Source organism: Dactylosporangium sucinum (genome assembly GCF_014647515.1).
Taxonomy (GTDB): domain Bacteria; phylum Actinomycetota; class Actinomycetes; order Mycobacteriales; family Micromonosporaceae; genus Dactylosporangium; species Dactylosporangium sucinum.
The window spans coordinates 1-41,647 of record NZ_BMPI01000004.1 but is presented as its reverse complement, the minus strand read 5'-3'; the positions used below and the strand labels follow the sequence as shown (position 1 = coordinate 41,647).

Here is a 41,647-nt window from a genome sequence, read left to right as displayed (position 1 = left end):
GGCCGGCCGGCCTCGGCTCCTGCTGCCTCCTTGGAGACTGACGCGTCGGCACCGCCGCCACCCAGCGTCCCCGGCACCAGCCGCGGGCCGGCCGCCGGCCCGACCGTGGGCGGTGCGCCGCCGGCCGGCACCGGGGCACCCTGCGCCTACCCGTCGGCCGACCGGGGCAACGACGAGGCGCGCCTGGTGGCAACGCCCGCGCCGCGCTCGACGCTGACCGGCAAGCTCACCGCGACGATGGAGACCAACCAGGGCCCGATCGGGCTCGAGCTGTACGCCGACCGGGCGCCCTGCACGGTGAACTCCTTCGTCCACCTGTCCCGCGACGACTTCTACAGCGACACCCCGTGTCACCGGCTGACCACCGAGGGGCTGTGGGTGCTCCAGTGCGGCGACCCGAGCGGGACCGGCACCGGCACGCCCGGCTACCGGTTCGGCGAGGAGAACCTGCCGACGACCCTGCCGCCCTATCCGCGGGGGACGCTGGCCATGGCCAACGCCGGGCCCGGGACGAACGGGTCGCAGTTCTTCATCGTGTACCGCGACAGCGACATCTCGCCGGACTACTCGATCTTCGGCCGGGTGACCAGCGGCCTCGACCTGCTGGACAAGGTCGCGGCCGCCGGCACGGCGACGGGCACGGCGAACGGGCCGCCGAAGCTCGCGGTGCAGATCACCGAGGTCCGGGTGCCGTGATCCCCTCGGCCTCGGCCCAGCGGAGCAGCTCGGCCTCGGCCTCGTCCGGGTCCAGGGGGCCGCGCTCGAGGCGGAGGTCCTTGAGGTACCGCCAAGCCTTCCCCACGACCGGGCCGGGTGGGACCCCCAACAGCTCCATGATCGCGTTGCCGTCGAGGTCGGGCCGGACCCGGGCGAGATCCTCCTCGGCGGCGATCCGCGCGATCCGCTCCTCCAGCGCGTCGTAGTCGGCCGCGAGCTGGGCCGCCTTGCGCCGGTTGCGCGTGGTGACGTCGGAGCGGGTGAGGCCGTGCAGCCGCTGCAGCAGCGGGCCGGCATCGGTCACGTAGCGGCGGACGGCCGAGTCGGTCCACTCGCCCCGCCCGTACCCGTAGAAGCGCAGGTGCAGGGAGACGAGCTCGGCCACGTCGGCGATGACGTCCTTGGGGAACTTCAGCGCCTTCATCCGCTGCCTGGTCAGCCGCGCGCCGACGACCTCGTGGTGGTGGAAGCTCACCCCGCCGTCGGGGCCGACCGCCTTCGTAGCCGGCTTGCCGATGTCGTGCATGAGCGCCGCCATGCGCAGCGTGAAGTCGGCCCCCTCCTTCTCGTGGGCGATCGCGTTGCGCACCACGATCAGGGTGTGCTCGTAGACGTCCTTGTGCTGCGCGTGCTCGTCGATCTCCAGCTTGAGGCCGGACAGCTCGGGCAGGAACTGCTCCGCCAGCCCGGTGTCGACCAGCAGCCGCAGGCCGGTGACCGGGTCGGCGCCGCACATGAGCTTCACGAACTCGTCGCGGATCCGCTCGGCGGTGATCCGGGACAGGTCGGCGGCCATCGCGGTCATCGCCGCGTAGACCTCGGGGGCGACCTCGAAGCGCAGCTGGGCGGCGAAGCGCGCGGCCCGCAGCATGCGCAGCGGGTCGTCGGCGAAGGAGTCCTCCGGCGCGCCCGGCGTGCGCAGGACGCGCTCGGCCAGGTCCTCGAGACCACCATACGGATCGGTGAACTCGTGGCCCGGCACCGACACCGCCATCGCGTTCACGGCGAAGTCACGGCGGCGCAGGTCCTCGCTGAGGCTGTCGCCGTACTGCACGATGGGGTTGCGGCTGACCCGGTCATACGCGTCGGCGCGGAACGTCGTGATCTCGATCCGCAGGCCGCGGCGCGCGATGCCGATCGTGCCGAACTCCGCGCCGGTCGTCCACACCGACTCGGCCCAGCCGTCGACGATCCGCAGGGTGTCGTCGGGCCGCGCGTCGGTCGTGAAGTCGAGGTCGTCGCCGAGGCGTCCGAGGAGCGCGTCACGGACCGAGCCGCCGACGAGGTGGAGCTCGTGGCCGGCGGCTTCGAACCGGCGGCCGAGCTCGTCGGCGACGGGGGAGACGCGCAGCAGCTCGTGCACGGCACGGCGCTGGGCTTCGGTGAGGGCGCGCTGGGTCTGGGACATTGGTTGGTCAGCCTATCGCGGTCGGTACGGCAGCCACCGAGGGTAGCGGGCTCGTGTGGATCGGGTCGCGCGATATTGACGGGTCCTCGGAAGTGTCGGGGGGTGCCACTATGGTCTGTGCTTGCGAGGGGAAGTACTGGCCGAGTTGGGGTGTAGCGGATGGATCCGGCACGAGACGGGCGCTGGAGCAATGAGCCGACGGTCGCCCTGAACCCGGTCGGGCAGCCCGAGCCGCCGACCGTGCGATATGACCCGGTCAACGCGCCGACCGTCCGCCTGCCGGTCGTGCCCGGGCCGCAGGTCGTCTCGGACGCGCCGGTCGTCGAGGAGACCGCGCCGCCGCCGTCGCCCGGCGACGACGAGAGCACCGGCACCGTCGTGCGCAACAGCAGCACGATGGCCATCCTGAGCCTGATCAGCCGGGGCACGGGCTTCATCCGCGCGGCCGCCATCTCGGCCGCGATCGGCGGCGCGGTCGTCGGCGACGACTACACGCTGGCCAACAACCTGCCCAACCAGATCTACGAGCTGCTGCTCGGCGGCGTGCTGGCCAGCGTGCTCATCCCGACCCTGGTGCGCGCCCGCAAGGAGGAGCCCGACCGCGGCGAGGCCTACGCGCAGCGGCTGCTCACCCTGGCGGTGGTGACGCTCGGCGCGGCCACCCTGATCGTGGTCCTGGCGGCGCCGCTCATCACCGCGATCTACACGCTGGGCAACGACCGGGTCACGGCGGACGACCGCGACCTGATCACGTTCCTGGCCTACCTGCTGCTGCCCGAGATCTTCTTCTACGGGCTGGCCGGCATCTTCGCCGCGATCCTCAACGTGCGCGGCCACTTCGCGGCACCGATGTGGACGCCGATCCTCAACAACGTCGTCATCATCGCCACCGCCGGCGCCTTCATGCTCGTGCGCGGCTCCGGCCTGCCGACCCCCGAGACGATCACCGTCCCGCAGATCCTGGTCCTCGGCATCGGCACCACGCTGGGCATCGTGATCCAGGCCCTCGGCCTCTGGCCGGCCATGCGCAAGACCGGCTTCCGCTGGAAGTGGCGCTTCGACTTCCGCAAGCTGCACCTGCGCGAGTTGGGCAGGCTGGGCGCCTGGATGCTGCTCTACGTCGCGGTCAACCAGATCGGCATCACGGTCGTGATGAGCCTGGCCAAGAACAACCAGGTCCGCGGCGGCGACGGCCCGATCATCTTCAACAACGCGTTCCTGATCTTCATGATGGCGCACGGCATCGTGGCCGTCTCCGTGATCACCGCGATGATGCCCCGCATCTCCTCCGCGGCCGCCGACGGCCGCTTCGGCGACGTGACCGACCAGCTGTCCCAGGCCACCCGCCTGGCGTCGGTGATCCTGATCCCGGCCGCGGCCATCTACGTGGTCCTGGGCCAGCCCCTGGCGGTGACGCTGTTCGACTGGGGTGAGTATGGCTACGACGCCGCCCTGGCGACCGGCTGGGTGGTGAGCGCGGCCGGCCTGGGCCTGGTCCCGTTCGCCCTGAGCCAGATGCAGACCAGCGTCTTCTACGCCATGCGCGACACCCGCACCCCCGCGCTGGTGAACATCGGCGGCGTGGCCATCCGCCTCCTGCTGGACGTGGCGTTCTACTTCCTCCTCCCGATCGCCGCCGTGACGGCGTCGCTGATGGTCGGCACGGCGCTGTCGTTCGTGGCCGCCCTCCTGCTGGGCTACTGGCTGCTCCGCACCCGCCTGGGCCGGCTGGGCCTGGCCCGGGTGGCCGACACCCTCCTGCGCCTGACGGCCGCGGCGGCAGTGGGCGGCGCCCTGGCCTTCGCGGCGTCGTGGGCCATCGCCCGCGTGATGGACCCGGGCAAGCTCCTGGGCGTCGTCCAGCTCCTGGTGGGCAGCGCCGTCCTGCTGGCCGCATACGCAGCGCTGGCCCTGGTCCTCCGCGTCCCGGAGGTCCGCCAGTTCGCCACCTTGATCAAGTCCAAACTCGGCCGCTAGCCTGCCCGCCACCCTCCAAGCCCACACCCAGCCCGCCGGACCCGCCGCACCCTGCACTGCCGCGCCCCGGGGCCTGCCGCGCATTGAGCTCGGCCGTGCTCGACCCGCCACGGCCCTCGACCCGTCGCGCGTCCAGCCGCCGCTTCTTGAGCCGGCCACGCCCTGAGCCAGCCGTGCTCTGGAATCGCCATGCCCTCGAACGCAAACACCGCAGGCATCCCCGCAGGTCCGCCGCCGCCCTCAGGTTCGGCGCTCAGGTCCGTCCATGATCAAGGGAACGATCTGGCTGTCGGGGCAGCCGGAAGTCTCCCTTGATCATGGACGGACCTGAGTCCGGGATGGCGACACGCCCGTGCCCTCGAGGGCGGAAAATGTCAAGTTCGTGCAACCTGGCCGAGCGGAGCCGCGTCCCAGTACGGACCGGTCGTGAAGCTGGTCACCCGGCGGTTGTGGTCTTGGGAGGCCAGGGGTTGGGTGGCCGGCGACCGCGGGCGGTTCGGGTGCTGGTCGGGACCGGGCGAGCTGCGGTGAAATGCGGATGAATGGCAAATGACCGCTATGTCGGGACATGGGTGATCAATTGGCATCGAGTGGGGTGGTCTGGAGATGATGACGTGTCGGAGACCCGAGAGCTGACCGGTAAGGTCAACCTCGACGCCCCGCCGGAGCGCTTAGGCTTAGTGACTGCGACTCGCGTTACGACGGACGCCACTGGTCGGCACACGGATCGGAAGGGAGGACGGGTGGCTGAGCTCGACGAAGGGCTGGAGGCCGCGGGAGGCATCCCGCAGGTCCTGACCTTCGGCACCCCATCCGTCGGTGAAATCCTTGCCGAGCGATACCAGCTCGAAGAACACATCGGCAACGACTCGTTGGGCCGCCAGCTCTACCGCGGCATCGACGTCATCCTGCGTCGCCCCGTGGCGGTGGTGCTGCGCTATCCCGGTGGGGACAGCGCGAAGGAGATGCTGGCGGCGGCCGTTGCCGCCAGTCGCATCGTGCACCCGCACCTGGTCGGCGTCTACGACGCGATCGACGAGGGCGACCGGGCCTACGTCGTGCGCGAGTGGGTCGACGGGATCGCCTTACGGGAGATCGTCGCGTCCGGGCCGCTCGACGCGGCGCGGTCGGTGGCGATCGCCTGGGCCGTGACCGACGCGGTCGCGGCGCTGCACGGCACGGGGATGGCGCACGGCAACGTGCACCCCGGCACCGTGCTCGTCGCGCACGACGGGCGGGTCGTGCTGACCGACGCCAGGGCCGACGACTTCGCGACGCCCGAGAAGGACATCCGCTCGATCGGCGCGATCCTCTACTGCGCGCTGACCGGTTACTGGCCGCATGCCGAGGCCGGGTCGACGTCCGTGGCCGACGGCGTGCGCGACTCGTCCGGGGCGCTCACCTCGCCGCGGCAGGTGCGGGCCGGAGTGCCCGCGCACCTCGACTCGCTGGTCGCCGACCTGCTCAACCCCGAGATGCCGCTGCCGTCGGCCGAGTCGCTGGCGGGCGAGCTCGCCTCGTTCGGCAGCTTCGACGACGACGAGCTCGGTGACGGCGACGGGCGGGCGCTCGACCTCGACGCGTTCGACGCCGCGGCCGCTTCCCCGGCGCCGCCGAAGCCGGCCGGCCGCAAGCTCGCCGTGGGCGTGGTCGGCCTGCTGGTGCTGGCGCTGGCCGGCACGCTCGCGGCCGCGCGGGTGCTCGGCGACCCGGCGACGCCCGACGCCTCGCCGACGACTGGCGGCCCGTCGGGGACGACCGCGTCGCAGCCGGCCAAGCCGGCCGGGCAGCCGGTCGAGTTCAAGATCGACCCGACCAAGGTCCGGATCGTCGACCCGCAAGGCAACCGCTCCGAGGTCAAGGACGCGGAGAAGACCGTCGACGGCAACATGTCCACGGTCTGGAAGACCGAGAAGTATCCGCAGGCCAACTTCGGCGCCAAGAAGGACGGCATGGGCGTCTGGATCGACCTGGGCGAGGCCAAGCAGGTCGTGTCCGTCGAGGTCGACCTGACCACGCCCGGGGCCGACGGGGAGCTGCGCTCCGGCGACGCCGACCTGGGCAGCGGCAAGACCCAGGACCAGCAGACGGTCGCGCAATACACGATCGTGGGCGAGCGCAAGTCGCCCATGGCCGGCGTGACGCTGTTCCCCGGCCCGGAGAAGCCCACGCAGTATCTGCTGGTCTGGATCACCAAGCTGCCGAAGGAAAGCAACGGCAGTGGGTATCGGGTCGCTATCGGAGAGATAAAGGTCCGCGTCCAGTAGCCCCCACGACGCGCTCGTGGTCGATAGGGTGCCTGCCGTGGACGCAGTCGACGGCAGGGACGACACGTCGCTGTTGCGCGCCCACGCGGCGGGCGATCCGAACGCGTTCGGCGAGATCGTGCGTCGGCACCGTGACCGGCTGTGGGCGGTCGCCCTGCGCACGACGGGCGACCGCGAGGAGGCCGCCGACGCCCTCCAGGACGCACTGCTGTCCGCGCTGCGGGCGGCGAACAACTTCCGCGGCGACTCCGCCGTCACCACCTGGCTGCACCGGATCGTCGTGAACGCCTGCCTCGACCGCATGCGGCGGCGGCAGGCGCGGCCCACCGTCCCGCTGCCCGAGACCGACGTCACACCGGCGCCGGCGGCCGACCGCGACACCGCCATGGACGTCCGCAAGGCGCTGCAGGAGCTGCCGGCGGAGCAGCGCGCCGCGCTGGTTCTGGTCGACGTGCAGGGGTATGCCGTGGCGGAGGCCGCCGTGATCCTCGGCGTCGCGGAGGGCACCATCAAAAGCAGGTGCGCTCGCGGGCGGGCGCGGATGGCGCTGCTGCTCGGCCACCTGCGGAACCCGGCCGCCGACAAGAGCGTCCCATCTCCGATCAGCCCATCCACGTCGCGGAAGGAGGGTGGCGCATGACGGCCTTCTCGGATGCCGACCTCGACCGGCTCGCCGACTTTGTCGGCGGGGCGCTCGACGGCACGCCCGAGGCCGACGACGTGCGCCGCCTGGTGAGCACCGACGAGTCGTGGGCGGAGGCCTACACGGCGCTGGTCACGGCGGACGCCGCCGTTCGGGACGAGCTGCGTTCCCTGGGGTCGGAGGCGCCTGCGGTACCGCTGGATGTGCAGCAACGGCTGGACGCGGCCCTGACGGCGGCGATCACCGCGCCCCCCGCGGGCGCCCCCGTGGTTGACCTGGCCCGGGCCCGCGAGGCGCGCAAACGGCGCCGGCAGCGCTGGATGGTCGGCCTGGCCGCCGCGGCCGCGGTGCTCGTGTGCGGCGGGGTGGGCGTGCAGGTGATCCGGCAGCAGGGCCTCGCGGGGTCCGACTCGGCGTCGACGAGCGGGCTCGCGCCGCAGAGCCGCCCCGGCGCGGGGGAGGCCACCCCGGCCGGCCCGCAGCTCAACGGCGGGCAGGCGGAGAGCGGCGGGACGCGCGCCGACGCGGGCGGCTCGGCGGTCGTGGTGACCGGTCGCGACTACGGGCCCGGGACGGTCGGCGAGCTGGCCCAGAGCACGTCGGTGCCCCCGGCCGGCTCGCTGACGGCCAAGGGCGACGCCGCCGGCAGGGACCTCTCCGCCGACGTGCCCGACCCGCTGCGCCGGCTCGGCGACCCGGCCGCCCGGGCCGCCTGCCTGACCGCCATCACCAGGGAATACGGTGGTCAGGTGGCGCTCGTCGACTACGCGCGGTTCGAGGGACAGCCCGCCCTGGTGGTGGTCCTCGACGGCACGCGTGTGGGCGCCGGCAAGCGGCTGATCGTGGTCGTCGGGCCCGAGTGCGGCGTCGGCAACGCGATCGCCGACGAGCGGTACCGGGGAACGGCCTGAGTTCACCCCGCCACGCAGCGGTGATGTGGCACACGAGTCATCGCTCGCCGGGAATGGTCGGTTCGTAGGATGAGTTTTGCTGGCACAGGCTGAATTCGAGGAGTCGACCGTGGACGAGGTCCGCAACCTGATCATCGTGGGGTCCGGCCCCGCCGGGTATACGGCTGCCGTCTATGCCGCCCGGGCCAACCTCAAACCGCTCGTGATCGAGGGTGTCACCTCCGGCGGTGCGCTGATGACCACCACCGAGGTCGAGAACTTCCCCGGCTTCCCCGACGGGATCCTCGGTCCGGAGCTCATGGACAACATGCGCAAGCAGGCCGAGCACTTCGGCGCGGAGTTCATCACCGACGACGCGACGCGGGTGGCCCTGGAGGGCCCCGTGAAGAGCGTGTGGGTGGGCGAGACGGAGTATCGGGGCCGTGCGGTCATCCTGGCCACCGGCTCCGCCTGGCGCCCGCTGGGCGTCCCGGGCGAGCAGGAGCTGCTGGGCCGCGGGGTGTCGTCCTGTGCGACGTGTGACGGTTTCTTCTTCCGCAACGAGGAGATCGTGGTCGTCGGCGGCGGTGACTCGGCGATGGAGGAGGCGACGTTCCTGACCCGCTTCGCCAGCAAGGTCACCATCGTGCACCGGCGCGAGGAGTTCCGGGCCAGCAAGATCATGGCCGAGCGGGCGCTGAGCAACGAGAAGATCGAGGTCCGCTGGAACAGCAAGGTGACCTCGGTGCTTGACGGCGGTGGCCGGGTCGGCGGTGTGCGGCTGGCGGACGTGCGCACCGGCGAGGAGACGGAGCTGCCGGTGGCCGGCATCTTCGTGGCGATCGGCCACGACCCGCGCAGCGAGCTGTTCCGCGGGCAGGTCGAGCTGGACGAGTCCGGCTACGTGAAGGTGGCCGCGCCCGGCACCGCCACCAACATCGAGGGCGTCTTCGCCGCCGGTGACCTGGTCGACCACACCTACCGGCAGGCGATCACGGCCGCCGGCACGGGTTGCGCGGCGGCGCTGGACGCCGAGCGCTACATCGCGACGTTGTAAGAGATTTTGAAGCAGAGGGAGAGCGCATGGGAGCCATCCGGCCCGTCAGTGACAAGACCTTCGAGGTCGACGTCCTCAAGTCGGACATTCCGGTTTTGGTGGACTTCTGGGCTGAGTGGTGCCAGCCGTGCCGGAAGATCGAGACGATGCTGAACGAGATCGCCGCCGGTGAGCTGGCCGACAAGGTGAAGATCGTGAAGGTCGACATCGACAGCAACCCGGAGACGGCCCGCGCCTACCAGGTGCTGTCGGTTCCCACGCTGACCGTGTTCAAGGACGGCGAGCCGTTCCGCTCGGTCGTCGGCGCGAGCCCGAAGAGCGCGCTCGTGCGGCTCATCGAGTCGGCCCTCGACCCGGCCTGAGCAGCGACTCCGGTGCACTGACCGCCCGCCCCGCGTCCCAGTCGACGCGGGGCGGATTGCTGCTGCGGCGGCGGGCGGCCCGGGGCGGTACGCTGCGGGAGCATTCGCCCTGTAACGGCGCGCTCGGTCGGGCACGTACGATTCCATCCCGGAGCCACAGGCATTTCAGGAGGACCAACATGCGTGCGATCCGGCGCGGGGCGCGGGGAGCGGCGGTTGCCGAGATCCGCAGCATTCTTGTCGTGCTGGAGCTCCTGGCCGATGATCTCTCGCTGTCCTCCGATCCCGAGTTCGACGACGCCACCGAGCGCGCGGTGCGCGCGTTCCAGCAGAGCCGCGGCCTGACCGTCGACGGCGAGGTCGGCGACGAGACCTGGCGGGCGCTCGACGCGGCCCGCTGGCGGCTGGGGCAGCGCGCGCTGTTCCACACGGTCGCCGACCCGTATATCGGGGACGACGTCCGCCAGCTCCAGGAGCGCCTGCTGGAGATGGGCTACAACCCGGGCCGCGCCGACGGCATCTACGGCGGGCGCACGGCGCACGCGGTCGCGCAGTTCCAGCGCGAGGTCGGCCTGCGCCCCGACGGCGAGTGCGGCCCGCAGACGGTCGGCGCCCTGCGCCGCCTCGGCCGCAAGGTGATCGGCGGGCGCCCGCAGCTGCTCCGCGAGGCCGAGGCCTTCCGCGAGTCGGGCACGTCGCTGCTCGGCAAGCGCATCGTGATCGACCCGGGCCACGGCGGACCCGACACCGGCCACGTGGTGCCCGACGGCCCGCTGCGGTGGGTGGAGGCCGACCTCGCGTATGACCTTGCGGCCCGCCTGGAGGGCCGTCTGGCGGCCGCGGGGATGCGGGTGAACCTGACCCGGGGTCCGGCGCCGGCGAGCGCTCTGAGCGACCGTGACCGGGTGCAGCTGGCCAACGAGCTCGGCGCCGACCTGCTCCTCTCGATCCACCTCGACGGCCACACGAGCCCGGAGGCCTCGGGCGTCGCCACGTACCACTACGGCACCGTCTCCGGCCCCACCTCCATCGTCGGCGAGCGCCTGGCCGGCCTCGTCCAGCGCGAGATCGTGGTCCGCACCGGCCTGCGCGACTGCCGCACCCACCCGAAGACCTGGGAGCTGCTCCGGCTGAGCCGCATGCCCGCCGTGCGGGTCGACGTCGGCTACCTCACGTCGCCCGCCGACCGCCAGCAGCTGATCGACCCGGCCTTCCGCGACCGCGTCGTGGACGCGATGATGGCCGCGGTGCAGCGCATGTATCTCCCGGTCGAGGCCGACGTGCCCACGGGCTCGATCGACGTCAGCCTGCTGCGCACCTTGACGGCGTCGGCATAGGCCCGTCGCGGGCCGGCTTAGTTCGTCATCTCCCGCGTCGCGGGACGCACCGGCAGCACCGGACGCAGCAGCGACTCGGGGCTCATCGAGCCGAGCAGCTTCTCGAGGGCGTACTCCACGTCCGACTTCCACGACAGCGCCGTGCGAAGCTCGAGCCGCAGACGCGGATAGCGTGGATGCGGTCGTACCGTCTTGAACCCGATCGACAGGAAGAAGTCCGCCGGCGCAAGGCAACCCCGCTCGTTGCGCCCGGCCTCGTCGACCTCGCCGAACTTGGCGTCGCCGAACGCCTCGATGGCCTTGACCCCGCGCTTGGTGAGGTCGCGGGCGACCCCCTGGACGAGCATGCGCCCGAGCCCACCGTCGGCGAACGGCTGCACGACGTGCGCCGTCATCAGCAGCACCGCGTCGGGGGAGACGGGCGACGTGGGGAACGCCATGGACCGCGGCACATACGCGGGCGGCGCGAACATGACGAACCCGGCCGGCATGCCGTCGACGTAGACGAGCTTGCCGCAGGACCCCCACTCGAGGAGGGTCTGGGACACCCAGGCTTCCTTCTCCAGCCCCGGGTCGCCCGCGGCGCAGGCCCGGTCGGCAGCGACCGGGTCCAGCTCCCAGAAGACGCATTCGCGGCACGATCGAGGAAGATCCTCAAGGGTGTCCAGCGTCAGACTCACGAGACGTCGCGACATTGGCCCATCTCCACCCCGCACCGCGGCGTGCCGTGACACGCCGGAGCTCCTCCGCCAACCGTGTTAGATGGTACGCACACCACACCGTCCGCGGGAGCCATCCGCCCACACTTCCTCACCCTGCCGGTCTCGCAACCTGCCGGTTACGGATGGTCCTCACCCAACGACCGTACGAGTCAGCGGCCCGATCACCCTCACTCCAGCCGCAAGTTCACCACTGGAACCACCACCGGGGTCTCGCTGTCCACGGCCCGGCGGGGACATCTCACCCTCATCCGCACCCGCGACGGTCCACAGCCGCATCGTTCAGACTGACTGTCCAAAGGCCGGCGTCGGTCGTCCACAGCCAGCTCGTCCACGATTCCAGCAGCCTGTCCACGAGCGCCTCGTTATCCACAGCCTCACCATCCACAGCCTCACCATCCACAGGCTTGTGCCATCCACAAGGCGCCGTCCGGGGCCGTCGAACACGTCCTGCCGCCGGGCGTGGTCGTCGCTGAGCGGCTCGGCATCGCTGAGCGGCTCGGCGTCGTTCAGTGCGGCGTTCGGCGTTCGGCTGACGTGAGTCCATGATCAATGGAGGAATCTGGTCGCTCTGGCAGCCAGAATCCTCCATTGATCATGGAGTCGCACATTTGATCATCGCTGCGGGCGAGGTTCGAGCGCCCGGCGTCGACATCGGGCGACATCAGCCGCTCCGATGCAGTCTGGTCGCGAAGGCGCGCCGAGGCATCGAGGATGAAGCGGCTTCGCGACCTCACGCGAACGAGGGACCAACACCGGGCCCGCGGCTTCGCGACAGGGTCAGCGATCGAGGGGCGAACATCGGCCCGCGGCGACGCGACAGGGCCAGCGATGTCGAACGGGCTTGGCTGCGCGGTGTTGTTGGCGCGGAGCGCTCGGGCGCTGCGGGGAATGGGTCGTGCGGACCTCGGCGCGCGGGCGGTAGCCCGCGGGTGCTTGGGGCGACGGCGATGGCAGCGTCCGTGGGGGCGGGACGGATGTCGCGCCCCCACGAGCGGTGTCTGGCGGGAGCGACGGTCGTCAGTTGCGCGGGCCCGAGCCATCCGCTTCGGCTTTTGGCTCGTCCGGGGCGTCGCCGTTGCCCTCGGCCGGCTCCGGGACGATGACCTCCGGCTGCACGGACGTGTCGCTGGCGGGCTCGGGCAGCTCGGCGTGGCTGCCCGGGTCGCCGAACGTCGTGGCGTCGTCGGCCGCGCGGGCCTCCTCGGCGAGCTTGGCGGGGGCGGTCCAGTTGATGCGGGGCGGCTCGGCGAGCGGGCGGCCGCCGAACTCGGCGAGCCAGGCGGCGACCAGGGCCAGGTTCTCGCGCCAGCGCTGCTCCGGAATCGGCGGGAGGATGTCATCCCACAGGGCCAGGAAGGTGCCCTGGAGTTGGAGGCGCCCATACGGGCGGGCGAGGAACCACAGGTGTAGGTGGGCGGCGCCGTCGCCCCAGCGGTTCACGTGGACGCGTGCCACGCCGTCCAGCGAACGGATCGCGCGCTCCAGGCGGACCGTCATCACGCCCAGCTCGGCGGCGAGCATGTTCGGCAGGTCGCCGAGGTCGAGGTGCGAGCGCGACTCCAGGATGAGCACCGCCGGCAGGCCCGTCGGGCGGTCGAGGCTGCGGACGCGCCAGCGGTCGCTGACCCAGATGTATGCCTCGTCCGGGGCGCCGCAGGCACGGCAATCGGCGGGGTTGTCGCCGTGCCTCGGGGGCTCGATCGGGACCGGTTCCAGGAGGCGCTTCACCCGGAGGTCACCCTCGAACGGGAACGTCGGCCAATAGGTGAAGGCGGGCAACTGCTGCGGCGTATCGGGCACGTGCCGACCCTAGCCGAACGCGGCGTCGGTGTCCGCACCCCTGTGGATAACCCACTCTTGCCGGGGTCAGCCGGTTCCGTCATCCACAGGGGCGCGAGCCTCCTACCACGTTGTTTCACGTGAAACCGCCCGCCTGTGGATAACCCCTGTGGACAAGGTTCCCCCAGAATCGTTCTCTCAAGATTTCTTCCGGGCGCAAAAAGAGGCCGGACCCGTTCCGGATCCGGCCTCTCGGGCTTGCCGACGTCAATCGCGGGCGGTACCGCGCTGTTCCTCGACGCCGATGATGCCGACGATCCGCTCGAGGTCGTCGACGGTCGCAAACTCGATCGTGATGCGGCCCTTGCGACGGCCGATGTCGACCTTCACCCGCGTGTCGAACCGGTCGGAGAGACGGTCGGCCAGGTCGGACAGCGCCGGCGCGTGCGGCTTCGCGCGCCGCTGCGGAGAGGCCGTCTTCTTCGGCGCGCCATCGCTGACCGCGACCTGGACCGCCTCCTCGGTCGCGCGGACCGACAGGCCCTCCTGCACGATTCGCGTGGCGAGCGACTCCTGCGCCTCGGCGCTGTCGAGCCCGAGCAGCGCCCGCGCGTGGCCGGCGGAGAGCACGCCGGCGGCGACGCGACGCTGGACCGGGGCCGGGAGGTTCAACAGGCGAATCGTGTTCGAGATCTGCGGGCGGCTCCGGCCGATGCGCCGGGCGAGCTCCTCGTGCGTCGCGCCGAACTCGTCGAGCAGCTGCTGGTATGCGGCCGCCTCTTCGAGGGGGTTGAGGTTCGCGCGGTGGATGTTCTCCAGCAGCGCGTCCCGGAGCATCGCGTCGTCGCGCGTCTCGCGCACGATCGCCGGGATGGCCTCCTTGCCGAGCGCCTGGGCGGCGCGCCAGCGGCGCTCGCCCATCACCAGTTCGTACTTCTTGTCGTCGGGCTGCTCGTTGTCGCGCAGCTCGCGGACAACGATCGGCTGGAGGAAGCCGACCTCCTGAATCGAGGTCTTCAGCTCCTCGATGGCCTCCTCGTCGAAGACCTGGCGAGGCTGCTTCGGGTTGGGGATGATCGCGCCGACCGGGATCTCGGCGAAGCGGGCGCCGGGCACCGGGGCGAGCGTGCCTTCCGGAACTGGGAGGTCGGCCGGGGCCGGTGGTGTTGCGAGCGCGGTCGCGGTGCCGCCTGCCGCGCCGTCGGCCGGCGCGGCGGCGGTTGGGATGAGGGCACCGAGCCCTCGCCCGAGACCTCCACGTCGGTTGGACTTCATGCGACTCCTCCCACCTGCGCGCCTTGCGCGCCGCGCAGCGCGATCTCCTGCGCCGCTTCGAAATAGCTGACCGCACCCCGGGACCCGGGGTCGTACGTCATGACCGACTGGCTGTAGCTGGGCGCCTCGGAGACGCGGACGTTGCGGGGGATGACGGCGTTGAGGCACTTGTCGCCGAAGTGGTTCCGCACGTCCTGCTCGACGAGGTCGGCGAGCCGGGTCCGCCGGTCGTACATCGTCAGGAGGACCGTCGAGATGTCGAGCTTGGGGTTGAGGTGGGACCGCACCAGCTCGATGTTGTTCGTCAGTGCCTGCACACCCTCCAGCGCGTAGTACTCGCACTGGATCGGGATCAGGACCTCCTCGGCCGCCACGAGCGCATTGACCGTGAGCAGGCCGAGCGATGGCGGGCAGTCGATGAAGATGTAGTCGTAGTCGGAGCCGCCGGCCTCGATGGCCCGCTTGAGCCGCGACTCGCGAGCGACCACCGAGACGAGCTCGATCTCCGCCCCGGCGAGGTCGATCGTCGCCGGTACCGCCCAAAGGTTCGGGATGCCCTCGACCTGCTGCGTCACCGCGTCGAGCGGAGCACCGTCGATGAGGCAGTCATACACGTCCGGTACGCCGGAGTGGTGCGGCACGTTCAGCCCCGTGGACGCGTTGCCCTGGGGGTCGAGGTCGATCACCAGCACCCGGTTGCCGTGGAGCGCCAGGGCGACGGCGATGTTCACCGCGGTGGTGGTCTTGCCCACTCCGCCCTTCTGGTTCGCCACACACATGGTGCGGCGCCGTGGGGGGCGGGGCATTGTGATCTCCCCGCTCGGGTTGAGAATCTCCACGGCGCGCTTTGCCTCCTGTGCCAGCGGGGGGTCTTCGGTTTCACGTGAAACGTACGCGTCTGTCATTGCGCCCTCGGGATCCGCGGTGGCGACGGACGGATGCGGCCGCGGGGAGGGTGGGGTACGGCGATCGTTCCGCTCCTCCGGGTCGGCCTGAGGGGTCTCGACTGGCGATGCTCCTCGGCCGTACACAGTACCGGTCGAGCGGTCGGGGCTCGGCGCACCCACGTGAAACTCCACCGTGCCTCCGCGTGTCGCCTGGGTCGTACTCGGTCGGATCGGTTCCTGGGGCCGTGGCTCGGTCGCTCGCGGCTGGGGTACGCCTCTACTTGACGGTCGGACGCCCCAGCCCTCCATTCCGGTTCCCGTTTCACGTGAAACGTGGCCGTCGCTGTGGTCGTCGCTGCTATCGCGCACCATGTCAGTTCCGTCCCGCTCGTGCCGCTCATCCGTCGCCGCCACGGTCGCCGTCGTACCCGCGGTGCCCGTAGTAAGAATGGCGCGCGGCCAGCCTACGGCGCTTCGCCGAGCGGAGCCATGACTCTCGGGCGCGTCGTTGGTCTTGTCACCCCAAGTCGTGCGCCAAAAGACCAGAAATCCGTCAACTCGGCGGAGGAGCCCGCCGAGGCGTTGCATCGGCGACATCGGCCAACCGATGCCGACGGTTCTTCCGTACTGCACTTGCTTCCCCCGTGATGCTGCTCTTCTATCTGCGCCTGGCCGTCTTGCGGCTTCCGCGCCCTGGCCTTGTTACGACCTCTCGTTCGCGTACGACCTCCACCACGGTGGTGGGCTCGGCGAGGAGGCCGTCCCCGCAGAGGCGCACCGCCGGAGTGCCCGCGCCGAGGCGCTCGAGGGCCTCCGCGTGCTCCTCGATCTCGGCCGCGGCGGAGGACCCCTTGAGCGCGAGCAGTCGTCCGCCGACGGCGGCGAGGGGGAGACACCAGCCGGCGAGCCGGTCCAGCGGGGCGACTGCTCGGGCGGTGACGACGTCGGCCGGGTCGAGCTGACCGACGCACTCCTCGGCGCGGGCCCGGACCACGGTGGTCCGGTCGAGGCCGAGGGTCGCCACCACCTCGTCGAGGAAGGCGGTACGTCGCGCGAGCGGCTCGACCAGGGTGACGGACAGGTCAGGGCGAGCCACTGCGAGCACCATACCGGGGAGCCCGGCGCCGGAGCCGACGTCCACTACGGAGGCCCCTGAAGGAATGAGGTCGGCGACGGCGGCGCAGTTGAGGAGATGGCGCTCCCAGATCCGGGGGGCTTCGCGGGGCCCGATGAGGCCGCGGAGCACGCCGTCGGTGATGAGGAGTTCGGCGTACTGCTGGGCAAGCTCCAGGCGGAGGCCGAAGAGCTTGTCGGCGGCGGGGCGGACGTCTGGGGGTACTGCGCCGGTCATCGGTCAAGCAAATCATGTCTCTGGTGGAGGGGTGGCGGGCGGTGGCTCCGGGCCACTCCATCGGGCTTGTCTTGTCCTCGTCTCTTGTCCTCGTCTCTTGTCCTCGTCCTGGACTCGAACCGGTCCGCGGCGGAGGTTCCCGCATCAGGAAGCCGCAGACGCACGCCGACGCGGCCAGCGCCGCTCGCGTCGGACCGGCCTCCACATCGAGCGCCGGACGCCACTGGCGATGTTTCACGTGAAACCGCCCGCGACCGGAGGGCAGCGACTCCAGCCACCGTCAGCACGCCGGGCCGACGCTCCGCCCACCGACGTGCCAGGAGAACGGCGGGTCGGCGCACTCTCGCCACCGGCGGCGACGCGGAACGAGTGGATGCGCCATCCGGAGTCGGCGCATTCGGTGTCGCCCGCGTTCTCTGCGTGCATTCTTGACTCCCAATGAGCCACCCACGGTGGGACGCCGGACGGCCTTCGGCGGGGTGTCGGCCCGCCCCGGCACTCCGATGCCACACGACGCCGTGCGAGGGACTGCCGGCCGAGCGATCGGAGGGCGCCGTACCCGAGCCGGCTCCGTGGACAGCGGGGTTGGCGCTTGGCGGGACTACCGAGCCGGGCGTGCTCGATCGGAGCGCGTGTGCCGGAGCTCCGCCAGTTGCGTCAGCTGACAGCGCGCAACGCGACCAGGCCGACAGTTCGATCGACCCATCGGCCAAGCGGTGCTCCTCCTCGGCAGGCGTCCCAGGCCGTCCAGCTGGCCAGCACCGTCGCCGTCGCCCCGAGCAACCCGAGGCACCGATCGCGACCATGTGGGCGAAGGCGCGGCTGGGCGACCGGGCAGGGCCAGCGCGGGACGACCGACGCAGGGCGACCATCAACACGGGGCACCACCAACGCGAGGCGTGGCCCGCCGGAGGGAATCGCTCCGGTGGCTTCGCCTGGCCCACGATCGCTGGCCATGTGAAGCGGGTATCAGAAGCGCAGGCCGACCACCGCGGGGTGAGCCATTGTGGGGCGATCGTCTGGGGCCGGTCGACGCGGCCGGCGGGCAGAGTCGGAGGCGCACTCGCAGAAGGTGCTCGGCGCTGGCGCTGCCGGCGTCCACATCACCGTCGGAGTCCCGCAGGGCCGGGCGAAGGACGTTCCCCCTTGGACCGCCCGAACGAAGCGCCCCATCGACGCCAACGTCGGGTAGTCCGACAGTCGATCAGCGAGAGGCGAGAGTCGGCGGCAGCCGCCGCGGCCCGGGTTCCGCTGCCGATGCCGATGGTCGCGCGAACACCAGGCACCCGGCCGCAGCGCTCGTCAGGTCGATCTGTGCAGCCCCGACGAACCGGCCAGGTTCACCAGCCGAGTTCAAGAGGGACATGGCAATGGTCGCCCAGCCGGCTAGCTCGTCGAGTCCGTGCCGATCCGAAGCAGGACTGCGGCTACTCCGCCGCTCGACGGGGGTCGGCCAGCCGCCGCGAGTGCGCTTCCGGCCACGCACCCGCCGCCCGCGACGGCCACCGCACCCACCGCCCGCCACGGCCACCGCGCACCCGCCGCCCACCGCAGGGGCCTGGCCGACACCGCGCTGCCGCGCCACCCGCCATCGCCCACCACCCTGCCGCGCCACCCGCCCACCGCGCCACCCGCCCACCGCGCCACCCGCCCACCGCGCCGCGCCGCCCACCGCGCCGTGGCCCGCCGCGGCCACGCCGCCTGACACGGACCACCGCACGCCGTAGGCCACCGCCTAGCGCGCACCGGCGGCCGACTTGCCGCGACAGCCGGGCGCCGAACAAGGACCAAGGGAGAACCGGTGGGAACGAAGCCGCCGGGCGGCCGGCCACGAAGGTCGGTCGCCCGGCGGGCCATGTTTCACGTGAAACGACGCTCGGCGGCGGTGATGGCGTTGCGGAAGAGCATGGCGACAGTGGTTGGGCCTACGCCGCCCACGCGTGGGGTGATGGCGCCGGCCACCGTGGCGCATTCCTCGGCAACGTCGGGGAGAAGGCGGCGACCCTCGTAGCGGACGCCGCCGCCGATGACCACGGCGCCGGGCTTCACGTGCTCGGGTTGGATGATGCCCGGGACACCGGCGGCGGCGATGAGGATGTCGGCGCGCTGGGTGTACCGGGGCCAGTCCGGGACGCCGGTGTGGACGACCGTCACGGCGGCGTTCGCCGTCGGGCGCTTCTGGGCCAGGAGCATCGCCAGCGGGCGGCCCAGGGTTGCGCCGCGGCCCAGGATCACGACCTCGCGGCCGCTCACCGGGATCTCGTAGTGGGCCAGCAACGCCTCGATGCCCGCCGGGGTGCAGGGGAGCGGGCCGGGCATGCCGGCGGCCAGGCGGCCGAGGTTGAGCGGGTGCATGCCGTCGACGTCCTTGTCGGGGTCGACTCGCTGCAGGGCCGCGTCGTAGTCGAGGTGCTGCGGGGTCGGGTACTGGATCAGCAGCGCGTGGACGTCGGCGTCCGCGTTGAAGGCGTCGATCACCGCGTGGAGATCGGCCTGGCTCGCGGTTGCCGGCAGGTGCTCGTGCGGGGAGGCGAAGCCGAGCTCGGCGGCCTGGCGCTGCTTGATCCGGATGTACCCAGCGCTGGCGTCGTCGTCGCCCACCAGGATCGTGGCGAGCGACGGGGTAACGCCGCGGACGCGGAGGGCGGCCACCCGGGTGGCGACGTCGGCCAGGATGCTGTCGGCGACCGGGGCGCCGGGCAGCAGGCGGGCGGTGGGAAGGTCGACGGAAGCGGTCGGCGACATAGGCACACGGCTCCTCACGGATCGCGGGAGCCCAGGCGGTCGACTCCCGCGAACGGAGCTCCCCGATGGTTGCCCATCCTTGGTGCCGCCAGTCGCGTCTGCCACCAGTATGCCCGAGATGTACCGCCGAACCCGAACCACCGCGGAGGGACGCCTCCAGTATCGACGTCGCGAGGAAGGACACCGGCTGGTCGGTAACAAAAGGACACAAGAGCGGAGCCGGCAACCAGGCGGAGCTGAACCTGCCGGAGCGCCAACACGACGGGAGCCGGAAACAGAGCGTCCCCGGCTCCCGAGTACGAAACTCGGGCGTCCGGGGACGCTGCAGTACCGAAGAAATCAGGCGGTCGGGCGGACCACGATCCGGCGGGAGGGTTCGACGCCCTCCGACTCGCTCTCCACGCCCGGCAGGGCGTTGATGACGTCGTGGACGCACTTGCGCTCGAAAGCGCTCATCGGCTCAAGGCGGACGGCCTCGCCGTACTCCTTCACCTTCTCCGCCGCGTTCTTGGCGATCGCGCCGAGCTCCTTGCGGCGCAGGGCGCGGTAGCCGCCGACGTCGAGGAGGAGGCGGCTCGGGGTGCCCGTCTGGCGGAACACGGCGAGCCGGCTCAGCTCCTGCAACGCCTCCAGCGTGGCGCCGCGCTGGCCGACCAGCGCCTGGAGCCGGCGGCCGTCGCCGCCCTCGACGACCTCGACCACCGGGCGGCCACCGACCACCAGCTCGTCGATGTCGCCGTCGTAGTCGAGGATGTCCAGCAGGCCCTCGACGTAGTCTGCCGCGATCTCGCTCTCCCGGAACAGGTCGGCCGCCGCTCGGCCGCCGCCCCCGGAAGCCGGCGCCTCGTCCGTCGCGTCCTCAGCGTCGTCCTCGGCGTCGTCCTCGGCCTCGTCGTCCGCGTCGTCGTCAACGGCGTCGAGGTTGGCCTTCTGGTCCAACTCCTCATCTTCGCTATCGGTGCCGCGCGCTTCGAGATCACTGGTGGTGTCGGTCACGAAACTCATCTCCGCTTGCTCGGGGCGCCGAGGCGCCGTCACAGGTCGTCGGTGAGGGGTGGTGGTACCGCAGGGAGCGCCGCACGCCGGGCCACGAGAGAGGGGTGGACCCGGCCGCGTCGCGTCAACCCGACTGCCGCTTCGCGGCGCCACCCTTCTTCGGGTTGATCGGCTTGGCGCCAGGCTTCGGCGCGCGAGACGGCCCGCTGGCCGCGGTGTCCGCCGCACCGGTCGCCTTCTTCGCGGGGCCGCCCTGGGCCTTGCCGTTGGCCCGCTGCTCGGCCTCGGACTTCGCCCGGCTGAACAGGGAGCCGAAGCCGGAGGGCTTGGCCTCGCTGGTGGTGCCACCACTGACGGCCTTCGCGCCCTTCGGCTGCTTGAACGGCGTCGTGTTGGTCGTGGCGCTGGCCGGCGGCGGGTACTTGTGCAGCACCCAATACTGCTGGCCGAGGGTGATGGCGTTGTTCGTGACCCAGTACAGGATGACACCGATCGGGAAGTACCAGCCGGAGGTCAGGGTGAAGAACGGGATGCCGTAGAGCATGAACTTCTGGATCATGCGCTGCTGCGGGTCGGTGTTCCACCCGGTCTTCTTGATCATCTGGCGCTGCGTCAGGTAGGTCGTAGTGATCATCAGCAGGACCAGGAGCGCGGAGACGACCTTGACCGTGGTCGAACTGGCGTCGATGCGGGTGAGCTCGGCGGTGTTGCTGCTGAACTTCGCCACGATCGGCGCGTCGAACAGCCGGGCGTCGACCGCGCTGAGGAACTGCGGGATGCTCCAGCCGTACAGCTCCATCTGGTGGTCGGACGTGCCCGGCCGCAGGTGGCGCAGCACGTGCAGGAGGCCGATGAAGACCGGGATCTGGAGGAACATCGGAAGGCAGCCCATGAGCGGGTTGACCTTCTCCTCCTGGTAGAGCTTCATGACCTCCTTCTGGAGGGTCTCCCGGTCGCCCTTGTGCTTCTCCTGCAGCTCCTTCATCTTCGGCTGGATCGCCTGCATCGCACGCTGCGACTTGATCTGCTTCACGAAGATCGGGAACAGCACGACCCGGACCGTGATCACCAGGAACACGATCGCGAGGACCCACTGCCAGTTGGTGCCGAGCACTCGGTCGTCGGGCACCACCTTGTCCCACACCGAGTGCCAGAACAGCATCACCTGCGAGATCAGCCAGTAGATCCCGCCCATCAGCTTGCTAATCACGACACTGCTCCAGTCACGTCAGACTCAGGCTCGGGGGTGGGCTCCGGGTGTGGCGTGGCTCCCCGGCGCGGTGGCACCGGGTCGAACCCACCTGGGTGGAACGGATGGCAGCGCAGCAGCCGCCAGATCGCGAGGGCGATTCCTTTGATCGCGCCGTGTGTGCCGACCGCCTCCAGGGCATAGGCACTGCACGACGGGTAGAACCGGCATCGCGCCGGCAGCGCCGGGCTTATCCAACGACGGTACGCGACGATGGGGGCGGCAACGACTCGGGCTCCGAGGTTCATCGACGGCCGCCTCGGTTGCGGGGGCGCTGGACCGCCGCGAGTGCCTGATCGAGATCGCTTTCGAGGATGTCGTACCGCTGGGAAGCCGCGTCCGGCAGCGCGCGCACGACGAGCACCGAGCCGGCCGGCAGGTCGGCGAGCCGGGGCCGCACGAGGTGTCGCAGGCGGCGCTTGACCACGTTGCGGACGACCGCGTTGCCGACGGCCTTGGACACGACGAAGCCGGCGCGGGGCGCCGGCTCTGTCCTTGCTTCTACAGACTGCATGTAGTGCACCACGAGGGCTCCGCGGCCGGCGCGGCGACCGTTGCGAATAGTGGCGGCGAAATCCTCACGCCGCCGCAGTCGCTGTCCGGCCGCCAGCACGCTGCCTCCCGGAGGGATCGCGTCGGTCAGGCCGACAGGCGGTCGCGCCCCTTGGCGCGGCGCGCCGACAGGATCGCACGGCCGGCACGGGTGCGCATGCGCAGCCGGAAACCGTGGGTCTTCGCGCGCCGGCGGTTGTTCGGCTGGAAGGTGCGCTTGCTCACGTCGGGGCTCCGTTGTTTGAGACTGGCGGGACGCGAGGCGCCCACGGGATGTCGATCTGTGCTTGGAGTTTACCAGGCTGCGGTTCTCCAACCGAAACAGGGTACGCGCGGGTGTACTCACCGTCAACGATCAACGACGCGACCGCGCGCCACGGCCCCCGGTGAACCCCGAAATCCACAGGATCATTGTGGACAACAGTTGAGTGCCTGTGGACAACGCTGTTAACGTGCCCGGTTGCCGGTAGAAACCGCGAAGACCGGCGACGGGGCACAACGGACTTATCGCCGCAAACAGGCGCGCTGCAGGGGGCAGATGACGCGTCTGACCTGTACTTCCTCGTTGTCTCGACCAGCCGACCGCCAAGTCGGCACGGGGCGAGAGGGAATCAGGACGATCCGTCCACGGCACATGACTCGTTGATACACAGGTTGTGGAAAACCTGTGGACAATGATGGCCGGGACGGCGGGAACCCGGCGCCCGGTCCACTCGCGGTGGGGGCCGCGAATGACGATGGGGGTGCGCGAACGGTGACTGACACCGACCTCGCAGCAGTGTGGCACGCGACGACGGACGAGCTCGCCGACGAGGTGGTCTCGGCGCAGCAGCGTGCCTACCTGCGTCTCACCCGGCTGCGGGCCATCGTCGAGGACACCGCGCTGCTCTCCGTGCCCGATGCGTTCGCGCGCGAGGTGATCGAGACCAAGCTCCGCCCGGTGATCACCGAGGCGCTCTCCCGGCTGCTCGGCCGCGCGATCCAGGTCGCGGTCACGGTGCGGCCGCCGGACGACAGCCCGCCGCTGACCGCACCGTCGGCCTCGCACTGGTCGAACGGCGCCGCGGGCCGCCGCGACCTGTTCGACGACCAGCCGCCGGCGCCGCGCGAACCGAGCGACGGGCTGTTCGACCTGCCCGCCGCTGCTGCGCCCTCCACTGCTTCCGCTCCTTCCGCCGGCGTGCCGGCCGACCGGCCGCAGCTCGCCGACCGGCACGAGCGGCACGGCTCCGCGTTCGAGGCCGCGCGCAACGAGCTGCTGTCGCCGCTGGACGACGAGCCGCCGCTGCCGCGCCCGCCGTCGCCGGGCACGGGCCGCGACGACCGCAGCCGGCCGAGCACGCCGGCCGGGGACAGCGCGGGGAATCGCCTGAACCCGAAGTACACCTTCGAAACCTTCGTCATCGGATCCTCGAACCGCTTCGCGCACGCCGCCTCGGTGGCCGTGGCCGAGTCGCCGGCGAAGGCGTACAACCCGCTATTCATCTACGGCGGCTCCGGGCTCGGCAAAACGCACCTGCTGCACGCCATCGGTCAGTACGCGACGATGCTCGGGAACGCCCGGTTCGTGCGCTACGTGTCGACCGAGGAGTTCACGAACGACTTCATCAACTCCCTGCGTGACGACAAGACCCAGGCCTTCCAGCGCCGGTACCGCGACGTCGACATCCTGCTGATCGACGACATTCAGTTCCTGGAGAGCCGGGAGCGTACGCAGGAAGAGTTCTTCCACACCTTCAACACGCTCCACAACGCCAACAAGCAGATCGTGATCAGCTCTGATCGATCTCCCCGGCAACTGGCGACGCTGGAGGACCGGCTGCGGACCCGCTTCGAGTGGGGTCTTCTGGCCGACATCCAGCCGCCGGACCTGGAGACGCGTATCGCGATCCTGCAGAAGAAGGCGGCGCAGGAGCGGCTGTTCGCCCCGCCGGACGTGCTGGAGTTCATCGCGTCGCGCATCGCGTCGTCGATCCGCGAGCTGGAGGGCGCGCTCATCCGGGTCACCGCGTTCGCCAACCTGACCCGCTCGCCGGTGGAGCTGAGCCTGGCGGAAGAGGTACTGCGGGACTTCATCCCCGACGGCTCGGGCCCGGAGATCACGGCCGACCAGATCATGGCATCGACGGCGGACTACTTCGGGGTGAGCCTGGAGGACCTTCGGGGCCACAGCCGCTCCCGGGTGCTGGTGAACGCCCGCCAGGTGGCGATGTACCTCTGCCGCGAGCTGACCGATCTCTCCCTGCCCCGCATCGGCCAGGCCTTCGGCGGCCGCGACCACACGACGGTCATGCACGCGGACCGCAAGATCCGCCAGCAGATGGCCGAGCGCCGGTCGCTCTACAACCAGATCGCCGAACTGACGAACCGCATCAAGCAGACGACCTGACCCGGCGCGGCCCCGTCGGCCGCGGGCTGGAGTGCGCCCTTGATCGTGGGAAGGATCTGGTTGCCCTGGCAGCCAGATGCTTCCCACGATCATGAGCTTGGCGCCTGGTTCTCCCCGACGGACCGATCCAGCGGCAGCCCTCGACCGGTCCGGCATCAGCGACCGGCTGGCTCGCGGCGACCCGAAGCCGGCCGCTCCGTGCATCCGGGTCCGGAGCCCGTCAACTCGTCGGTCGCGTTCACTCACGCGGGCAAGGCGGAGCTGGCCTCACGGGACGGCGCTGGACCGCGCGAGAACGCTGGACCCGCGCGAGGACGCCGCGGGGGGCGCTGGACTCGCGGGCGGGCGCCGCGGGGGCAGGGCCGGCCTCACGCGACGGCGTCGAGGGCGGCGCTGGCCTCACGGGAGGGCGTCGACGGGCGGCGCTGAACTCGCGCGACGGCGTCGAGGAGCCGGCCGGGCAACGTCACGGACGCATCCTGTGGCGCTTCCAACCGTGGGATCCGGAGGCGGCGAACGCCTCGGCGGGTGTGGACGGTTCGCGGGGCAAATCGGGCCTCGGACGGTTATCCACAGGGGGTAGGGCAACTTCTCCACAGAAAGTGGTTGTCCACCGCGTTTGATCACAGCCTGTGGACTGACCACACTGTCCACCGTTTCCACAGGGCACCTAGCTGCGATAATGGCCATGTGGCCTCAAGTTGTCCACAGGAATTCCCCAGGCCGATCCACAAGTTGTGCACATATACCCCCGCGGGGTTTGTCCACACTGTCCACAAGGAATCCACAGAAAACCTGTGGAAAACTCCGTTTGTGCCAACTTCTCGGGCCTCGCCGAGCTCCGGTCACCAAGTCGCTACGGGTTGCACACACAAGCGATCCACAGGCTGTGGATAACTTCTGGGGAAGAGGTGTGGACGCCTTGTGGACGTACGCGGATAGTAACGACCGCCGTCACGCAACGTAAGGTTCCGGTGAACCGAGTTATCCCCAGGCAGTGGATGAACCCTGGGGATTGCCGGTGGACAACCGGTGGACAACGGCTGTGGACAAGTAGTTATCCACAATCCACAACGTTGTACACAGGGGTTCGTACACACCTCATCCACCGGTCCGCAACGCGCTGACCAGGGAATATGAGGGTTTTCCACAGAATCCACACCACCGATGATTACGAAGGAAATTTCTTTAGAAGAGAAGAAAAAGCAATCATCGGTGGGTGGAAAACTTTGGGAGCCGGATTTGGCGGGGTCGGTGCACGACCGCCGTCCCGAGCGCCTAAGGTTCGATGAGCGGCCCGAGGACAGCCCACCAGCCACGCCCGTCCGCCGCGCATCACAGCTACCCATCGACTCCACCGACGACCATCGACACCGCAGGCCCTGACACCGCAGGACCCGAGACCGCAACGCCCGCAAGGCCTGACACCGCACGGCCCCGGCCCCAGGCACGACGGCCTGGCCACGTCGGCCGGCGCCACGCGACGCTGCACGGCCCAGGCGACGCCCGAGGCCCACCAGCTCCGTCGCCGGAGACCGTGCGGCACCGGCAAGCCCAGCACCACCGCACGACCAGACGCCACCGACCAGCCACGACACCATCCGGCGACGGCGACCCCGGCAACGACCCGGGGCACCAGCGCCGCGGCCGGTCGACCGGCGCCACCCAAAGCAGCGAGCACCACCAGGTACGAAGCACCAAGCGCACGCCGGCGTCCCACCGCCGACCGGCGCCGAAGTGCCATACAGCACCAAGCACCAATGCCTGAGACCCGAGACGAGTCGAACGCGGGAGGACCGCGATGAAGTTCCGAGTCGAGCGCGATGCGCTCGCCGATGCCGTCGCCTGGACGGCCAAGAGCCTGCCCAGCCGCCCCTCCGTCCCGGTGCTCGCCGGGGTCCTGCTGCGCGTCGCCGACGGCCGCCTGCAGGTGTCCGGCTTCGACTACGAGGTGTCGAGCCAGGTGACCGTCGAGGTCCAGGCCGACGCCGACGGCGCGACGCTCGTCTCCGGACGCCTGCTCGCCGAGATCACCAAGGCGCTGCCCGCGAAGCCGGTCGACCTGGCCGCAGTCGGCTCGCACGTCGAGATCACCTGCGGGAGCGCCCGGTTCACGCTGCCGACGATGCCCGTCGAGGACTACCCGACGTTGCCGGAAATGCCCGAGCTGGCCGGCACGGTCGAGGCGTCGGTGTTCGCCGGGGCGGTGTCGCAGGTGGCCATCGCCGCCGGGCGGGACGACACGCTGCCGATGCTGACGGGTGTGCGGATCGAGCTGGAGGGCAGCAAGCTGACCCTCCTGGCGACCGACCGGTATCGGCTGGCGGTGCGCGAGCTGGAGTGGCGCCCCGACGAGCCCGACGTCAGCCTGGCCGCGCTCGTGCCGGCCCGGACGCTGGACGACACCGCGAAGACGCTCGGCCCGCTCGGCGGCTCGGTGTCGGTCGCGCTGTCGCGGGGCAAGCTCGGCGAGGGGATGATCGGTTTCGCGGGCGGCGCCCGCCGGACCACCTCGCGGCTGCTCGACGGCGACTTCCCGAAGGTGCGGGCCCTGCTGCCCGACACCCACAACGCCCAGGCGCGGGTCGCCGTGTCGGCGCTCAACGAGGTCGTCCGCCGCGTCGGCCTGGTCGCCGAGAAGCAGACCCCGGTCCGCCTGTCGTTCAGCGCCGACGGTCTCGTCGTGGAGGCGAGCGGCAGCGAGGACGCCCGGGCGAGCGAGGCGATGGACTGCGCCTACGAGGGCGAGCCGATGACGATCGCCTTCAACCATCAGTACCTGCTCGACGGCCTCAAGGCGCTCGATGCGCCCATCGCCGTGCTGTCCTTCACGGACCCGAAGAAGCCTGCGGTCATGTCTCCGGCGAAGGATGATGGAGAAGTCATCCCGGGGTACTGGTACCTGATCATGCCGGTCCGCATCGGGAGCTGAGACAGCGAAGCAGCGCAGAGAGCCGAAATCGGAGGCACCACAACATGCAGCTCGGTCTCATCGGCCTGGGCAGGATGGGCTTCAACATGCGCGAGCGGCTGCGGGCCGCCGGGCACGAGGTCATCGGCTACGACCACCACCCCGACGTCACCGACGTCGCGTCGCTCAACGAGCTGGTCGAGAAGCTCGCCGCGCCGCGCGTGATCTGGATCATGGTCCCGGTGCAGTTCACCGAGCCCACCATCGACGAGCTCTCCGGCCTGCTCTCCGAGGGCGACATCGTGATCGACGGCGGCAACTCGCGGTTCAGCAACGATCCGCCCCGGGCCGAGCGGCTGGGCAAGAAGGGCATCGGATATCTCGACGCCGGCGTCTCCGGCGGCATCTGGGGGCGCACCAACGGCTATGCCCTGATGGTCGGCGGCGAGAAGAAGCACGTCGACCACTGCATGCCGATCTTCGATGGGCTCAAGCCGGCCGGCGAGTTCGGGTTCGCGCACGCGGGTGGGCCGGGCGCCGGCCACTACGCGAAGATGGTGCACAACGGCATTGAGTACGGCATGATGCACGCCTTCGCCGAGGGCTACGAGCTGCTCGAGACGTCGGAGTACGTCGAGAACATCCCCGAGGTCATCAAGTCGTGGCGGGCCGGGTCGGTGGTCCAGTCCTGGCTGCTCGACCTGCTCGACCGGGCCCTCGAAGAGGACCCGAAGCTCGACCGCCTCAAGGGGTATGCCGACGACACGGGCGAGGGTCGCTGGACGGTCGAGGAGGCCATCCGCCTCGCGGTGCCGATGAACGTGATCGCCGCGTCGCTGTTCGCGCGGTTCGCGTCGCGGCAGGAGGACTCGCCGGCGATGAAGGCGGTGGCCGCGCTGCGCCAGCAGTTCGGCGGCCACGCCGTGAAGAAGGACTGAGGAAGGCTTGTACGTCCGGGCACTCGAGCTCGTCGACTTCCGCAGTTATCAGCGGGTGGTCGTCGAGCTCGACCCCGGGCCGTGCGTCCTCGTGGGACCCAACGGGGTGGGCAAGACCAACCTCGTCGAGGCGTTGGGGTACATCGCCACCCTCGAATCCCACCGGGTCGCGACCGACGCGCCGCTGGTCCGGTTCGGCGCGGCCCGCGCCGTGGTGCGCTGCGCCGTCCTGCACGACGAGCGCGAGCTGCTGATCGAACTCTCGATCGAGCCGGGCAAGGCGAACAAGGCGCGGCTCGGCCGCTCGCCGGTGACCCGCACGCGCGACATCCTGGGCGCGCTGAAGTTGGTGCTGTTCGCGCCCGAGGACCTGTCGCTGGTCCGCGGCGATCCGTCGGAGCGGCGGCGGTACCTCGACGAACTCCTGCAGCAGCGACAACCCCGCTTCGCCGGTGTGCGCGCCGACTACGACCGGGTGCTGAAGCAGCGCAACGCGTTGTTACGCAGCGCGTATCTCGCCCGCAAGACCGGCGGCAGCCGCGGCGGCGACCTGTCGACGCTCGACGTCTGGGACACGCACCTCGCGCGGCACGGCGCGCAGCTGGTCCGCGCGCGGCTCGACCTGGTCGCGGGGCTCGCGCCGCACGTCGCCAAGGCGTACGCGGCGGTGAGCGCCAGCCGGTCCGACGCGCGGATCGCCTACAGCCCGTCGATCGAGTTGCGCGACGATGTCGAGCAGGCGCTGCTGGAGAAGCTGGCCGAGGTGCGCAAGCAGGAGATCGAGCGGGGTGTCACCCTCGCCGGTCCGCACCGCGACGACCTGACCCTGACGCTGGGTGAACTGCCGGCCAAGGGGTACGCGAGCCACGGGGAGAGCTGGTCGTACGCGCTGGCGCTGCGGCTGGCCGCCTACGATCTGCTGCGTGACGACGGGGTCGAGCCGGTGCTCGTCCTCGACGACGTGTTCGCCGAGCTCGACGTCGGCCGCCGGGAGCGGCTGGCCGACCTGGTCGGCGGGGCGAGCCAGGTGATCGTCACCTGCGCCGTCGACGACGACGTGCCGCGCTCGCTGCGCGGGGCGCGGTACGAGGTGGGTGGAGGCGAGGTGCGGCGTGTCTGAGGAACCCAGGCAGGAACCCAAGCAGGAGCCCAGGCAGGGTCCCGAGCTGGCCCGCGCGGCGGTGGAGGCGGCGCTGGCCAAGCACCGCGCCAAGCCGCGCCGCAAGCAGGTTACCGAGCAGCAGGTCCGCCGGCGCGGCGGCTACACCGGTCCGGGTCCGGACCCGCGCGACCCCCAGCCGTTCGGCGACGTGCTGCAGCGGCTGGTCAAGCAGCGCGGCTGGCAGCGCCCGACCGCGGAGGCGAAGGTCTTCGGCGAGTGGGCGCAGGTCGTCGGCGAGGACGTGGCCGCGCACTGCCGCCCGCTCAAGCTGGAGCAGGGCGAGCTGACCGTCGAGGCCGAGTCGACGGCGTGGGCGACGCAGTTGCGGATGCTGGCCGGCAAGCTGCTCGCGCGCATCGCGGGCGAGGTCGGCCACAACGTGGTGACGAAGCTGCACATCCAGGGGCCGACGACGCCGTCGTGGAGCCGCGGGCCGCGCCGCATCCGCGGCCGGGGCCCGCGGGACACCTACGGATAGCGATACGGTCAGAAATCCGCGTAGACGGCGAAGCCGCGGATCGCGCAGCGGCGGTAGAACTTGGCGAGCACGTCGAGCTCGGCGATGGAGTAGCTCCACTGCGGAGCGTTGCCCGCGTCGTCACGCAGCGCGTCCAGCCGGCTCTGCAGCCAGCGCAGCTGCTGCTCGGCCAGGCGGGACCCCTCCAGGGCCTTGCGCAGCACGGTGCTCACCGTCTCGAAGGTGATCTCCTCGCCGTACTGCTGGTGGCCGTTGACGAACCGCTCCAGCCCGCCGGCGATCCAGGCGCAGTCGTCGGGGCTGATCACCGGGTCTTCGTCCTCGGCGGCCGCGTCCGTGGCGTACAGCACACCGTTGAGCCCGAAGAGGAGGTCGACGAGCTCGGTGTACCCCGTCACGCGCACGGTGCCCGTCTTCGCCACGTGATCGGCCAGCGCCGCGGCCGGGCCCGCGTGCAGCGGCAGCTTCTCCGCGAGGTCCGCGAAGTCGACGAACTCCGCCGGCGCCACCGGGTCGTAGAACCGGCCGGTGCGCGGCCACTGCACGGCGACGTTGTCAAGCCCCATCGCGCCACCCTCACTTTCCCTGACCCGCACGCCCCGCCCCGCGGCGGGGAACATACGGCACGAACGGGCCGTTGCGCGACCCCCGGAAGTTCCAAACCCAAAACCCGGCTCTTGTACCTGCTGTGCCGCCCGCCACCACGCACGAAGACCCCTCCCGCGTAGGGGGACCTTTGGACCGTACTGTTCGGGCCGCTACGAGGACTACAGGCACCGTCCCGGCGCGAAATTGTCGCACGGGCACAGTAGGATTGGAGCGGCTCAGGAAGCCAGCCGATCAGTTCCCGCGTGTGCGTCACAGCGGTGGTCGGCCCGCCGGAGGTCGGGGTGCTCAGTGTACGAGTGCCGACTCTCGGCGTGCCTTCGACCGTCCGGCGTGCACGCACGACTCCGCACGCGACCCGGGACGCGACCCGCGTGGCCGGCCAGTGCGAGAAAGCGACCGAGGGTGGCAGCAAACAAGCCCGATCAGTCCTACGACTCCTCCTCGATCACCGTCCTCGAAGGTCTTGAGGCGGTCCGCAAGCGCCCGGGCATGTATATCGGCTCGACCGGCGAGCGGGGCCTGCACCACCTGGTGTGGGAGGTCGTGGACAACGCCGTTGACGAGGCCCTCGCCGGCTACTGCGACACAATCGAGGTCACGCTGCTGGCGGACGGCGGCGTGCGGGTCGTGGACAACGGCCGCGGCATCCCCGTGGACATCCACCCCAAGGAGAAGCGGCCCGCCGTCGAGGTCGTGCTGACCGTGCTGCACGCCGGCGGCAAGTTCGACGGGAAGGCCTACGCGGTCTCCGGCGGCCTGCACGGCGTCGGCATCTCGGTCGTCAACGCGCTGTCCACGCGCATCGACCTGGAGATCCACCAGGCCGGGTTCGTCTGGCGCCAGACCTACCGCAACTCCAAGCCCGACCCCCTGCAGAAGGGCGAGCCGACCGACCGCACCGGCACCAGCGTCACGTTCTGGCCCGACCCGACGATCTTCGAGACGACCACCTACGTCTACGAGACGATCTACCGCCGGATCCAGGAGTACGCCTTCCTCAACCGGGGCCTCACGATCGCGCTGCGCGACGAGCGTCCCGACGTGCCGGAGGAGAAGAAGGAGGTCGTCTTCTGCTACAAGGGCGGCATCGCCGATTTCGTCCGGCACCTCAACGCGACCAAGACCCCGATCCACCGCTCGGTCGTCGAGTTCGGCTCGGAGGGCGAGGGCATCGCCGTCGAGATCGCCATGCAGTGGAACGAGTCGTATGGCGAGAGCGTCTACACGTTCGCCAACACGATCAACACGCATGAGGGCGGCACGCACGAGGAGGGCTTCCGCTCCGCGCTGACGAGCGTCGTGAACAAGTACGGTGCCGACAAGAAGCTGCTGAAGGGTGACGAGAAGCTCACCGGCGAGGACATCCGCGAGGGTCTTGCCGCGATCATCTCGGTGAAGCTGGCCAACCCCCAGTTCGAGGGCCAGACCAAGACCAAGCTGGGCAACACCGAGGCGCGCAGCTTCGTGCAGAAGGTCTGCAACGAGTGGCTGGTCGACTGGTTCGACCGCAACCCGGCCGAGGTGAAGACCATCATCACCAAGGCCTCGCAGGCCGCCCGGGCGCGGATCGCCGCCTCGCAGGCCCGCAAGCTGGCGCGGCGCAAGTCGCTGCTGGAATCCGGCTCGATGCCGGGCAAGCTGGCCGACTGCCAGTCGAACGACCCGCGCCTGTGCGAGCTGTTCATCGTCGAGGGCGACTCCGCCGGCGGCTCGGCCAAGCAGGGCCGCGACCCCCGCGTGCAGGCGATCCTGCCGATCCGCGGCAAGATCCTCAACGTCGAGAAGGCGCGCATCGACCGCGTGCTGAAGAACAACGAGGTCCAGGCGCTCATCACCGCGCTCGGCACCGGCATCCACGACGAGTTCGACATCGAGAAGCTGCGCTACCACAAGCTGATCCTGATGGCGGACGCCGACGTCGACGGCCAGCACATCCAGACCCTGCTGCTCACGCTGGTCTTCCGCTTCATGCGGCCGCTGATCGAGCTCGGGCACGTCTACCTGGCCGCGCCTCCGCTGTACAAGATCAAGTGGAACAAGAAGGGCGACGACGCGCAGTACGCGTACACCGACCGCGAGCGCGACGGCCTGATCGAGCTGCGCCAGCAGTCGAAGCCCAACGCGAAGCCGGACGACATCCAGCGGTTCAAGGGTCTCGGCGAGATGAACTACCCGGAGCTGTGGGAAACCACCATGAACCCGGCAACCCGGATGCTTCGTCAGGTGACCTTGGACGACGCTGCAACCGCGGACGAGCTTTTCAGCGTCCTCATGGGCGAAGACGTGGAGGCGCGCCGCTCGTTCATCCAGCGGAACGCCAAGGACGTTCGGTTCCTCGACATCTGACCTGCGGACACTGAGATAAGGGATATAGAAGCGTGACGGAACCGAACCCCACTCCAGACGAGACGCCCGTGGAGGGTGGCTCCGGGGTCGCCAGCCGGATCGAGCCGGTCGGCATCGAAGTGGAGATGCAGCGCTCGTACCTCGACTACGCGATGAGCGTGATCGTGGGCCGCGCGCTCCCCGACGTGCGCGACGGTCTGAAGCCGGTGCACCGCAAGATCCTCTACGCGATGTTCGACGGCGGCTACCGGCCCGACCGCGGCTACGTGAAGTGCGCCCGCGTCGTCGGCGACGTGATGGGCAACTACCACCCGCACGGCGACGCCTCCATCTACGACGCGCTCGTCCGCATGGCGCAGAACTGGTCGCTGCGCTACCCACTGATCGACGGCAACGGCAACTTCGGCTCGCCCGGCAACGACCCGGCGGCCGCGATGCGGTACACCGAGGCGCGCCTCGACCCGCTGGCGATGGAGATGCTGCGGGACATCGACGAGGACACCGTCGACTTCGTCCCCAACTACGACGGCCGGGCCCAGGAGCCCACGATCCTGCCGTCGCGCATCCCCAACCTGCTGGTCAACGGCAGCACGGGCATCGCGGTCGGCATGGCGACCAACATCCCGCCGCACAACCTGCGGGAGATCGCCGCCGCCGTCCAGTGGTGCCTGGAGAACCCGGAGGCGGACGAGGCCGAGACGCTCGACGAGCTGATCAAGATTGTCAAGGGCCCCGACTTCCCCACCAAGGGCCTCATCGTCGGCACCGCCGGCATCGTCGACGCCTACCGCACCGGCCGCGGCTCGATCCGCATGCGCGCCGTCGTCGAGGTCGAGGAGGACCCCCGCGGGCGGACCATCCTCGTCGTCACCGAGCTGCCCTACGCGGTCAACCCGGACAACCTGGCCGAGCGCATCGCCGACCTGGTGAAGGAGGGCAAGCTCGCCGGCATCGCCGACATCCGCGAGGAGTCCTCCGGCCGCACCGGCATGCGCCTGGTGATCGTGCTCAAGCGCGACGCGGTCGCCAAGGTCGTGCTGAACAACCTGTACAAGCACACCCAGCTGCAGGAGACGTTCGGCGCCAACATGCTGGCGCTGGTCGACGGCGTGCCGCGCACGCTCAACCTGGCCCAGTTCGTGCGGCACTACGTGACGCACCAGATCGAGGTCATCGTCCGGCGCACGCGGTATCGGCTGCGCAAGGCCGAGGAGCGCGCACACATCCTGCGCGGTCTGGTCAAGGCCCTCGACATGCTCGACGAGGTCATCGCGCTCATCCGGCGCTCGCCCAGCGCCGAGGAGTCGAAGACCGGCCTGATGAACCTCCTGGAGATCGACGACATCCAGGCCACCGCGATCCTCGACATGCAACTGCGGCGCCTCGCCGCCCTGGAGCGCCAGCGCATCTTCGACGAGCTGGCGAAGATCGAGATCGAGATCGCGGACTACAAGGACATCCTGGAAAAGCCCTTCCGGCAGCGGCAGATCATCTCCGAGGAGCTCGCCGAGATCGTCGCCCGCCGGGGCGACGACCGGCGCACCCAGATCATCCCCTTCGACGGTGAGGTCTCCATGGAGGACCTCATCGCCCGCGAGGACGTTGTGGTGACGATCACTCGCACCGGCTACGCCAAGCGCACGAAGGTCGATCTCTACCGTTCGCAGAAGCGGGGCGGGAAGGGTGTCTCGGGTGCGACACTGAGGCAGGACGACATCGTCAGCCACTTCTTCGTGTGCTCAACGCACGATTGGATGCTGTTCTTCACGAATAAAGGGCGCGTCTACCGGGCAAAGGCGTACGAGCTGCCCGAGGCAAGCCGGGTGGCCAAGGGGCAGCACGTCGCCAACCTGCTGGCCTTCCAGCCGGATGAGCACATCGCGCAGGTGATCGAGATTCCGAATTATCAGGTGGCGCCGTATCTGGTGCTCGCGACCAAGGACGGCCTGGTCAAGAAGACCAAGCTGGAGGAGTTCGACTCCAACCGGTCGGGGGGCATCATCGGGATCAACCTGCGAGAGGATGACGAGCTGGTAGGCGCGGCCCTGCTCGGCCCGGAGGACGACCTCCTCCTGGTCAGCAAGCAGGCGCAGGCCATCCGGTTCACGGCCAACGACGACACGTTGCGTCCCATGGGGCGGGCGACGTCCGGTGTGATCGGTATGCGGTTCACCGATGGCGACGAGTTGCTTGCCATGGAAGTGGTGCGTGAAGGGATGGATCTGGACGTGCTGGTCGCCACCGACGGTGGTTTTGCCAAGCGCACGCCCATCGAGGAATATCCGGTACAAGGTCGCGGCGGCAAGGGTGTGCTCACCGCTAAAATCACGTCGCGTCGCGGGGGCCTCGTGGGCGCGGTGGTGATCAGTCCGGACGATGAGCTGTTCGCCATTACATCCAACGGTGGCGTGATCCGGACTCCCGTGAAGCCTGTACGGCGCACACGGGACCGGAACACAATGGGGGTCAAGCTCATGGACCTGCCGGAGGGTGTGACCATCGTCGCGATCGCCCGTAACGCCGATGAGCCCGACGAACAGGACTAGTTGATGACAGACACACAGGCGAAGTCGGGGACCGCCTCGGCAGCAACCGACGAGGCCGGAGAGGCCGGAGAGGCTGCCATGACGGGATCTGACTCGGGGGCGCCTGCCGCCGGCGGGGAGGCTGGCGCGGTCAACGGGAACGGCGTGGTTGGCGAGACCACGTCCGGCGGCACGCCGAAGTTCACCCGTGCGCCGGGCATGGCCCCGCCACCCGATTCGCTGACCGTGCCGATCCAGTCGCCCGCATCGGTTGTCGGATCGGCCGGCGTGAAGCCGGTCAGCGGCTCGGCGACGGGCACAGCAAGCGTCTCGGCGATCGCGCGGGCTGCCGTCCGCACGCCCGCCGCGGCGACTCAGGCAATCAACGCACCCGCGGCGCCGGCGTCCGGCTCCGCGCGCGTCACCGAGGCCGTCCGGGCCGCTCGCAAGACGGTCAGCTCGGCCGTCGGCCGCGGCCCGCGCCGCGCCCGGCTGCACCTCAAGCGCATCGACCCGTGGTCTGTGATGAAGTTCGCGTTCGCGGTGTCGTTCGTGCTCTTCGTGGTCGTCATCGTGGCGACCTCGGTGCTCTACCTCGCCCTGGACGCCATGGACGTGTTCAACAGCGTCAACAACATGCTGAAGGACATCGTGAGCTCCACCGGCGGCGAGTCCAACAGCACCTTCCGCATCACCGCGAAGGGCGTCATCGGCGGCGCCGCCCTCCTGGGCGTCGTCAACGTCGTGCTCTTCACGGCCCTCGCGACTCTCGGCTCGTTCATCTACAACGTGTGCGCCGACCTGGTCGGCGGCATCGAGCTGACCCTCGCCGAGAAGGATTGACCTGCGGTTCCGGTTCCCCTCGGCGCGCCGGGGGGAACCGGTTTGAGGCTTCCGGGCCGGGTGCGGTAGCCTTGCTCGTCCGCACAACGGGGCTATAGCTCAGTCGGTTAGAGCGCAGAGCTGATAACTCTGAGGTCGCTGGTTCGATTCCAGCTAGCCCCACGGGCCGTTAGGCGCCCCCTGCTCAGCGCAGGGGGCGCTTCGCCGTTACGGCCCCTCATTTTCCGCGCGGGCTTCGCCCGCTCCCCAGTGGGGGGCTCCGCCCACCCACACCCCCCGATCTTCTGGCGGCTGCGCCGCCTCCATGCGGTCGGGGATTTTCTGGCGGCTTCGCCGCTTCCGTGCGGTCAGGAGCTTTCGGCTGCGTCGCTTCCTTGGGGTCGGGGTTCTTCTGGGCGCGTGTGCTCTTTGGGCTTGGGTTGGTTTTGGGGTGGTGCTTTCTGGGGGTTTGTTCTCTTCCTTTTTCTTTTCTTCGTCTGTCGGGTGTGTGACTGGCGTCGCCTTTGGTTGGTGTAGCATCGCTGCGGCGGCACAGGGGGCTTGCGGTTTTCACCCGCTGTGTTGTTGCGGGATAGGCGCAGGGTTGGTGCGCCCCGCCCCGGACGTGTGGTTCTTCTCCGGGGTGGCTGGTTCGAGTCCAGCTAGGCCCACATGTGGAAAAAGGTGCTGCTGGTCGTCGCCGTTGTCGGAGCCGCCGCCTACGTTGCCAAGCGCGTCCGCGCGGCCAACGAGGACCGTGCCCTGTGGCACGAGGCGACGACCGCCCCCGACCTGCGGTAGTCTGCGGACTGGCGCGACAGTGCGCCATCCCCGGCTCGCGGGGGCGTAGCTCAACTGGCAGAGCACCGCCTTTGCAAGGCGGGGGTTAGGGGTTCGAGTCCCCTCGCTTCCACTACAGCAGGCGTCTCACCTGCGGCTTTCGCCTAGCCAAGATCGCCCGGACCAAATCGGGACCAAACCCGGTCACCGCCGGTCCGCCGCGCTCCGCAACGCCGCCCCGATGACACCACGCTGCCGGACCCGCTTTGGCCACCAGTGCACGTACGTCTCCAGCGTCATCGTGAGCGTCTTGTGCCGAAGCGCCCGCTGTACCTCCTGCGGCTCCACGTGCTGCGAGATGAGCGTCGTGGCGAAGAAGTGCCGTAGGGCGTGGAACCCGGCATGCTCGATGTCCGGCCAGCCGGCCGCCGCCCGCCACTTGCCCCACTCCCGCGACCAGATCCGATCCGTGATCGGGTTCCCGTGGCGCGTCGTGAACAGCAGCCGCACCATCCGATGCTTCGGCTCGCCCGATGTGATGTCGAGCAGTTCGAGCTCCACCGGCGGGAACTCGGCGATGTGCGACCGGACCTGCTCAGCGACGACCGCGTCCAGGTCGACGGTTCCCGACGAGCCCGACTTCGGCCCGCTCAGGTAGAACCCGCCGTGGGTCCGTGGCGAGTAGCGCAGTTGCTGAACGACGTGCAGCTCTTCCTCCGCGAAGTCGAAGCACCGCTCGCCCTCCTCCACCCCGATCGCCTCCGCCGGCCGCAGCCCCGCGCCGGCCCCGAGCCACACCGCCGCCAGCCACCGCGCCGGGACGACGTCGAACAGTCGCAGGACCTGGTCCTCAGTCGGAATCCACTTCGGTGCCCGCGACACCCCGTTGAGGACCTTCGACAGCCGCACGCCGGAGCATGGGTTGTCCGGCATGACCTTGTCCGCCACCGCGGCCGCGCAGATCGCGTCGAGCAGCTCGAAGTACAACTTGATCGAGGACTTCGCCTTGCCCTCGTCCAGTTGCCGAGCCAGCCACTCCAGCACCTCGGTCAGCGTGATCGACCGCATCGGCGAGTTGCCGAACACCGGCACGAGGTGAACCCGGACGTTGGACTCCACCCGCTCGCGGGTCTCCACCGCCCACCCGGTCTCCCGCGACAACCGCCACCGCGTCGAGTAGTCCCGGAACCCGACGTTCCGCGCCAGGCCGTCCACCTGCGTCTCAGGCGCCAGCCGAGCCCGCGCCTGCACGTCGAAAGCCTCGGCGTCCGACTTCTTCGCGAAGACCTTCGCCCGGGGCTCACCCGCTGCATCCTCGTAGCGGCAGCGCCACCGCATACCCCGGCCGTGCTTCGACGACTTCAGACGCTCGCCGTTCGGGCCGGGCTTACTCAGGTACCACAGATCATCGACCGGCATGGTCAGGCCGCCTTCTCATCCCGGAACCACGCCTGCACGTCCGCCGGGTCGTACCGCAGGTGCCGCCCGACCTTCCTTGCCTTCGGTCCCTTCCGCTTGGACCGCCACTGGTAGAGCGTGCCCTTGGGCACTCGCAGCAGCGCGGCCACTTCGTCGATCGACATCAGCCTGCCCTCCACCCTCAGCCCTTCACCCTGTCCTCTCCGGCCTCGTGAGTCGTGCTCGCCTCGTACTGCGCCGCCCGGTCCTTGGCGGCGTTGAGCGCGTTGCGCCACTGGATGCGCTGGGCGAGCGCCCGCAGCAGGCGGTGCCGCATGGGCGGCATGTCGGGGTCATTCGGCCGGGCCAGCTCCCACGCGACCGGCGCCGGCCCCTCGTCGACCGTCGCCGCCTGGTCGTCGCTGCCGAGGAGGGCGCGGACCCAGGCGCGGGCGTCGTAGCGGTGATCGGCGAGGGTCTTGCCGGACCAGTCGCGGGAGACGAGGATGCGTCGGCCGCCGATGCCGAGGGTGGAGCGTTGGTGGACGCGGCCCTTGCAGTTGCCCGGGCGCATCTTGCCGTGTGCCTTCTTGGGCTGGATGCCGTAGAGCAGCCAGTTCGCGCACCGTTCCGAGCACGGCGTGACCCGCAGTTGCCGCCAGAACCGTTCGAGGTGGTCGCGCTGCCGATCGGTCGTGATCGCGTGGCAGTCGGCGGATGACTTGGTGATGTACTTGGTGATGTAGCCGATCGTGCGTTCGGCATCCTTGTCGCCGGCGTTGACGCCCTCGGCGCGGATCTGGCTGCCGAACCGGATCACGTGCGCCGGCTCGTCGTCGATCGCGTCGAGCGCTTCGTCCCAGGTGGGTAGCGGCGCGCCGGTCTCGGCGTCGCACCAGGTTTCGGCGTCGGAGTCCCACAGCGGCGCCCGGCCGGGCTCGCCGACCTTCGGCCACCAGACCTGGTGGTAGGTGGCCGCCGCGACCTCGCGGAGCACGGTGCGGGGGATGGTGCCGCGGATCGCGAAGTGCGCGTGCGGCGCCAATCGGCGTTGTGGCTCGACGCAGCCGGCGTACTGGACGTTCCAGCCGACGCAGCGTCGCAGGTTTTGCCAGAAGCGGTCGAGCAGCCGCGGGAAGGTGATCGCGTCCCACGCGGCGTGGCGGTAGTCGTAGGTCGACGGGTCGACCGGGGAGCCGTCGGGTCGTACAGGGCCGTAGGAGTCGAGGGTGACGGTCAGCCACATCGACGGCCGGTACTCGGTGCCGTCCGGCGCCGTGTACACACGGCCAACCGTGCGCGGCTGAACCTTCTGCCGGGGCAGGGCCGGGGCGTCCTGGCGCCGCTTCGTGGACCGCTGCCGCTTCGGCTCTGCCGGTTTGTCGTGGGAAGGGGCGACCGTGCCCCGCAAACCTTCCGCTGCGATCGCCTCCTCGACTTCGCGGATGGCGTCGTCGACCTCGCCGACCTGATCCCACTTCGACTCGCGGACGGCCTGGTCGCGGTAGTACTCGAGATGTGCCCGCAGGCTGATCAGCGCCCGGTGTTCCTCGGTGGCCGACCGGGGAGCCGGTGCGGGTTCGTCTGCGCGGTGCCAGCCCTCCCGGATCTGGGTCTTGCGCAGCCGCCGGGCACGCTGCGCGCAGGGCTGGCACTTGTCCTCGCGGGTGGCGCCGCACGGCACGTCGATGATCTCGGTCTGCCCGGTCGTCATGTCCGTACGGCGCAGCCCTACCGGCCGGAGACAGACGCCGTACTCGGACGCCATGTCCTTGACCACGTCGGCGGCGAGGGGCAGCAGTCTGCGGGCGGCTCGGGAGCCCGGCCGAGGCTGGTCGGCCAGGCCCGGGAGGGGTTCAGCGGTGATGGTCAACGGTGGCCGCACCCCCGGCAGTGGTCACCGTTGCTCCGGGCCGTCGCGGCGATCGCGGCCAGGACGACGGCCGAGACGGCGGCGGCAATCCACAGGTGCGTGATCACCCAGTGGACGAGCAGCGCGCCGAGCGCGGTGGTCATGAGTCCGGCGAGGGTCCACAGCGCGAGCCGCAGCCAGCGACGACGGACGGCGCGGCGGGACGGCGGTTCCAGGACGGTGATCGAGATGGAGTAGCGGTCATCGTCGCGGCGGGCCGGGGTGCTCCAGCGAACGAGGTGGCCGCGGGCGTACTCCGAGCGCAGCATCGCGGACAAGTCGGCCGCCGAACCGATGAGGTGACGTTCGACGGGTTGCAGGTAGGTGGTCATCGCACGACTCCGGAGGGGATGGCGCCGTTGATGGCGCGCGGAAGCTCGGTGAGGGGGACGGCTGCCAAGGCAGGCGCAGACTGCGCGGGCTCAGCAGCCGGCGGCCCGGCTAGTGCGGGCTCGCGGTGCTTGCCGGAGGCGAGCAGCGCCGCAGCGGCCATGATCATGAGTCCGTCGACGGCCGCCGGCCCGGCGATCGCGGTCAGACGGTCTTCGCCGTAGTGCGTGATCAGTCCGGACAGGTGCCGGTACGACACCACCGCGGCCACGAGCGCGACCGGCAGCAGCCCACCGAACCGGGCCAGCTTCCACCAGCCGCCCGCCGGCCACGCGGTACGAGCCAGGATCTCGACCGCGATGAACAGCGCCACCGGCCAGAACGTCGCGCTGACCACGGCGCCGAACTCCGGGCTCCAGCCCGCCGGGGCACCGGCCGGCGGGACGTAGCAGTGCGCGATGTTCGCGGCGAGCGACGCGACGCCACCGACAGCGGTGCCGATGTACGCCCAGATCCGTCCGTTCATCAGCGGCCCTTCGGGGTGATCGGCACGCGGATCCACTCGGGCGGTGTGCCGGTGGAGGCGACTGCTTCGGAGAGGCAGCGCCACAGCGCCCACGCTTCGGCCGGAGTGAGGTACATGCGCCGCCGGCCCGCGCCGACCGCGAGGTACAGGTCCTCACCGTCGGTGACCCGTACGGTGACCGCCGAGGTGCCGTGTTCGACGTCCGGTGCGCGGAGGCGGTAGAAGCGCCGGCTCATTGGTTCACCATGGTTTCGCTCGTTCCGGTTAGGGTTCGGGCGCACCGGTGTCCGTCGGGCCATCGCCCTGC

At 70.2% G+C, this 41,647-nt stretch carries 36 protein-coding genes, 2 tRNA genes and 1 riboswitch; of the genes, 19 read left to right on the top strand and 19 right to left on the bottom strand.

Features of this window, described 5'->3' with window-relative positions; genetic code table 11:
- The coding region (locus IEZ31_RS04360) for a peptidylprolyl isomerase (RefSeq protein ID WP_190248414.1) at positions 1-696 on the top strand (696 nt) is incomplete at its 5' end.
- Here the strand turns inward: IEZ31_RS04360 and IEZ31_RS04355 are convergent.
- On the bottom strand, positions 674-2,125 hold the full coding sequence (locus IEZ31_RS04355; protein WP_190248413.1) for a CCA tRNA nucleotidyltransferase: 1,452 nt from the start codon (positions 2,123-2,125) through the stop codon (positions 674-676). The genes IEZ31_RS04360 and IEZ31_RS04355 overlap by 23 nt on opposite strands.
- A 159-nt stretch (positions 2,126-2,284) precedes the next feature.
- Here IEZ31_RS04355 and murJ point away from each other — a divergent pair, with 159 nt between their 5' ends.
- From murJ to IEZ31_RS04320, 7 genes are all read left to right on the top strand, one after another.
- Positions 2,285-4,102, top strand: a complete 1,818-nt coding sequence (murJ, locus tag IEZ31_RS04350) for a murein biosynthesis integral membrane protein MurJ (RefSeq protein ID WP_190248412.1) — start codon at positions 2,285-2,287, stop codon at positions 4,100-4,102.
- A 743-nt stretch (positions 4,103-4,845) separates the two neighbouring features.
- Positions 4,846-6,369, top strand: a complete 1,524-nt coding sequence (locus IEZ31_RS04345) for a protein kinase family protein (RefSeq protein ID WP_190248411.1) — start codon at positions 4,846-4,848, stop codon at positions 6,367-6,369.
- A gap of 37 nt (positions 6,370-6,406) precedes the next feature.
- A complete protein-coding gene (sigM, locus tag IEZ31_RS04340) occupies positions 6,407-7,009 on the top strand; it encodes an RNA polymerase sigma factor SigM (protein WP_190248410.1) in 603 nt (200 codons plus the stop codon).
- Positions 7,006-7,923, top strand: coding sequence for an RsmA family anti-sigma factor (locus IEZ31_RS04335; protein ID WP_190248409.1), 918 nt, complete (start codon positions 7,006-7,008; stop codon positions 7,921-7,923). The genes sigM and IEZ31_RS04335 overlap by 4 nt, the downstream gene beginning before the upstream one ends.
- 109 nt (positions 7,924-8,032) lie before the next feature.
- A complete protein-coding gene (trxB, locus tag IEZ31_RS04330; protein WP_190248408.1) occupies positions 8,033-8,959 on the top strand; it encodes a thioredoxin-disulfide reductase in 927 nt (308 codons plus the stop codon).
- Between the two features lie 26 nt (positions 8,960-8,985).
- Positions 8,986-9,321, top strand: a complete 336-nt coding sequence (gene trxA / locus IEZ31_RS04325; protein WP_190248407.1) for a thioredoxin — start codon at positions 8,986-8,988, stop codon at positions 9,319-9,321.
- A 179-nt stretch (positions 9,322-9,500) separates the two neighbouring features.
- Entirely contained in the window at positions 9,501-10,658 is a 1,158-nt protein-coding gene (locus IEZ31_RS04320) for an N-acetylmuramoyl-L-alanine amidase (RefSeq protein WP_190248406.1), read from the top strand.
- Between the two features lie 17 nt (positions 10,659-10,675).
- On the opposite strand, the gene IEZ31_RS04315 is transcribed toward IEZ31_RS04320, so the two are convergent.
- From IEZ31_RS04315 to rpmH, 11 genes are all read right to left on the bottom strand, one after another.
- Positions 10,676-11,353, bottom strand: a complete 678-nt coding sequence (locus tag IEZ31_RS04315) for a GNAT family N-acetyltransferase (RefSeq protein WP_190248405.1) — start codon at positions 11,351-11,353, stop codon at positions 10,676-10,678.
- Positions 11,354-12,397: 1,044 nt separating this feature from the next.
- Positions 12,398-13,180: a hypothetical protein gene (locus IEZ31_RS04310; RefSeq protein WP_190248404.1), complete on the bottom strand. Its 783-nt coding sequence runs from the start codon at positions 13,178-13,180 to the stop codon at positions 12,398-12,400.
- 246 nt (positions 13,181-13,426) lie between these two features.
- Complete coding sequence (locus tag IEZ31_RS04305) at positions 13,427-14,434, bottom strand: ParB/RepB/Spo0J family partition protein (RefSeq protein ID WP_190248403.1); 1,008 nt, start codon at positions 14,432-14,434, stop codon at positions 13,427-13,429.
- Positions 14,431-15,693, bottom strand: a complete 1,263-nt coding sequence (locus IEZ31_RS04300) for a ParA family protein (protein ID WP_373294503.1) — start codon at positions 15,691-15,693, stop codon at positions 14,431-14,433. Before IEZ31_RS04300 ends, IEZ31_RS04305 begins: the two co-directional genes overlap by 4 nt.
- Before the next feature lie 286 nt (positions 15,694-15,979).
- Positions 15,980-16,672, bottom strand: a complete 693-nt coding sequence (gene rsmG / locus IEZ31_RS04295) for a 16S rRNA (guanine(527)-N(7))-methyltransferase RsmG (RefSeq protein WP_190248401.1) — start codon at positions 16,670-16,672, stop codon at positions 15,980-15,982.
- 1,860 nt (positions 16,673-18,532) lie between these two features.
- Entirely contained in the window at positions 18,533-19,417 is an 885-nt protein-coding gene (locus IEZ31_RS04290) for a bifunctional 5,10-methylenetetrahydrofolate dehydrogenase/5,10-methenyltetrahydrofolate cyclohydrolase (protein ID WP_190248400.1), read from the bottom strand.
- A gap of 22 nt (positions 19,418-19,439) precedes the next feature.
- Positions 19,440-19,523: riboswitch (ZMP/ZTP riboswitch) on the bottom strand.
- 233 nt (positions 19,524-19,756) lie between these two features.
- Positions 19,757-20,356, bottom strand: coding sequence for a Jag family protein (locus tag IEZ31_RS04285; protein ID WP_190248648.1), 600 nt, complete (start codon positions 20,354-20,356; stop codon positions 19,757-19,759).
- Between the two features lie 181 nt (positions 20,357-20,537).
- Positions 20,538-21,608, bottom strand: a complete 1,071-nt coding sequence (gene yidC / locus IEZ31_RS04280) for a membrane protein insertase YidC (RefSeq protein WP_190248647.1) — start codon at positions 21,606-21,608, stop codon at positions 20,538-20,540.
- 11 nt (positions 21,609-21,619) lie between these two features.
- Positions 21,620-21,910, bottom strand: coding sequence for a membrane protein insertion efficiency factor YidD (gene yidD / locus IEZ31_RS04275; protein ID WP_190248399.1), 291 nt, complete (start codon positions 21,908-21,910; stop codon positions 21,620-21,622).
- A complete protein-coding gene (rnpA, locus tag IEZ31_RS04270; RefSeq protein WP_190248398.1) occupies positions 21,907-22,275 on the bottom strand; it encodes a ribonuclease P protein component in 369 nt (122 codons plus the stop codon). The genes yidD and rnpA overlap by 4 nt, the downstream gene beginning before the upstream one ends.
- Before the next feature lie 26 nt (positions 22,276-22,301).
- Positions 22,302-22,439, bottom strand: a complete 138-nt coding sequence (gene rpmH, locus IEZ31_RS04265; protein ID WP_033360019.1) for a 50S ribosomal protein L34 — start codon at positions 22,437-22,439, stop codon at positions 22,302-22,304.
- A gap of 529 nt (positions 22,440-22,968) precedes the next feature.
- Between rpmH and dnaA the strand changes: the two genes are divergently transcribed.
- From dnaA to IEZ31_RS04240, 5 genes are all read left to right on the top strand, one after another.
- Positions 22,969-24,603 (top strand): chromosomal replication initiator protein DnaA, encoded by a 1,635-nt coding sequence (gene dnaA / locus IEZ31_RS04260; protein WP_190248397.1) that lies wholly within the window; start codon positions 22,969-22,971, stop codon positions 24,601-24,603.
- A 1,801-nt stretch (positions 24,604-26,404) separates the two neighbouring features.
- Positions 26,405-27,535: a DNA polymerase III subunit beta gene (gene dnaN, locus IEZ31_RS04255; RefSeq protein WP_190248396.1), complete on the top strand. Its 1,131-nt coding sequence runs from the start codon at positions 26,405-26,407 to the stop codon at positions 27,533-27,535.
- Positions 27,532-28,452 carry a phosphogluconate dehydrogenase (NAD(+)-dependent, decarboxylating) gene (gene gnd / locus IEZ31_RS04250; RefSeq protein ID WP_268241649.1) on the top strand — a complete coding sequence of 307 codons (921 nt, stop codon included), beginning with the start codon at positions 27,532-27,534 and terminating at the stop codon, positions 28,450-28,452. The genes dnaN and gnd overlap by 4 nt, the downstream gene beginning before the upstream one ends.
- A 7-nt stretch (positions 28,453-28,459) precedes the next feature.
- Positions 28,460-29,572: a DNA replication/repair protein RecF gene (gene recF / locus IEZ31_RS04245; RefSeq protein WP_190248394.1), complete on the top strand. Its 1,113-nt coding sequence runs from the start codon at positions 28,460-28,462 to the stop codon at positions 29,570-29,572.
- Complete coding sequence (locus IEZ31_RS04240; protein WP_229834187.1) at positions 29,565-30,092, top strand: DciA family protein; 528 nt, start codon at positions 29,565-29,567, stop codon at positions 30,090-30,092. Before recF ends, IEZ31_RS04240 begins: the two co-directional genes overlap by 8 nt.
- An 8-nt stretch (positions 30,093-30,100) precedes the next feature.
- On the opposite strand, the gene IEZ31_RS04235 is transcribed toward IEZ31_RS04240, so the two are convergent.
- Positions 30,101-30,658: a hypothetical protein gene (locus tag IEZ31_RS04235; RefSeq protein WP_190248392.1), complete on the bottom strand. Its 558-nt coding sequence runs from the start codon at positions 30,656-30,658 to the stop codon at positions 30,101-30,103.
- Between the two features lie 445 nt (positions 30,659-31,103).
- Between IEZ31_RS04235 and gyrB the strand changes: the two genes are divergently transcribed.
- The 6 genes from gyrB to IEZ31_RS04210 all read left to right on the top strand — a co-directional run bounded on the left by gyrB (position 31,104) and on the right by IEZ31_RS04210 (position 37,307).
- The gene (gene gyrB / locus IEZ31_RS04230; RefSeq protein WP_190248391.1) at positions 31,104-33,047 is read left to right on the top strand and encodes a DNA topoisomerase (ATP-hydrolyzing) subunit B; all 1,944 of its coding nucleotides are present in this window, start codon (positions 31,104-31,106) and stop codon (positions 33,045-33,047) included.
- Between the two features lie 32 nt (positions 33,048-33,079).
- Entirely contained in the window at positions 33,080-35,593 is a 2,514-nt protein-coding gene (gene gyrA / locus IEZ31_RS04225) for a DNA gyrase subunit A (RefSeq protein ID WP_190248390.1), read from the top strand.
- A 3-nt stretch (positions 35,594-35,596) separates the two neighbouring features.
- Complete coding sequence (locus IEZ31_RS04220; RefSeq protein WP_190248389.1) at positions 35,597-36,415, top strand: DUF3566 domain-containing protein; 819 nt, start codon at positions 35,597-35,599, stop codon at positions 36,413-36,415.
- 88 nt (positions 36,416-36,503) lie between these two features.
- A tRNA-Ile gene (locus tag IEZ31_RS04215) sits at positions 36,504-36,577 on the top strand.
- 489 nt (positions 36,578-37,066) lie between these two features.
- Complete coding sequence (locus tag IEZ31_RS56070; protein WP_229834186.1) at positions 37,067-37,195, top strand: DLW-39 family protein; 129 nt, start codon at positions 37,067-37,069, stop codon at positions 37,193-37,195.
- Between the two features lie 39 nt (positions 37,196-37,234).
- A tRNA-Ala gene (locus IEZ31_RS04210) sits at positions 37,235-37,307 on the top strand.
- A gap of 71 nt (positions 37,308-37,378) precedes the next feature.
- On the opposite strand, the gene IEZ31_RS04205 is transcribed toward IEZ31_RS04210, so the two are convergent.
- From IEZ31_RS04205 to IEZ31_RS04180, 6 genes are read right to left on the bottom strand one after another with little or no spacing between them, the layout of a single operon-like run.
- The gene (locus IEZ31_RS04205; protein ID WP_190248388.1) at positions 37,379-38,593 is read right to left on the bottom strand and encodes a tyrosine-type recombinase/integrase; all 1,215 of its coding nucleotides are present in this window, start codon (positions 38,591-38,593) and stop codon (positions 37,379-37,381) included.
- 2 nt (positions 38,594-38,595) lie between these two features.
- A complete protein-coding gene (locus IEZ31_RS04200; protein ID WP_190248387.1) occupies positions 38,596-38,757 on the bottom strand; it encodes a helix-turn-helix transcriptional regulator in 162 nt (53 codons plus the stop codon).
- 17 nt (positions 38,758-38,774) lie between these two features.
- Positions 38,775-40,439, bottom strand: a complete 1,665-nt coding sequence (locus IEZ31_RS04195) for a replication initiator (RefSeq protein WP_373294502.1) — start codon at positions 40,437-40,439, stop codon at positions 38,775-38,777.
- A gap of 2 nt (positions 40,440-40,441) precedes the next feature.
- The gene (locus IEZ31_RS04190) at positions 40,442-40,816 is read right to left on the bottom strand and encodes a hypothetical protein (protein ID WP_190248385.1); all 375 of its coding nucleotides are present in this window, start codon (positions 40,814-40,816) and stop codon (positions 40,442-40,444) included.
- Positions 40,813-41,340 (bottom strand): DUF2637 domain-containing protein, encoded by a 528-nt coding sequence (locus IEZ31_RS04185; protein ID WP_190248384.1) that lies wholly within the window; start codon positions 41,338-41,340, stop codon positions 40,813-40,815. Before IEZ31_RS04185 ends, IEZ31_RS04190 begins: the two co-directional genes overlap by 4 nt.
- Entirely contained in the window at positions 41,340-41,576 is a 237-nt protein-coding gene (locus IEZ31_RS04180; protein WP_190248383.1) for a spread protein, read from the bottom strand. Before IEZ31_RS04180 ends, IEZ31_RS04185 begins: the two co-directional genes overlap by 1 nt.
- Positions 41,577-41,647 lie beyond the last annotated feature (71 nt).

Excerpts from the sequence above, each read along its gene's own strand:
- IEZ31_RS04355 (WP_190248413.1), bottom strand. The coding sequence starts at position 2,125 with ATGTCCCAGACCCAGCGCGCCCTCACCGAAGCCCAGCGCCGTGCCGTG.
- murJ (WP_190248412.1), top strand. The coding sequence starts at position 2,285 with ATGGATCCGGCACGAGACGGGCGCTGGAGCAATGAGCCGACGGTCGCC.
- IEZ31_RS04335 (WP_190248409.1), top strand. The coding sequence starts at position 7,006 with ATGACGGCCTTCTCGGATGCCGACCTCGACCGGCTCGCCGACTTTGTC.
- trxA (WP_190248407.1), top strand. The coding sequence starts at position 8,986 with ATGGGAGCCATCCGGCCCGTCAGTGACAAGACCTTCGAGGTCGACGTC.
- IEZ31_RS04320 (WP_190248406.1), top strand. The coding sequence starts at position 9,501 with ATGCGTGCGATCCGGCGCGGGGCGCGGGGAGCGGCGGTTGCCGAGATC.
- IEZ31_RS04315 (WP_190248405.1), bottom strand. The coding sequence starts at position 11,353 with ATGTCGCGACGTCTCGTGAGTCTGACGCTGGACACCCTTGAGGATCTT.
- IEZ31_RS04305 (WP_190248403.1), bottom strand. The coding sequence starts at position 14,434 with ATGAAGTCCAACCGACGTGGAGGTCTCGGGCGAGGGCTCGGTGCCCTC.
- IEZ31_RS04300 (WP_373294503.1), bottom strand. The coding sequence starts at position 15,693 with ATGGTGCGCGATAGCAGCGACGACCACAGCGACGGCCACGTTTCACGT.
- rsmG (WP_190248401.1), bottom strand. The coding sequence starts at position 16,672 with ATGACCGGCGCAGTACCCCCAGACGTCCGCCCCGCCGCCGACAAGCTC.
- IEZ31_RS04290 (WP_190248400.1), bottom strand. The coding sequence starts at position 19,417 with ATGTCGCCGACCGCTTCCGTCGACCTTCCCACCGCCCGCCTGCTGCCC.
- yidC (WP_190248647.1), bottom strand. The coding sequence starts at position 21,608 with ATGGGCGGGATCTACTGGCTGATCTCGCAGGTGATGCTGTTCTGGCAC.
- yidD (WP_190248399.1), bottom strand. The coding sequence starts at position 21,910 with ATGAACCTCGGAGCCCGAGTCGTTGCCGCCCCCATCGTCGCGTACCGT.
- dnaN (WP_190248396.1), top strand. The coding sequence starts at position 26,405 with ATGAAGTTCCGAGTCGAGCGCGATGCGCTCGCCGATGCCGTCGCCTGG.
- IEZ31_RS04235 (WP_190248392.1), bottom strand. The coding sequence starts at position 30,658 with ATGGGGCTTGACAACGTCGCCGTGCAGTGGCCGCGCACCGGCCGGTTC.
- IEZ31_RS04220 (WP_190248389.1), top strand. The coding sequence starts at position 35,597 with ATGACAGACACACAGGCGAAGTCGGGGACCGCCTCGGCAGCAACCGAC.
- IEZ31_RS56070 (WP_229834186.1), top strand. The coding sequence starts at position 37,067 with ATGTGGAAAAAGGTGCTGCTGGTCGTCGCCGTTGTCGGAGCCGCCGCC.
- IEZ31_RS04205 (WP_190248388.1), bottom strand. The coding sequence starts at position 38,593 with ATGCCGGTCGATGATCTGTGGTACCTGAGTAAGCCCGGCCCGAACGGC.
- IEZ31_RS04200 (WP_190248387.1), bottom strand. The coding sequence starts at position 38,757 with ATGTCGATCGACGAAGTGGCCGCGCTGCTGCGAGTGCCCAAGGGCACG.
- IEZ31_RS04190 (WP_190248385.1), bottom strand. The coding sequence starts at position 40,816 with ATGACCACCTACCTGCAACCCGTCGAACGTCACCTCATCGGTTCGGCG.
- IEZ31_RS04185 (WP_190248384.1), bottom strand. The coding sequence starts at position 41,340 with ATGAACGGACGGATCTGGGCGTACATCGGCACCGCTGTCGGTGGCGTC.
- IEZ31_RS04180 (WP_190248383.1), bottom strand. The coding sequence starts at position 41,576 with ATGAGCCGGCGCTTCTACCGCCTCCGCGCACCGGACGTCGAACACGGC.